Source organism: Rhodopirellula bahusiensis (genome assembly GCF_002727185.1).
Classification (GTDB): domain Bacteria; phylum Planctomycetota; class Planctomycetia; order Pirellulales; family Pirellulaceae; genus Rhodopirellula; species Rhodopirellula bahusiensis.
Genome location: NZ_NIZW01000034.1, coordinates 1 through 57,671, shown reverse-complemented (window position 1 = coordinate 57,671; position 57,671 = coordinate 1). Strand labels below are relative to the sequence as shown.

Sequence of the window (57,671 nt, the reverse complement as noted above, 5' to 3'; positions counted from 1 at the left end):
CTCCGGCTTCCGTGGCTGCTTCGCGAATCCATCGATTGGCCGCGTCGTGTTTGGCATCGTCCGCCGTTCCAACGTCGCCGCTGCCGCTGATCACCAGCGTTCCATAGACGTCCAACAGAATCACCTGAATCTCGCTGAGGTCAAATGATTTCGGCTGAGTCAGCGGAACGAGTGCGGGTTCGACCGAGACCGGAGTCGGCTGAAGCGGCACCGATGAAAAGAGAAGGTCCGTCGGTCGTGCGTCGCGGTCGTTGGATGAGTTCACGGGGAAGGCGATTGTTTGGGTTCGAAGTGAGGCGAGTCAATCGTATCGCCCGCACCGCCGGCACGCTGCGCCGATGCATTCGAACCACGCTGTCCAAAACCGTCTTCGACCGATTGGCCGCTGGAGGAGCTTCCGCCACCGCCAAAGGTGCGCATCTGGAAACTTCCCGCGAAACGATTCCGCAACCATCCGCCAATCAGCCTTCGCCCGGGAGGAGTCAACAGCGTGAAGCCGAGTGCATCGGTCAGCAAACCCGGCGTCAGCAACAACGCGGATGCAAACGCGATCATCAACCCATCCTGAATTTCGCGGCTGGGCATCTTGCCTTGCGACATCGCGGATTGGAAACGAAACCAAGTCGCCAAACCTTCGCGGCGAGCCAGGAACGATCCGATCACTCCGGTGATGACGACAATCATCAACGTGGTCAGCCAGCTGGTTGCATCCGCCAAACGCAGCAGCAAAACCAGCTCGATGAAGGGCACGATGATCAGGAGGGCGAGGAGTCGAAAGAACATCAATTCGGGCTCAAACGAAGGGGGGAATCCACTGCCAACTTGGCAAGAGAATCGGGTAAGATCCTGTCCAATACGTTGCCGTTGCGATTCTCGTTCCGCAAACCGGCATCGCCCGCCTCGAATCCCCCCGTCTCTCTCGCTTTTTCCATGCGTTTTATGAATTCCCTCGCGTTTCTGCGGTCTCGATCCACTCGCACGGCCAGGTTGGTCCCGACCCAGCGGCCGGAATCTTCCCAGGCTCGAAGCATGCCGTCTTTGGTCGTTCTATTTTTAATTTCCGTCGCGTTTTCTCTGACGCTGACTGGTCGGAACGCTTCGGCGATGGACCCGTCCAAGCTACCTGCCAAAACACGTTTGGCGTTTGTGGGCAACGGAACGGCGCAGCGAATGAGCCTTTTCGGGCACTTGGAAACGATGCTGCATTTGCGAACCAGCGACAATCCGCTGGTCATTCGCAACTTTGGCTGGCCGACCGATGAAGTCGCCAAGCAACAGCGGCCAGGCAATTACACCGTCATCGACGACCCGTTCAAAGTCTTTGCACCGCAAGCGTTCCTGTGTTTCTTCGGCATGAACGAATCGTTCGTCGGAGACGACGCGGAACAAATCGCGAAATTTGAGGCGGACTACCACGCTTACCTGGATGGTTTGGCAGAACAGTTTGCCGGAGACGGACGACCGGTCCAGTTCGCTTTGGTCACGCCGATCGCATTCGAGCCCAGCGGAAATCCATTGCAACCGGATGGTTCGCTCCACAACCGTTACTTGGCCGCCTACGCAGACGCGGTCAAACGAGTCGGCAAGCAACGTGAGCTGGATGTTGTTGATGTGTTCACTCCGACCGCCGAGCTGTTTCAACAAGAATCCGGTTGTCAGTTCACCACCAATGGCATGCACTTGAACGAAGCCGGCGATGAAGCTGTGTCGCTGATGATCGATGCGGCACTGTTCGACGGTGCGGGACCTGCTGTGGGAGCAGAACGTTTCGAATCGATGCGGCAAGTCGTCAACGACAAAGCTTGGTTGCACCAACAAGACTATCGAATGTTGAACGGTTGGTATGTCTACGGCGGACGACGCACCTGGGACACGGAAACGTTCCCCGGTGAGTTCCAAAAGATCCGCAAAATGGTCGAGGTTCGCGATCAACACTTGTGGGACATGTCCGCAGGTCGTGATGTACCGGACGAAGTGGACGATTCGAAGACCGGTGAAGTCTTCATTCCCGAAACCATGTTCGGTTCTCGCGACGATGGCTTTCGTGAGATGCGTGAGCCCAAGACGCTGGAGTACCCGACGCCGGAACAGTCGATCTCTCAGATGGAAATCCCCGAAGGGTTCGAGGTCGAATGTTTCGCGAGCGAGAAAGACTTTCCTGAACTGGCCAACCCAACTCAGATCGCTTTCGACCAACGTGGTCGGTTGTGGGTGTCGTGCATGGTCAACTACCCGCAGTGGTTGCCGGGCAGCAGTCGCCCAAGTGACCGTTTGCTGATCTTCGAAGACACCGACGGCGATGGCAAAGCGGACGAGTGCAAACCGTTCTATGACAAGCTGATTTGCCCGACCGGATTTGAATTTTACAAAGACGGCGTGTTGGTCATCGACGAGCCACACATCCTGTTTTTGCGTGACACCGACGGCGACGACGTGGCCGATGAAGTCACGCACATGCTGGACGGAATCGGAACCGACGACACTCACCATGCGATGGGCGCATGGGAGTATTCCAATGGCGGTCGCCTGCACATGCAGGAAGGCATCGCGATGTCGACGACGGTCGAAACACCTTGGGGACCCGTCCGCGAAGCGGGTGCATCGGGCAGCTACGTTTGGGACTTGGAAAGCCTGCGTTTGACGCACTTCCGTACGCCTGGTCAGTACAACCCTTGGTGCCTCGTCTTTGATCAATATGGCAACGGGATTGTTGGCGACGGCACGAACGCCCAGCACCACTGGACGAACGCGTTGTCGGGCGGCGAGGTGCGTTCGCGAAAAACGTTGGAGCCAATTTTTAACAACCACGGAATTCGCCCGGCGGCAGGCAACGAAATCCTGCACTCACGTCAGTTCCCAGAAGAGTTCCGCAATCGTTTGATCTACGCCTGTGTGATCAACATGCACGGGATGCCGGCGTTCGAAATTCGCGACCAAGATGATGAAGCGGGTTTGACCGGCGAGCGAACCGATGACTTGTTGGTCAGCACGGATATGTTCTTCCGTCCCGTTGATCCAAAGATCGGACCGGATGGAGCGTTGTGGTTTGGTGATTGGTGCAACGCCCTGATCGGTCACATGCAGTACTCGCAACGAGATCCAAACCGCGATCACGAACACGGCCGGATTTACCGGATGCGTCACAAAGAACGTCCTTTGCTCGACGTTGTGACCCAGTCGGATTTGCCGACCATCGAGGTGATGGATCAATTGTTGGCGTTCGAGACGCGAACCCGTTACCGTGCTCGTCGAGCTCTGCTCAGCCGTCCCGCCGACGAAGTGGTTGCCGCATCGAAGCAATGGTTGCAGGACAATCCGACTGCCGAAGCGGCTCTTGAAATCCTTTGGGTACAGGAAGCGTTCCACAACGTCGAGTTGGATCTCGCGAGAAAAGTCCTGGCGGAAGGCAACTTCCAACAACGTGCCGCCGCGACCCACGTCGTTGGCAACGAATGGCGTTTTCTGTCCGGCAACGAACAAGCCAACTCACCGGATCAAATCGAATTGTCGGTCGATCTTCCGTTCGTGCAGTTCCTTCTGGAAGCCGGCCGAGACGACCACGCTCGCGTGCGACTTGAATCGCTTCGAGCTGCCAGCCTGATGGATCATCCCGTTGGTGTTCGTGTGGCTTTGGCCGGTATCGATCGACCTGCCGACAAATGGATTCAGTACGTCTTGGAACACACCATGTCGGCACTGTCGACGCACTGGGATGGCGACTCAGCCGAGATCCAAGAACTGATTGGCTCGTTGCCACCCAAGGCAGCGGAATACTTGAAGGAGTACAAAATCGCGACCGGTCCAGGCGCGGAAGTCTATCGGCCATTGAAGATTCTGGCCGATGTCGATGCCAAGCAAGAGGACCAATTGGTCGCATTGCAAAAGGTTGTCGCAGCGTCTCGCGGAAATGCCGAGACCGGCGCCAAAGTGTTCCAGCGTGTTTGTTCCGCCTGTCACCTGCACGGCAAGCTTGGCAAAGAGTTCGGGCCGGAACTCACCAAGATTGGCGAACGAATGACAAAGGAACATATCATCCGTTCGATCGTGTGGCCCAACGAGGAAATCGCCAAGGGGTACGAGACCGTCATGATTTTGACCTATGACGGCGAAGCCATCGGCGGCTTCATCCTGAAGGAAGACGACGAGACGATCTCGTTGGGAATCGCCGACGGCAAAACCAAAGTGATCGACAAGGAAGAGATCGAGATTCGCAAACCGATGAAGGCCAGCAGCATGCCCGAGGGCCTGACCGAAACGGTTGCTCCGAGTGAGTTTTTGGATCTGTTGGCCTTCTTGGGTGGTGAGTGGATCGCGACCAACCCGAACACCGATTACCCTCTTCGCAAAGATGGGGATCTGATCGAGGTGACTCGTGATTCAATGATCAGTGTGCCTGGCGATTGGCCTGCCGTTTGGAACCGCGAAGCGGAGCACTTGTTCAGCGGAGAAGGCGTGCGAAAAGATCGTTTCGCAGTTCACTCGAAACAGCCCGCTACCGATCCCGCGGTGATTCTTCGGTTGGCGAACCCGGCCGAATTGGTACGTGGAAAAATCACGAACCGTCGTGACGAGGAGTTCCACGACCGAGCCAAGGGATTGGCCGTTTGGACGTCCAACGACGGAAAGGATTGGACGCGTGTTTGGAAGAGCGACGCACCGCAGGCCGAATGGAAGGTCGAACTTCCCGAGGGCACGGTCGCGAGCTACATCAAAATTGGCTTGGAAGGAACGGGCATCTTCCACATCGATCGCGCGGTCTTCTTCGGTCGTCCGGTGAAGGGCGAGTGAACCAGCCGTCGACCTCGTGATCGTTTGGCAATGAAACGAAAAAAGGCCCGCTTGAAATCAGTTCGATGATTTCAGGCGGGCCTTTTCGTTTTCGCGGTTGGTTCTTTCGCGGATCAGTCTTCTTTGGGAACACCGATTTCACGAACTCGCAAACCGAACTTGTCACCAATCTTGACGGTTTCGCCGGTGGCGATTGGGTGTCCACCCGCACGCAGCGTCAGCGGCCGATCGCAGTGCACGTCAAAGGTCAGCATCGAACCGGGCACCAAGGCCAGGATCTTGCGAAGCGGCTCCTTTTTCTCCGCCAACGTGACGTTGACGGTGGTGCGGATCTTCAGAACCTTCTCCTTGTACATCGATGATGTCGGAGGACTGGGTTCGGTCGGCTTGTCTTCGGTTGCGTTCTCGCTCATTCTTCCTTGTATCCTGACACATCGTTTATCGACCGGAATCATCCATGAAATCAACCGTTTTATTCCTCTCTGGCGATTTGATTTTTGCCTCGCGAGTTCGTGCCGCCTGCGAATCGGCTGACAAAACGTTTTCGTTGGCCGGGCGATTGCCGGAAGAACCCAACGAAGACGTCGGATGGGTCATTGTTGACCTGTCGACTCGCAACGGAGTCGTCGCGGAGCTCATGCCAACAGTTTCACGGGTGTGTCCCGAGGCTCGCGTGGTCGCATATGGACCGCACGTGCAAGTCGCCCGATTGAAGGGAGCCCGCGAGGCCGGCGTGCCAACGGTGCTGACACGAGGCCAGTTCGACGCCGGGTTGTCGTCCTTGTTCGCCGACTGAAGTGAGTGTCCGCCCTGAAAGGCGATGTCCAGTTGGGAAGCGTCCTGCGAGCACCACCGCCGCTGTCTCACCAAGTGCTTTTGACTCGGTTGAGTTGCAGCTTTTCCAAGGCAACCTTTCCACCTCGAGTGAAAAGACGAACGGACTCATCGTCGGGGGTGAAGGCAAACTGCTCGCTGTAGGAGAACACGCCCCCGGCCGAGAAGACTTCCAACGAGCTCCAGTCGACCAGCATGCGGATGGTGAGCTTGTTGTCGTCGTCCGGTTTGAGTGGCTTTCCTAGCAACAGTTGCTTCTCAATGTCGTAGACGATTTCTTTGTTGGCGATTTGGAAGACAAGTTGATCGGCGTTGGTGTCGCTCAGATCAAACGTGGCGGTCAAGTCAAACGCCTCCGCGCGAACGTCCTTCAGCAGCCCACCATTTTCATCCTGCGATGTGATCGTTTTGTTGGTCCAAGTCGTAGTGTCTTGGTAAATCGTCTTGATCGCTTGTATCGGTGTGCGGGTGACTTTCATCTTTCCTTCGTGAGTGACCAAGCCAATTTTCACTGGGAAGGTTGCGTTACGTTCCCACGGGCTTTCGCCAATGCCGCCGTTCCAGTGATCGTTCCAAGCGATTTGAATGACATCGCCCGAGGGAAGGTTGGGCCGAAAGAAGGTTTGGCCGGCGTAGAAGTCCGGTCCAACATCCATGACCAGGGTTTCTTGTTCCGGTGTGAAGCGAACTCCGTCAAATTGGCCAACCAAGTAGGAACCGTTCGCGTCGTGGAGGACCCACTTCTTGTTGTCAGTGTTTCCATCAAGTGGCAATTCAAACATGTCCGGGCACTCGAACCCAAAGTCGATGTTGCTGAGCTGTTTCCACTCGACCAAATCATCCGACCCATAGAGCGTCGTTCCGTTCTCGTACAAAGCGAGGATCCACTTGTTGGTCGGTTCGTGGAAGAACACACACGGGTCGCGGGGATCGGCTCCTTTGGTTCGATTGGCAACCGGATTGCCGGAGTAGTCATGCCAGGTGGTTCCGCCATCGTTGCTCCATGCTATGCAGGTTCCCGCCTTGGTTCCGGTGTAGATCATCACCATGGCTTCTTTGGTTGACCCGGTGATCTTTTTGGCGGTCTCTCCGGAGATCACCACGCCACTTCCGGAGTAGACCTGTGCTCCGCTGACATTGCGTTCGGCTTCCGCGGGCAAGAATGATTCTTGCGGGATGAGTGCAACGCCTTCGTCTTCCCAGTGCAGCAGATCGGGGCTGGTCGCATAGCCACCGTGGCGAATCGCTTTGCCCCACTGATACAGCATGTGGTACTGGCCATCGGCGTAAATCAACGCGTTGATGTCGTTCATCCACTCCGATTTGGGGCTGAAGTGAAACTGATTGCGGTAGTCTTCTTGGTAGTCGATTCCGGCGGGGTGAGGATCGTATTGAGACTGGACGAAGGAAGCCGGAAGCACACAACCAAGAACCGTCGTGATGGCAACCAAAAGGCGATGTGGGGTGTTCATAGATGGTGGGGACAGTTGGGGTGGGATGGGGAACCGCGTCAGTATAGCTGGCTGGCGGAGCCGTCTCGCGCGGGTACACTGCGGGCCCGCCCGGCGGATGCGAAGTTGCCCAGAGGTAGCCAATTCGCGGGTGCAGACGAACTCGTTCTTTCTCTCTCTGGTTGAATTTGATGACGCACGATGTTTACGCGGTTGGCAATGCTCTCGTTGACATTCAGACAATGGTTGCCGACGACTTGCTGTCGGAATTGAAGCTCGACAAAGGCATCATGACGCTGGTCGACGACGAAAAACAAGCGACCGTGCTGAGCCGATTTGACCTGCCGTCGCTGTCTCGCTGTGCAGGTGGTTCCGCCGCCAACACGATCGCTGCGGTCGCGGACTTTGGTGGCAAAGCCGCGTTCGTTGGCAAGATCGGTGACGACGAAACCGGGCAATTCTTCTTGAAAGACTTGCGGGCTCTCGGGGTCACCATCGACGTCGATCCGCAGCCGGGCACGCCAAGCGGAACGTGTGCCGTGTTGATCACCGAAGACGCTCAGCGAACCATGCTGACGAACTTGGCCGCGTCGACCGCGTTGTCAGAAGCGGACATCGACGAAGAGGTGATCGCGGCCAGCAAGTACGTCTACATCGAAGGTTACTTGTTCACCGGCGAACAAACCAAAGCGGCCGCTTACAAAGCGATTGAGCTGGCAAAGAAGAACGATGTCAAAGTCGCCTTCACCGCCTCGGATCCATTCCTCGTCAACATGATGAAGGATGAGATGTGGGACCTGATTCGTGGCCCCGTCGATTTGTTCTTCTGCAACGAAGAAGAGGCCAAGAGCCTGACCGGTCTGGATGACCCCATCGCCTGTGCGAACAAGATCCACGAGTCGGCTGAGAACGTCGCGATGACGCTTGGACCAAACGGTTCGATCCTGATGCACGGCGGCGAAGCGATTCCCGTCGAAGGCGTGAAGGTCAAAGCGATCGACACGACGGGAGCAGGTGACATGTACGCCGGCGGCATCTTGTACGGCATCACCAACGGTTTGGATTGGCGTCAGTCAGGCCACTTGGCTTCGCACGCCGCCGCTCGTGTGGTCGCTCAAATGGGCGCTCGACTGGCCACCCCATTCACCGCCGAAGAAGTCAAACAGTTGACTGATTTGACCGTGTGAGCTGAAGCCTGCTCAAGAACCAAATCGAAAACGCACCTGCGAGCGACTCGCAGGTGCGTTTTTTCGTTGGGTCGTTTGACATCAGCTACTGAAGTTTCTTGACCGCAGCGACAACGTCGGTTGGCTCGGCCCGTTTCTTGTAGTCCGCATCCAAGAACGCGTAGGTGATCTTCCCGTCTGTGTTGATCACGTAGGTCGCAGCAAGAGGCAGTTCCATCGCGTCGTTGCCGTTGAACTTGGCGAGTTGCAGTTTGTCTCGATAGATCGGGACAATGGATTCGGGCAAGTCGAACACGATGCCGAATTTCTTCGCGAGCTCGTTGTTGCGGTCGTGCAAGACCAGCATATCGAGGTCGTTTGTTTCCGCCGTTTCCTTCGCCTTGTCAGGGAGTTCAGGCGTCAGGACAATCAGCTTTGCACCGGCACCTTCAATCGCGGAGAGTTGTTTTTGCATCGCTCGCAATTGCAGGTTGCAGTACGGGCACCATCCGCCGCGGTACCACATCAAGATGACCGGGCTTTCGGACCACACTTCGCTGAGCGTGACTTCGTTTTCGTCCCAGCCTTTCAAGGTCGCACCGGCGGCTGAATCGCCGACTTGCTTGGCGGACTTTTCAATGCCGCTGGCACGGACTTGGTCGACTCCACCTTGGAACGTCTTCAGGACTTCTGCCGGGTAGCGTTTGGTCGCGTTTTCGGCAGTTTGCTTCAGTTGTGAGGACAGGCTTGTGTCCGAGGATTCGTCAGCGTGAGTTTGAGTGGACATGACCATCGCGGGCAAGAAGGCGGCGCAAAAGAACAGGCTGAGACGCATGGGTTCGCAACGTTGAACTGGAAAGGAAGAGAAGATTGGCAACAGTTTGGGAATGTCTGCTGCCGAAGATGCTCCGCCAATTCCGACGAGTGCGCGCCGCCCAAAATCCTCGCGAATCGCTGATTAGAGTGGGGAGTCAGCGCTCCACCAATTCAATTTTTGCGAACGCAAGGCGAAAGGTTTCTTCGGTCTCTTCGAATTGAATTTTCGCAGTCCGTTTGGGCCCTTTTCCGGTGAGGGCGATGATCGTCCCTTCGCCATATTCGTTGTGGCGGACCGTGCTGCCTTCGCGGTAAGCACCCAGCGGCGTGACGCCGGATTGCAGCAGATCACTGGCCGTCTTGAGTTCGGTTTGAATGGAAACCTTGGGCTTCTTTTTCTTCGGTGGCGGCACGTCGTCGTGATACAAATCCGGAATCGCGGATTGGTCCGTCATCGGTAGGATGCGTGGTCCATCGGCCACGTCAGTTTGACCAGCAGGGCCGGTGTCGGTGACCGCAGCGGGCTCTTGGACCAGATCCCACGAGTCCGGGTATTCGTCGTCATAGGCATCGTCAAAGAAGTTGCGACTTCCTTTGACTTCGACGACTTGCATTTCATCACGAGGCAACTCGCCCAGGAACATGCTGGGGATCGCCGGTTGGTTTTCGCCACGAAAGCTTCGCAGTTTCGCGTAGCTGATCTGCAGCCATTTCTCGGCTCGAGTGACGCCCACGAATAGGAGGCGACGTTCCTCTTCGAGCTGAGTCTCGTCTTCTTTGCTGCGGCGGTGCGGCAGCAGGTTGTCTTCGACTGCGATGATGAATACGCGAGGGAATTCCAACCCTTTCGCCGCGTGCAAAGTCATCAAGGTCACACGGTTGTTGGAGTCTTCAAATGCGTCGGTGTCCGACACCAATGCGACCTGTTCCAAGAACGCTTCGAGTGAACCGTCTTCCGGGTGCATCTGATCAAACTCGACAGCCGCCGAGATGAATTCATCGACGTTGGCGATCGGGTTGTTGTCTTGTTGTTCAGGCGTCGTGCGTTCGAGGTAAGCAACAAACTTGATCTCTTCGATCAGGTACCGCAGTAGATCTTCCAGCGTCGCGGTCGCTTTGATGGACAGTCGGTCATAGAGACGGATGAACGATGTCACCAGCGTTTTTGCTCGCTTCGATAGCGAATCAATTTCGTCGACACGGCGAGCGGCGTCCAACATTGGAATGCGGTGGTCGTCGGCAAAACGCTGGAGCCGTTCCAGCGTCTTGGCACCGATTCCTCGCGTCGGCGTGTTGATCACTCGTTGCAACGCGACGTCGTGACGGGGATTGTTGATCAGGTGCAAATACGCCAGCAGATCCTTGATCTCTTTGCGTTGATAGAACTCCAGTCCGTTGACGATCTGATACGGGATGCCACGATTTCGCAGGGCGTGTTCGATCGATCGCGTCAGCGCGTTCATCCGGCACATGATCGCGAAATCTCGCGGTTCGGCATTGCCCGCGATCATTTGGTTGGCGATCTCATCGGCGATGCCGTCGGCTTCTTTGTAACCGTCCTCGTACTGTCGCAGCGTGACCGCTTCGCCGGTTGGGTTGTCGGTGAACAGGTTCTTCTGCTTGCGACGGCGGTTGTGCCGAATCAGTTGATCGGCGACACGAAGGATCTCGGGTGAGCTGCGATAGTTTTGTTCCAAGCGAACCGTTTTGACGCTCGGGTAATCCTTTTCAAAATCCAGAATGTTGTTCAGGTCGGCGCCACGCCAGCCATAGACCGATTGATCGGGGTCGCCCGTCACGGCGAGGTTGGGATGATCAACCGAGAGTGCTCGCACGATCGCGTACTGAGCCAAGTTTGTGTCTTGGTACTCGTCGACCATGATGTACTTGAGCTTCTCGTCCAAGTTCGATCGCACCTCGGGGTTTTCCCGCAGCAACCGAGCGAAGTGGAAGAGCAAATCATCGAAGTCGACCGCGTTGGCGGTCAGCAATTGTTGTTGATAAACCGGGTAGACCTTCGCTGCGACGGTGTCGCCAGCGCGGCCGGTTTGTTGAGCCATGATCTCGGGAGTGATCAGCCGGTTCTTGGCATTGGAGATCGCCGATGCGATTTGCTCGGGCGAGGTGTGGCTGGTCGATACACCAGCGGCCGCGACCGCACGCTTCATCGCGGATTTTGAGTCGGACGAATCGTAGATCGAGTAGTTCTCGGCCAAGCCGACCATCGGTGCGTAACGCCGAAGCTGTTGTGCGCAGAACCGGTGGAACGTGCCCATCCAGACTGGTTGGTTGGGGGCGAGCAGATTGACTCGCGACCGCATTTCGTCCGCGGCTTTGTTGGTAAAGGTCAACGCCGCGATTTGCCACGGGCGGATCCCGCTTTGCAGCATGTACGCAATGCGGTGGGTGACGACGCGAGTTTTACCGCTGCCGGGTCCGGCGATGATCAGCAGAGGTCCGTCGATGTGCTGGACCGCTTCGGCTTGTGCGTCGGTCAAGTCTTTTGTGATGGCATCCATGACGCAAGATTAGCGTTCCCAGGGGAACTGGGCAACGCAAACAGGGGACCGACCCGATGGCCGATCCCCTGTGCGAGATTTTCAGAGAGTGATTGGTTGGCGGTAGTCCGCCGATCGAATCACCACATGTATTCTAGACCAGCCGCGAAACCGTTCAGGGTCAGCGAGGTTTCCGACGCGGTTGGGGCCGACACACCCGCACCGTTATTCTGGAAATCGTCGATGAAACTATTGTCTAGTGGAGCTGCCATCACGTCTTCAATTGTCAGCAAGTGGTACGAACCACGCAGAGACAGTGAGTGCGAGAATCGGTAGATACCAGTCGCTTGGAAGTCCAAGATGAAGGTACCGTCCTGTCCATTTGATTCGCGCGTTTCGAGTCCGCCTGGTGTCGTGCCGATCCGAGCCGTTTGGTCAAAGTCGTTTTGAACCCAAGCACCTTTGACTTCCGCACCCAGCTGAATTCCTGGATGGGCGTTCCACCACAGGTCGACGCCAGCTTGAGGACCAAAGAATCGGTTGTCGATGTCGAAGCTTTGCTGGAAATCGGCGATCGTGCTGGCGGGAGTCCCCGAGCCGTTGAATGCGAATGCGTTGTCAAAGACGACGTGCCGCAGACCGAGCAACCAAGACCCTTGGAAGCGACCGTAGGGGCCGACTGTCCGACGACGGTAGTTGATTTCGTAGCTATCAAATTCCGATCGTGAACTGATCTGTTGGAAGTCCGCCAGGTTGGCGTAGCCGCCTCCAGGAGTCGTTCCGTATCCGGAGTAGATCGAGGTCAGGCTGCTCGTCGCGCTGGTGGCACTGGCGGAGCCTTCCCATTCTTGGCCGCCCATGTAGGTGAACTCGACATTCGAGCCCGCACCGAAGATCAGTGCGAACGAGATGCGAGCACCTGCTTCCAGATCATCGTCACCTAGGTCGTCCTGCGTCAGAACTGGATTGTCGGCAACATTCGGCGTGCCGGTGGTTCCGTCGTTGGTCAAGACGCGACCGTCGGCGAACCCGTCCAGTTCCTGAGTCAGAAACAATCCTTCCACCGAAACGTCGTACCAGCGTTGGGCTGATTTGCCGGCTTCGGAGTAAGGTCGCATGGCTTCGGAAAGTGCTGCCAATCCGCCGCCGATGTGGGCTGCCAGAATGCCAAAGTCGGTGCTGCCTGGGCCGCACTCGTTGAGGCTACCGAGCAAGCCGCCTTGGCCGAGGGAGCCGTTGGTCAGGCAAGAGCCCATTCCACCGCAGGCACCGCATCCGCCACCGCCGCATGATCCACAGCAATCGCCCATCACAGCGGGCAATAGACCTTGGAAGTTGCTACCGCATTCGCCGCTGGTGCAACCGGAGTCACCACAGCCGCAATTCATCGTGTCGCATCCGGCAGCGTACCCGCCGCCGAGGAAGCCACCGCCTTGATAACCGACTGGCATCACACCATTGGGTGCGTAACCAGGTTGTGGGTATCCCGCAGGAGCGTAGCCAGCCGAACCAAATCCACCGGGCATCATCAGCGGAGCCGATGGCAAGGTGGTGGCGATCGACTGAGCACCTGGCATCGAGCCCGGTGGCATCGACATGGCGGGCATGCCGTCGACCATTCCTGCTGGTTGAACACCGGGAGGCAGCATGAAGCCGCTCGCCGCGTAGTCCATTTCATCACCCGCAGTGGGTGGAGCCGCCGCGACTGGCGTGGCAACTGCGGCGGCGATCAAGCCTCCACAGACCAAGTCGCGAAGCTTTCGTAATTTAACCGTCACGCTTTCGCTGAATGATTCCGTCATCCCATTGTCCTCAAGGGTCACACGCAGTCCGGTTCTTTGGTTGGGTCCGGGTTTGATTTGGGGATCGGGGGTCTGGGCCATCATGGGTTGCTCGTTTCTTTGCCTGGCAATTCGTCGCATTGCAATCGTCTCCGCGGTCACAAAGACCCCAAAATCCCCCCGGGGGTCCCGCTCACGCGAGGACGCCCAGCCATAAAAATGTCCTGTGGCTGTTGAGTTGCTGAATGCTCCAAAGGATTTTGCATCCAACGACCCCGCCGTTGTGGACCGTTCCGCCGTGGACCGAGGTTGAAAGCGTTTCCGGGGAAGACTGCCGCCAAATTGGGGGCAACACCGCGGAAAAGGAGTTCAATCTCGAACGAAGAAACCGTTCCAGGCGGAGTTATCGGCACAACTTCCAGCAAACATTCGGTAATTCCGGAACAATCGGACCAACCCGAGTGACCGGTGCAACGATTCCAGGCGGTCTGGAACACGAATTGCCCCTACCTGAGCGTGGATTCGCTGCCTGCCATCGAGGCAGGATGTGAATTCAACGCAAAGATGACTTTGACATTTGGGGCGAATCCGCGATAATACGCACGTCGTAGCGTTTTCCCTTAATGGCCTTTACGGGCGTCTGAAGGCACTTTGTGGGCTTGTCCTGTCAACGCTCGTCCCCGTGAATGTGAATTCGTTTTGGCGGTTATTCGCTTGGCGAAACGCATTTGTAAGTAGACTGAGTGCTACTCATACTCTTTTTTGATCGATCCTCCATGAACTTTTCAACTTCCGCAGCGGTCGCTGATTCGAAGGTGGATTCGGGAAACGTTTTCACCAGCGAACCCATCGCTGAACAAACCGACGAGCAGTTGGTCGCGAAATATCGCACCAGCGGCCGTCGCGATATTTATGAAACCCTGATGCGCCGCTATGAACGTGAGATTTACGCGTATCTGCGTCGCTACATCGGTAACGCCGAAATGGCTGAAGATGCCTTCCAAGGCACCTTTTTGCAGGTTCACTTGAAGTGCAACCAGTTTGATTTGACCCGCCGTTTTCGACCTTGGCTGTACGCCATCGCGACCAACCAAGCGATCGACGTTCAACGTCGTAACAAGCGTCACCGAATGGTCAGCTTGGATCGCCCCGCAAGCGGCCAAGAAGACGATCGTGGCGGCAGTTGGTCAGAAAAGCTGGAAGGAGCCATTACCGACCCATTGGCGGCGGCTTCGAAAGAAGAAAACGGTCGCTGGGTGCATCACGCCGTCGAATCACTCGGTGAACCGATGCAGCAGGTCGTGGAATTGGTTTACTACCAGGGCCTGAAATACCGTGAGGCAGCGGAAATCCTGGGAATTCCGGTCGGGACCGTCAAAAGCCGTTTGCACGCCGCAGTCAATCGTTTGAGCGGTTTGTGGGACGACAGCCACGACGGCGAGCGAGAGGTCGAAGAACAACCTGGCGTCTGATCTCTGGAAACCATTGTTCGCGGCTTTTCAGCCGTGATTTGAACGCAAGCGACACTTCGGTGTCGCTTTTTTTCTGCGCTGACCGCGGCGATCGGACGAACCACGCGAGCGATCCTTTCGTCTGATTGAGTGGGCCAGGCTTGGCTGCGAAACATCGGAATCTTCGTTCGCAGTACGACCGGAGGTTCGGTCCTCAACCGACCCGCTCGAACACTCATGCTGCCCGGGCCGTAATCTTTAGGGTCGGGCCCGAACTGCAGGGTTGGCCCTCCGTTTTTCGCGTTTCTTTTCCGCTTACGCAACGTCCTTTGTGATGCAAGAAGATCTTCTTGGATATCTGCTAGGCGCGCTCGAAGCGGACGAAATGCAGCGGGTGGAAAAGCTTTTGCGGGAAAGCCCTGAGGCCAGAGAAATGCTGGCCGATTTGGAACGCAAACTTGGGCCGCTTCACGACGATTGTGAGATCGTCGAACCGCCGCCCACTGACCTGGTTGCTCGAACGCTCGACGCTCTGCCGCCGCTTCCGCCGATGCCCGGCGCCGAACCCGATCAACCGACGACACCCGCCGAATCCAAAGTGTCCGCGCCGGTGACACCGAAATTGTCTCCGGTTATGGAAGGTTCTGATTCACTCGCGTGGACTTGGCGAGATTGGGTCGGCTCGTTCACAGCCGCCTGCATCATGCTGGCGATCGCACTGCCGTCGATGGTGGAAGGTCGCTTCATGGCTCGCAAGCAGGCTTGTCAGGATAACCTGAGACAACTTGGCATGGCGATGACTCAGTATGTCACTCGCAACGCCGAAGCGCGTCTGCCATCGGTCGAGTCCACCGGCTATCAAGCCTTCGCCGGCGTCTACGCGCCGCGTTTGCATGCGGCTGGTTTGATGACGAATTCACGTTCGACACTTTGCCCCTCGATTCGCTCGTCTGATTTTTTGAATGCGGGCGGTTTGCAAATGGTCGATGGCGATTTCGAACCTGAAGATGGGACGGAAGAAGTGCCCACCATGGTGACACTTCGGATGCTCGACGAGGCCGCTCGGGATCTGAATCATTTCGCGGTGGCAGGTGCGACAACGGCGGAAGAACAAGCGGCAGGGCAACGAGCGATTGCTCGGTTGCAATGGCTGCAACAAACCGCCGGTGGTCACTACGCTTACACGCTCGGTGTTCGTGATGGCGAAGAGTTTGCGTCCCCGCGGTTTCAAGGGCGTTCATCGTTTGCTGTGATGAGTGACGCTGCTGTGATGAAAGTCGTGGACCGTGTCGTCGACGAGGAAGGCTGGGCTCGTGCCGCTTCGCCGTCGCAGGATGGACTGATCAGTCACGGTGGCCGCGGCATCAATGTCCTCTACGAAGACGGCCGCGTTCGCTTCATCCCGGGAGAGTCCTTGAACCAATTGATGGACCATCCATTGGTCAATCATGACGGTCGCCCGGAAGCAGGCGTGAACATCGATGACGCGTCACTCGCACCCAGTTGGCAAGCACCGTTCGTCCACGCTCGCCAGCGCTGAAGCATCCGCTGAGTTGGCTTTTGTGGCTTGTCGATTTTGAATTGCCCCAAAATGCGACCTTCTGGCCCCTGAAGACTGGAACTCCAGGCAGAGGCACCGCATCCTAGAGAGTGGTTTCAAAATGTGCGGTTCGGCAGCGGCGAGGAGATTATGCAAGGCGGATGGAAATTTGGTTGGTGGGCCGTTCTGATCGGCTCGTGGCTCACTGGTGCCGTGTGCATCGCCGATGAGCCTCGTCTTTGGTCTGATCGCAGCGGCAAGTTCAGCACGCAGGCCGAGTTCATTCAATTGGAGAACGGCGTCGTCCGTTTGAGAAAAAATGACGGTTCCGTCATCGATGTGCCGCTGAGCAAACTCAGTCCCGCTGACCAAAGATTCGTCGCGAGGAGTCGCAATGCCTCCCGTTCACGCGGTGATTCTGGGACCGTTCGTTTCGGTGACAGGAACCAATCCAAGGCTTCGGTGCGTGATGGGAACGCGGCTGCTGGTGACTTGGACGCGATCGCGGATTCGGTCGTCATGATCTCGACGAACGACATCATGGGAGCTTCCGGTTTCGGCAGCGGTTTTGTGATCGGACCGAATTGGATTGCCACCAATCATCATGTGGTCGAACAGGCGATGCGAGCCGAAGTTCGCTTTCGTGACGGAACCACGACCCAGGTGCAGGGGTGTGTCGCGATTGATGAAGGACGCGATCTTGCGATTCTCAAAGTGGACTCCATTCCGGCGGGCATTCGACCTTTGCAAAGTCGTCGTGACGCGAGCCTCCCTTTGGGGATGTCGGTCGTTGCCATTGGGCACCCGCAAGGTTTCAGCCACACGATCAGTCGCGGGAATGTCAACGCGTTGCGCCGAACGGTGGAATTGCCGATGACGGTTCAGCAAGATCTGAAGGCGAATGCCAACACCAACTGGATCCAAACGGATGCTGTGATTTCCAACGGCAGCAGCGGTGGTCCCATCTTGGATTCGAATGGTGCTGTGATTGGTATCGCAACTTGGATCATTCCGGGGGAACAACTTGGTTTTGCCGTCCACGTTTCACACCTGGTGGAACTGATGGGACAAAGTCGTTCGGCTAAGAAGCTGATTCCCTTTCCACTTCACGCGCCAACCGATCATCCGATGGTGCCGCTGGAGGACGAGTTGGCAAAGATCATGAATCAAATCTCTCGCAGAATCGAAGAGGTGATGGTTCGCGATTTGGAGAGCGTTGATTTCGAAGACTTGCATCTGGCAAAGGAATTTGTTCCGCGGTTCAGAGAGTTGGCCGCCTCCCAACCGAAGACCCGAGTCGCGTTCCAGGCTCTCTTTGCGGCGTTGCAATTGGCGGCGACCGGGCCGGATTCGGTGCAACCTCAGACCGAGCCCATTATTCAGCAACTGCGACGAGATCACTTTCGAGAGGAGGGCATGAAGTATGTCGCCTTCAGCTTGGTGCCGGTCGATCACGATGCTGCCAGAGACTTCATGAAGGAATTGGTGCAGCGCGGTTCGCACGCGGATACCAAAGCTTGTTCAGCGTTGGCATTGGCGATCCATCTGAAGAACCACTCCACTGAACCGATGAAAGATGAGGACCGGGAGCTTGTGATGCGGTTGTTGAAGTATGTCGTCAACAGTGAAACGCAGGCGGAGCTAAAAGGCGAATCGATTCTTGAAATTGCTGAGTCCATTCACCATGCGGTCGAGCATTTGACGATTGGCGTGATGCCACCCGCGTTGGCTGCGAAAACGACGGATGGCCAATCCGTCTCGCTTGATGCGAAGCCAGGCGTGGCGAAACTGGTGGTGTTTTCCGCTTCGTGGTGTGGACCGAGCGAACGCTTGTACCCCCACCTCCGTTACTACCGCCATCTCTACAACGAGGACCAACTTCAGATCATTGGGGTTTACGGTGATGACAAGCAAACCGTCGAACAGCTTCAGCAAATCGGGAAGGTCAATTGGCCTTCCATCTCACAACCGGCCTCGGATGCCATCTTCGATTTGTGGCAAGTTCGTTCGTTGCCGACGGTGTACTTGTTGGATCAAGACGGCGTCATTCAGTTCATTTCGGTTGGCTATCCGGGAAGAAGGCTCGATCAAGAAGTTTCGAAGTTGCTCGCCCCGACCGGCAACGAGAAAGTTGCGGGAACGCAGGCCGTGCCTCCCGTGATAATTGTGACACCCGTGCCCCAGCGAGTTGAGCTCGCGCCCCGACCTGAATCGGCACCGACGGATGCTCCATCATCGGACGTCGCATCCACACCAACTGTCGCCCCCACACCGGAAACGGCCCCCGCACCCAAAGTCGCGGTCACACCCAAAACTCATCTGTCCGAGAAGTTGGATGCACCAGATCGGAATCCTTCACCAACTGCGTCGGCCAGCAGTTCGATGGGAAGTGCCGATCGGATTGCGAAAGCCTACGACAAGAGTTTGGTGCATGACTCAAGGCCGCTGGATCTGTCTGGCGTCGTCAATTGTGGATTGGACTCGGGCAACACCGGAATGCCGCTAGATCATCTTCGTGGAGTCCCAAAGGGCGATGTCACGATGGCCGGGATCCCGTTTCAAATCTTGGACGAGTTTGTCCAATTGAAGGGCCGGTATCGCCGCCAACAGTATCCCAAGTCTGTCAGTGTGCCCGTTGATCAAGCATTCGATTATTTATTCATGCTCAACGGGTGCAAACAATGGCAGATGGATGGGCAGTCGTTCGTCGCGACTGTGACGTTTGTCTACGACGATGGCACCAAGGCGCATCAGTTGTTGACATACGGTGAACACTTGAGTGATAACTGGGTTTTCGGCGAGCCGCAGGATTTACCGCATGCAGAGGTGGCTTGGACCGGAACCAACGAGGCGATCCAGAAGAAGCCAGGCTGGACTCTGACGCTGTACGCGATGCGTGTGAAGAACCCGCGTCCGGAACAGACGGTCAGGGAAGTGATTTACGAATCCAACCTAGCGGGCGCGATTGCTCCGTTTGCAGTCGCAATGACAGTTGCCAACTACGACTGACTCAGTTCGGCTTGCCGGAGAGCTTCTACCAAAGCTGAAATTTGTTCCAGGTTCAGCTCTTCGGCGCGAGCGGTCTCGCCGTGGCCCAGTCGCCCGAGGATCTCGTCGATCGTCGGTTTGTCCAAGCGACCTTTCATCGCGCTGATCACGACACTGCGCAGAAATTTGCGTCGATGGAAGAACAAGGCTCGAACGGTTTGGTGGAAGTACTTCAAGTCCGGAATCGCGTTGCGACGCTCGTGATCGACGTCGAGACGCACGATCGCCGAGTCGACTTTGGGACGCGGCCAAAACACCGTCGGTGGAAGGATGCGAACGATTTCGGCGCGGCAGGTAGCTTGAATCCAAATGCTCAGTGCGCCGTAGTCCTTCGAACCAGGGCCAGCGACCATGCGTTCGCCGAGTTCCTTTTGAATCGTGACCACGATGCGGTCTGGCGGCGGGTCTTGGTGCAGCAGGTTGCTGACGATTGGTGTCGCGACGTTGTAGGGCAAGTTCGCGACCAACATGAATTTGCTGTCGTCGGGCAAGCGTGACTTGGCATCGCGAATCGATTCCATGATGTCATCGCGAAACGTGCTTTTGTTCTTGAGCGCGTCGCCTTGAATCATCTTCACGTGTGGGAACGGAGCGAGTTCCTCGGACGCGAGCTGATAGAGATTCTGATCGATCTCAACGGTCAGGATCGCGCCGGCTTGAGCCGCCATGATCGAGGTCAGCGAGCCAACTCCGGTGCCGATTTCTAGAACGATGTCGCTTGGACCGATCTCGGCCGAGCGAGCAATCAGCTCGACCAAGTTCAAGTCGATCAAAAAGTTCTGACCGTACTTAGACACCGGGCGCAGTCCGGCGGCCGTCAAGCGTTTGGACAGGTACGTCGCAGTTTGCCGTGAGCCGCGAGAAGCGTTGTTCGAACGCGCTGGAGGTTGAGGCGGTGCGACGGGAGGAGTGGGATCGATTTCGTCACTCATGATTGCGGACTCCAAGGTGTGTTGGGGGATGAGGCGGCGGTGTCCGCGCTGGTTTGGTCGTTGGCGTTTCCGAATTGCAAAGTTCGTTGCACGTACTTGGCCAACAAGTCGGTTTCTAAATTGATGCGGTCTCCGACTTGGCGGCCTCCCAGTGTGGTGGCGTCCAACGTGTGTGGGATCAGTGCGACCGTGAAATAGTCTGCTCCGACATCGACGACCGTCAGGCTGATGCCGTCAACCGCGATGCTTCCCTTGGCAACGATCTGTTGTGCGAAGGGAGCGGGAACCGAGAATTTCAAATTCGCCCATGGTGGGTCGTCGACTCGTTCGATCAGTTGGCCGACGCAGTCGACGTGGCCGGTGACGTAGTGGCCACCCATGCGATCACCAACCGCCAGCGATCGTTCCAAGTTGACTGAGGAGCCTGTCTTGAGTTCGCCGAGATTGGTTCGGCTGAGGGTTTCTTCACCGGCCTCGAAGGCCAACTCGGCGCCGTCAATTTCGACAACGGTCAGGCAGCAACCGTTGATCGCGATGCTATCGCCCAGCTTCACGTCCCGAGTCGGATCGGCGTCCCGGAAGGAGGGGGCGGCGATCACCAGGCGTCTTCCGGGTGGTTGTTCGACCACAGCAGAAATTTGACCGACGGATTCGACGAGACCGGTGAACATGACGGCGAATTGAGAAGATGGAGGCAAGTGGCGGGAATCACGGCTGGAAACCTGGCAAAAACGCAGGGAATCGGTGCCGGGTGGTCAGTTTCCGGGGCATTGGACAGAATACCGCCCGATCGGACAACGTCCGCCTTTTCCAAATCAAATTTTGCGGCCTTCTTCTGGGCCGAATTCCGTTCCCTCGCAAATTCATAGTGAACCCATGACACTGATCGAATCGATTCACGCTCGGCAAATCTTGGACAGCCGCGGCAACCCAACCGTCGAGTGCGAAGTCACGTTGATGGACGGTGCCGCCGGTCGCGCCGCCGTGCCCAGCGGAGCCAGCACCGGGATGCACGAAGCCTGGGAATTGCGAGACGGCGACAAGTCCGTCTTCATGGGCAAAGGCGTCACGACCGCTGTCAAAAACGTCAACACGAAAATCGCCGATGCCCTGGAAGGCATGGACGCAACCGACCAAGCCGCGGTTGACCAAGCGATGATCGAATTGGACGGCACGCCCAACAAAAAAGAACTCGGTGCCAACGCGATCCTCGGCGTTTCGCTGGCCGTCGCTCACGCCGCGGCTGCTTCGACCAACCAGCCTTTGTTCCGCTACCTCGGTGGTGCTGGTGCTCGCATGTTGCCCGCTCCGATGATGAACATCATCAACGGTGGTGAACACGCCGACAACGGTGTCGACATCCAAGAGTTCATGGTCATGCCATTGGGCTTCGAACGCTTCAGCGATGCACTGCGTTGCGGAACCGAGATCTTCCACAACCTGAAAAAGGTTTTGTCGGAAAAGGGATACAGCACCGCGGTTGGCGACGAAGGCGGTTTCGCACCTGACTTGAAGAGCAACCAAGAAGCTCTCGACGTGATCATGACCGCGATCGACAAGGCGGGCTACAAAGCTGGCGAACAAGTCTGGATCGCTTTGGATGCAGCTTCGACCGAGTTCTACGACAAATCGTCGGCCAAGTACTCGTTGGACAACAACCAAATGTCGGGCGATGAAATGGTCGACTTCTTGGCCGGTTGGTGCGACAAGTACCCGATCTGCAGCATCGAAGACGGATGCGACGAAGACGATTGGGAAACTTGGAAGAAACTGACGACCAAGATCGGTGACAAGGTTCAGTTGGTCGGCGATGACTTGTTCGTCACCAACGTCGAGCGTCTGCAACGCGGTATCGACGAAGGGATCGCCAATAGCATCCTCATCAAGGTCAACCAAATCGGAACGATGACTGAAACCATCGACGCGATTCAGCTCGCTCATCGCAATGGCTACACCTCGGTCAGCAGCCACCGGAGTGGTGAAACAGAAGATTCGACCATCGCTGACTTGGCCGTTGCCATGTCGACCGGCCAAATCAAAACCGGATCAGCCAGCCGCAGCGACCGAATGGCCAAGTACAACCAATTGCTCCGCATCGAAGAACTGCTGGGCGACGCCGCTCAGTACGGCGGACCATTGTTCGCCAAGCGAATCACCGGCTGATCGCCGAATTCACGATGAAATGATTCAGCAAGCGGAGTCCCAGTGGCTCCGCTTTTTTATTGGATCGGTCACATACAGTTTTGACGCTCGATGACCGTACGATGGACTTCCAAGTCCGTCGATGCCCAGTCGGTATCCGTTCAGACCGGTTGCGTCGTGGAAACCAGTGCTAACGCACTGCGGCTAATGTTTGAGTGCCCTCGCATCGTTTGCTCTGGGCTCCAAACGCCGCTCAGTTCTTCATTCCCCTTCGCTGATTCCCGCCAATCCGATCGCTTCATCGACGATCAGTGTCGGGATTCCGCCACGGATCGGATACAGGCGATCGACCTGGGAATTGACCAATCCACCTTCGATTGGATCGATCACGCGTTCATCCAATTGATCACGCGCGGTGCCGTCTGTGATCGCTTTGTTGACCCTCTGGATGAGGGGATCGTCAGCCAAAGTGAGCTGACCACCGTCTGCTGGACAGCGCAAGATAGGCAAGATATCCGGGGTGATCATGGAGGGCTTCTTGGGGTTTCAAAAGTTTGACTTCAAACGCGGTGAGCGTCCCACCGAATCCTAATCTCGGCAAACTACTTTTCTTGGGGCGGCCTTGCCATGCCCGATCCCACCTGCAGACGAAGGATTGTCATGCGGAATTCCAATCGGACGAACAAGTTCACTGTTGGTTTCTTGGTCGCGGGGGCATCGTTGTCCTTGACCACTGCGGTTTCCGCTCAGGACGGCGGCGATTTGCACGCCGACCCAGCGACCGGGATCGTGTACCGGAAACAAATTCGCCAGGTCCAGCGCCCGGTCAGCGAAGTCCAGATGAAGACTCGCGAGCAAACCGTTTACACGCCCAAAGCGGTCACCGAAACCAAACCTGTCGCTCGCACATCTTACGTGCCCGTGACCACAATGATGCTGCGTCCGCATTTGGAAGGTCGTTGGAACCCGTTCCGCCAACCGACGGTGGCTTACCGGCACGTTCCAGAAACCCGCTGGGAAGCACGCTCGGAGGTCTACCACCAGACCGAAACTCGCGTGAAATGGGAACCCGAAACCAAGTTGGTGCAAGTTCCCGAGCGGACGTTGCGGATGCAGAACGATCAAGTCGTCCAGTACGAACCAGTCGGCCAATTGGCGACGCAAGCACAATCGCTGGCATCGACATCCAACATCCGCCCCGAAATCGCGTCACGCTTGCGTCCGATCGATTCCAACGCACCGATCCAGCCGATCACCACGGGAGCTGACCAAGTCGCCGCAGCATCACTGGCAACAAGAGAACGTCCACGTTCATCGCTGCAATCAGGAATGCGGGCCACCGAACTAGCCCCATCCAACCCAAGCATCTACGGCCCACCCACCACGGGAACCACCGTCGCAGGCCTGCCCGTCATCAGCGTCTGGCGGTGAGGCTGCACTGAAGCGACGCTGTTGACGTTTAGCGGTTGCTTCTGCGGCGTTGGAAGGCGACAGAGCCTGTTCCAAGCATCCCAAGAATGGCAAGGGTGCTTGGTTCGGGGACCGCCGTTACATTCAGCGTGGTGGTGCCGAACCTGGTTGCAGCAGAATCGTTCGTTGTCGAAATGAACGTTCCTTGTGCAAGGCCGGAAAAGTCTCCTGACAACGTCACGTTTCCGTTTACGGAGTACAGGTCGCCATCTTGGAATTCATTGGTGGCATCTGCCAACAAGATCAAGTCGTCGGAAGCTGCCTGCTCATCAAAGAAAATTTGTGAGTAGGATCTGGAAAATGTTGCCCCAGAACCCGGACGAAGTATCTCAATCACAATCGGGGTAGAGAAGTTCAGGGGGATATCAGAAACGACCAGCGAATCGAACACATCACCAAAATCGTCGAAGTCGATGTTGCCAGTTTGTCCGTCAGCGATCGTTCCAGATCCGGCAATGGAGAAGTTGGCCCCAGTGGAACTCGTGGCGATGTTAATAACTATCGCAGCTTCACATCGCTCCGCGACGGAAGCACTAAAGGCAACTACAAACGATAGTCCTAACAAGTAACTTTTCATCTCGATTTCAAATTCTTGAGTGTCAATAGCAGATGGTTGTTGATGACAGGCTATTCGGATTCTGATTGTTAAAAAGAATAGTTTTGTGTGATTGCATCATGATTAATCGAAACTTAATCAAGTCTAGGCTCTTCGATTCCCCCTGGTCTTGGGGGCGTAGGGGGTTGGTTTCCGTAGGGTTCCGGCTGCTCTACAAGCGGGGTGTCGCTGGTGCATTGGGCTCGGTAGTTGCGTGAGATGCGAGTAATTCTTCGCCGTGTCCAGTTGCTCGGAAATGCGAAAGTCGAGCTGCTCAGAAACAGCGGGATCTATGTTCGCTGTGACTACGATTTTCGGCGTGTGTCTGATTGATAGCGCGAGAGTAGAGCAGTTGTCTCCAACTGTTCCGTCGACACATGTGACGCAGCGTGGTCTCGTGATTTATTCGTGCTTGGCGAACAACGCAGGACGTCAGCCAAACGGTAACGCACTGCTTCGAGAAAGAATGCAGCACACGTTGCGGCTGCTATTGAAGACGCGGAGGTTGTGTCGTTAGTGCTTTTTTTAGGGTGCCAGCCAACTTCCGAATTCTCTACTCACAATCGCGGTTGAGTGAGCTCATCAGAGTAGAGTCGTTGTCCTCAACGGTTCCGCCGCCTCCTTCACCGCCGCGAAAGCCGATCATTCACTCGTGTCTCCCGATCGGTACTCGCCGTTGGCCGCTTCAGTTCCCGGCGGTGCCAATCGATGCATTCCACATTCATCGCCACTTTATTCGCGACCCATGTTGGAAAGGTAAAGACCTGATGAATTGAAGGTGGTCGCACTCGATCGAACTTGGCATCGAGTTCAACGCGTGGCAAGCTTGCTTGCAGTTGGTCTCGAATCAATGCAACCTCGCTTCGATGTTGGTACCGCGATATGTCGCGTCTCAGGAAAGCGATCGCAACTTTCCTACTTGCCACGATTTGCATCCCTGTCTTCCTGATTCATCGCATTGCTTTGCGGTTGGATGACTGGCTGTATCCCTCTTTGCGTGACGTGATCGTCCGCAAACCCTTGTTCATTCTTGGCTTGCCACGAAGCGGAACAACATTGCTGCATCGGTTGATTGCCACCGACCGCCAGCTGTTCACCACCATGCCGCTTTGGGAATTGTTGTTGGCACCCGCGGTCTGCGAGAAAAGTTTGTTGCGGCAAATGCGATCCATCGACCGACGACTGGGAAGCCCGCTGTGGCGGATCTATCTGACTGTCGAACATCGGCTGGTCGGGGCGTTTCAAAACGTCCATTCGACAACCCTGCACTCACCCGAAGAAGACTACCTGGCATTGCTTCCCTTTGGCGGTTGTTTCATCGATGTGATTCGGTCGCCGATGAGCGAACGTGTTTGGAATCTCGCTTACTTCTGCGAACAGCTGGATCGTTCCCGCCAAGCGAAGCTGATGTCGACGTACAAGCGGATCTTGCAACGTCATCTCTACTTCCGAGGGCAACATCAACACCTGTTGGCCAAGAATCCGAGTCTGACGTCTTGGTTGCCGGCACTGGTCGACGAATTTCCGGACGCGTGCGTGATTGGACTCCGCCGCGATCCGGCGCAGTCCGTTCCGTCTCAGCTAAGTTCCCTTCGCGACGGAATGCGGTGGTTCGGGAACGACGTTGCTGACCCTGCCATCGTGGATCGCTTCGTTCATCTGTTGGCTTCTTACTGGCAGATGATGGATCGGGCAAAAGCGGTGCAGCCTCCCGAGCGTTTTCGTCTGATTGAGTACCAGCAACTGATTGGCGACAGTCACGCATTGATAAGCCAGACGATGGACCAGTTTGGTTATTGCCTCTCGGAAGAAGGCGTCTCCGAACTGCAAAAGCATTGTTCGGCTCAGCGACTGTATCGAAGTTCGCATCAATACAACCTGGAAGAGTTTGGGCTTGATCGGCACCAGCTCGATCTCGCCTTTCATCTGGATCGCGAGGCTACCGAACTTGACGCACCGAAGGCGTGGTCACGTGGCCTCACAGCAACTCACTGTTCGCAATGAAATTGGATGTGACGCAATGAAACTCAAAGATTCACACTCAATGCTCGTTAATGCAGTTTCGCCGCCAACGACTCCAATCGCCAGGGATCAACCGTTGCGGATCGTGATTGTGTCCGATGCTGTCGCAGGTCGAAATGGTTTGGGCACGTACTATTTGGATTTGATCGAACACCTGAGGGACCGGGTGGGACACATCAGCTTGATCGGTCCTACATCGGATCGACATTCAGAGCTAGAAGGGATGTCTTTGCCAATGCCGGGCGACAAGACACAAAGGATGGTTTGTCCTCGCGTCGCGGCGTTGAATCGAATGCTGGACGAACGGAATCCGAATTTGGTGATCATCCCCACCATCGGAGCATTTTCGTACTTCGGTTTGCGATACGCCAGTTCCCGACAGATTCCGATGGTGATCGCTCATCACACGAATTTTGATCAGTTGCTTTCGCTTTACTGGCCCGGTTTGGTGGCAAAGCCTCTTGGCTGGATGCTTCGTCAGCTCAACGAATGGTTGATCGGTCAAGCGTCGATGGTTGCATCATTGAATACGGAGGCATACGAAGACGCGGTTGCGCTTGGTGCCCAGCAGGCTCGGATCATGGGGACGCCCATTGCAACCAGTTTTCTGCGAGTCCCACCGGCACCACGCAACGATTCGATTCGACGAGTGATCTTTGTCGGTCGGTTGGCAGCGGAAAAAGGTGTGGAAGAGGTACTCGACTCTGCCAAAAAATATCCGCAGATTGAGTTTGCCATCGCTGGCGATGGGCCCGGTCGCGAGGTCGTGGAAGCGGCCGCCTCGACGCTTCGCAACGTTCGCTACTTGGGTTGGCTGAGTCGCGATCGCGTGCGTGAGGAACTGGATCGTAGCGAGGTGCTGATGTTGCCTTCTGCGATTGAAACCTTTGGAACGGTGGCACTGGAAGCACTCGCACGGGAACGATACGTGTTGTTGCGGAGCGAGTGTGGCATCGCAAAGTGGCCATCACTCGCTTCGGGGCTCTTCTACATCGACGAAGAGGATTCGGTGGCCGATTCGCTCGGCAAGTTGCTGGCAAAACCGGTGGAAGCGAGGGATCAGATCGCTCGACGGAGCTGGGACGCAGTGCATGACTTCAATCAGCACACAATTCGAGTTTGGCTGGAATTCTTGGCTGAAGCGGTTGATCGACATGACGCACCGGGGCTGGAACGCCAGGCTGCATGATTGCCCTTCGAGAGAGTCAGCGAGCCTTGTTCTCCATCCATGATGTGATGCCGGGCACGATGGATGACGTGGGAGAACTGCTCGGTCTGTGTCGCGGGCATGGTGTGGACAAGGTGACGCTCTTGGTGGTGCCGGGGTGCAAATGGCAATCGGCTGACCTGCGGCAACTGCTGACTTGGCAGGCGATGGGATGCGAGTTGGCTGGTCATGGATGGGGGCATCGCTGCCAATCGATTCGCGGTTTGAAACATCGTCTCCACAGCTTCCTGCTTTCGCGTGACGTTGCCGAGCATCTGAGCTTGGACGAACGCGGCATCGTCAGATTGATGAGCGATTGTGCTCAGTGGTTTAGCTGCAATGGATTGGGATGTCCTGAGCTGTACGTTCCTCCAGCCTGGGCGTTTGGCCGTGTTCGCCATGCGATGTTGACCGAGCTTCCCTTTTCCATGATCGAAACTCTAAGCGGCGTCCGGTCCATCAGGCAGTCGCGTCAACAGCTTCTACCGCTGCTAGGGTTTGAAGCCGATACTTGGGCACGAGAATCGGCTCTTCGGTCGTTCAATTCGCTCAACCGAAAGGCAGCGAATCTTTCGAAGAAACCAGTTCGAGTTGCGATCCATCCACAAGATCATCGATTGCGATTGTCGCAGCAACTAAATGAAACGCTTGGTCATCCCTGGAAGCCCGTCAGCTATCGTCAGATGATGGTGGATGGCACCAATTAGCATCCAATTAGCATCTTTGGCGTTAGCTGTTCGAAGCGGCTCCGCACATCGCGAGCAGCTGGTCGCGCCGCGCGAGGGTCTTTTGTTGTGCTTCGGTAGGCTTCTTCTCGTCGACCTGGATTTGCTTCAGCGACGCAGTCGCGAGGTCGGATCGGCGCATGACTTTCAATTGAATTTGCGCCAGTCGCAGACGTGCGTCGTTCGATAACGCAGAGTCTCGATCTGCAATGATTTGTAGTGGGCCTGTTGCGGGGACAAATTGTTTGGCCGCGGCGTAGAGTTTGGCGAGATCAAACAACGTCTTGTCGGATAGGCCTCTCGCGATTGAGAGCTGATCCAGACGAGCAAAGTGCGAGTTCGCAACGCTCAAGCTGCCGCTCGCGATGGCTTGTCGAAGCAGCATCGACAGACGATTGAATTCGGGGTGCGATTGCGACGCGGTCATGGCGGCTTGAGCCGCTGCCGCGGCGTCGTTGGGGCCACGTTTCTTTTTGCCGAGGAATCCGCGTTTGGTTTTCGATTGCTTGGTGGAGGCGGCTTGGCGTTGCGCGAAGGTGGATGTCGAATCGACTTGGGAGTGCTTGTTTGCCAGGGCCGCGGCAACCGGATCGTAGGCGATGGCCGCTTCACGCTGGATCGCTTCGCGGCGTGATGGTGGGCAAAGCCATTCGTATTCCTGTAACCACTCATTGCGGGAGATCACGTCCCAGTTCTCGCAGTCCACCCGGCCGGTGTGGAGCATCCAAAGACCAATCGGAGCGCCGACGAATGCGCCGAGCATGTGCAGCAATCCGGATGAGACCGAGAACCCCGCAAAGAACATTTCGACGACTTGAAGGAACAAGAAGAGCATGGCGAGCGTGACAACCTTCAGTTCAAACGCGAACGCTCGGATGAGTAAGAACAAGCCAAAGATCAAGACACACTCGACGTCGTTCTCCGGTGCCCAGATCAACGCGATCATCATCAGTCCGAACACGGCGGATGAAGCACCCAGCGAAAGGCCTTCGCCGACGATGACCAGCATCATCAGTTGTTCGACGATGCACTCACCAACAGCGATGCCCATGTAAATCGCGAGGAATTTCCAGGCTCCCACCTTGCCCTCAACAATCAGTCCGAATGCCCACAGGAAGAACATGTTGCCCATCAGGTGAAACGGGCCAGCGTGCAGGAAAGCACTGGTCACCCACTGGATCGGGTTGATCGTTTCGTAGGACAGAGCGAAACGTTCCATCGTTTCGAGTTCGATGTTGCCGGTCACCAGTCCCCAGACGCAAACGGCGAACGCGAGCACATTGGCGACGATCAAGCTGACCGTTGCAATCGGCCAGTGATAAATGGGCGCGTCGGTTGAGATGGGGACGAACAGCAAAACGCGCTTCCTTTGGCTGTGGGATGCAAGGCAGTGGGGCCGGAAAAAAGAGGCAATTGCGATCGTAGTCTAACGCGACCGGCATAGGTGGTGGCAGGAAACCACCTGATGTTGGGCGTGCGCTGTTTGTTCCTCGAACTTGGGCCGTCGGAAATTTTGTTCACATGTCTCCGAGCAACTTAGGTACGCATGCTCGCCGCTATCTCGGGCTGCGATTGAATTCGTCCACCGCTAAAAACTTCGCGTGTGGACACGATTGGATCGAAGCTCGATGCCGATTGGCAAACTGTTGCAGAGGCAAGCCACGGCAGCTTCAAATTGACTTAAGATGGGCCGATCCACGGTTGTCTCTTTGCGAATTCCCCGCTTCCAAGGTGCCTTCCGCAGCGCATTTGCCCTCCTTGAAACCTCCCGCCTCGTTTTCCAGTGCCGACTCACATGCAAGACGCAGATACCAATTCCAAGTCCGGTTCCGGTTGGATCGTACAATCGTTGTCGTTGATGATGTTCCTCCAATTCTTTGCGTGGGGAGCTTGGTTCGCGAGTCTTTCCGCCGCGATGGATTCGAATTTATTGGGGGCGTTCATCGGCGGTGCGTATGAGGCTGCACCAATTGCCGCGATCTTTGCCCCGTTGTTCTTGGGGTTGGTCGCCGACCGTTTCTTCGCCAGTGAACGTGTGATGGGGACGCTGATGGTGGTTGGCGGCGTCATCATGCTTTTGATTCCTGGGATCGCAGAGAACGCATCGACGTTCGCGAATGAAACGGCGGATGCGATGCGTGCCGCGGGAACCTACGACGCGGAAGCGTTCAGCGCGTCCCAAGCGGAAGACAACACGGCTGGCAAAACGTTGGTGTGGATGATCTTGGCGTACTTGCTGTGCTACATGCCGACGCTCGGCTTGGGGAACACGATCGCATTCTCGAACATCCCCAGTCAAAATGATTTTCCAAAGATCCGTGTTTGGGGAACGATTGGCTGGATCGTCGCCGGTTTGACCGTCGGAATCTTGGGCTGGTCGTCGTCCTACAACATCTTTTGGTTGGGAGCGTTCAGCTCGCTGGCTCTTGGACTGCTGTGTTTCTTTTTGCCGCACACTCCGCCGCCGCTCAAGGGCAAACCGATGGACATGCGATCGCTGTTCATGGTCGACGCGTTCACGCTTCTCAAAGATTGGAACTTCTTGATCTTCGCGATTTGCTCGACGTTGATTTGCATTCCGTTGGCTTACTACTACGGCATGACCGCGACGTACTTGAGTCAAACCGGATTCGCGGAACCCGCGGCGACAATGACGATCGGGCAGATGTCCGAGATCATTTTCATGTTGTTGATCCCGTTCTTCTTCCGCCGTCTGGGCGTGAAGGTCATGATCCTGGTCGGGATGGCATGTTGGGTGTTGCGTTACGCTCTGTTCGCGTACGGAGCACCGGATCAAGTCACGTGGATGTTGCTCGCCGCGGTCGCTCTGCATGGCATTTGCTATGACTTCTTCTTCGTGACCGGGTTCATGTACACCGACCAGAAAGCACCGCTCGGCATTCGCGGGCAAGCTCAGGGTTTGTTGGTGTTCTTGACCCAAGGTGTCGGCATGTTCTTCGGATATCGAATCATGGCGGGAGGCAGCCTGTTTGGAGTCATTCCGCTTGACTTGACGTTTGGCAACTACGGACAGCAGGTGACCTCATCGCCGACCTACGTGGAAGCGTTGGCGGACGCTCGTGGTGAATCCGCGTCGCTGTCGTTCCTCGAATCATTCACACAAATGTTTTCGCGAGCGTTGCCCGAGGGACTCGACGCCGGAATTTTGGCGGAAACCATGGGGCAATGGAAAGATTTCTGGATGTCTCCCGCCATCATGGCCGCGATCATCTTTGTGATCTTTGCTGTGACGTTCTGGGACCGGACCGAAACAGAACCAGAAGCGGCCGAAGTATCCGCTGCGGAACCGGTGCCGTCTGATCCTGCTGTTTGAGCGACTGGCAGATAAACGCCAAAACCGCAATGTCAGCCGCCGTGCGTTAGCACCGGTTCTTGCAAGGCAGCTGGGCCCAACGGCTATCGGCAAACTGGTGCGATTTGAGAAAGTGATTTGCCCTGACCGCGGGACCCCGCGGTTGGATCCTGCGTTATGATGGAGCGATGAATCTGCGACCAGCCAATCGGTTGTGCCGCAACATCGCGTCGGTAGACGATCGCTTGGTCGGCCACGCGGAACCATTCGGCCACACAGGGCTCTGTCGTGACATTTCCTTTTCGCCTCGGTTTTGAATCGCCCGACTACCTTTGGTGGTTGGTGGCGTTGCCGTTGCTGTGGTGGCTGGGATGGTCACATCTGCGAGTCCTCGGGGCATGGCGACGCGTCTTTGCATTGATCGTCCGGACCGTTGTTTGGGCCGCGATTGTTGCGGCGCTTGCCGGTGTGCAATTGGTTTGGACCAGCGACCGGATCACGGTCATGTACGTGCTGGACCAAAGCGAAAGCATTCCGTCGGCGAAACGCACGGCGATGCTGGATTACGTGATCGAATCGGTTCGTCGGCACCGAAATGCGACACGCGGCGACCGGGCTGGGATCATCGTGTTCGGTCGCGATGCGATGATCGAGATCCCACCGTACGACGACAACGTGCCGCCGATCCGTCGCTTGGAAAGTTTGCTGGAGCGGACCGACGCGACCAATCTGGAAACGGCACTGAATCTCGCTCAGGCTTCCATGCCCGAGGACACGTCACGCCGGATCGTGATTGTGACCGATGGCAATGAGAACATGGGCGAAGCCCGCCGGATTGGCAGCCGGATCGTCGACGCGGGAATCGGGATCGATGTGGTCCCCGTGTTGAAAGAAGCCGGCGGAGAGGTCCTGGTCGAGAAGATCGACCTGCCCTCGAACATTCGAAAGGGCCAACCGTTTGAGGCTCGCATCGTGGTGGACCGCCAAGGTGCGAAGCCAACCGATTCCGATGAGCCAGTGTCGGGGCGATTGCGTGTCAAGCAAAAGGTCGCGGGCGAGGAAGCGTTGTTGTTGGAGCAGACCGTTGAGCTGCAACCGGGAAAGAATGTGTTCCCGTTGCAGCACAAGATCGATCAACCGGCGGCCTACACCTACGAAGCCGAATTCATCGCGGATGAGGACGAAGACGATTCACTGAAGCAGAACAACAGTGCGACGGGCTACACCTACGTTCGCGGCAAGGGCCGCGTGCTTCTGATTCATGGGCCGGAAGACATTGGCGATTTCGAATTGCTGATCGCAACGCTGCGAGATTCCAACATCGAAGTGACGCCGATGCCAACGACGCAGCTCTTTGGATCGCTGGCGGAGCTGCAGCCCTATGACGCGGTGATTTTGGCCGGCGTGGCGCGGGTGTCGGGCGACACGACGCAAACGATCACTTCGTTCAGCGACGACCAAATCGAAATGCTGGTTCGCAACACGCAGCAGCTCGGGGCTGGGTTGCTGATGATCGGCGGTCCGGATTCTTTGGGAGCCGGTGGGTGGACGGGGACGGAGCTTGAAAAAGCGATGCCCGTTGACTTCCAAATCAAGAATACCAAGGTGCAAGGCGTCGGTGCTCTGGCTTTGATCATGCACGCCAGCGAAATGGCGCAGGGCAACTACTGGCAAAAACAGATCTCCATTGCCGCGATCGAACAACTCGGCAGTGCCGATCAGGCCGGCGTGGTGCACTGGACCATAAACGGCGACAAGTGGTTGTGGGGCGGATCCAAAGGCATGTTGGAAGTCGGTCCCAACCGCCGTGCGATGCTTGCCGCGGTTGGGCGGATGACGCCCGGTGACATGCCCGAATTCGACCCAGCGATGCGGATGGCGGTGGCGGGATTGGTTCGATCCGACGCATCAGTCAAGCACCTGATCATCATCAGCGATGGCGACCCAGGAGCACCGACCAACAGTGTCATCAAGGCATTCCAAGACAACAGCATCACGATCAGCACGGTCGCGGTGGAATCGCACGGGTTGTCCGACAGCAGGCGATTGCAGGACATCGCGCGTGCCACGGGCGGCAAGTACTACGCCGTCAAATCCGGGCGTGCATTGCCCGGTATTTTTCAACGCGAAGCACGCCGGGTGACTCGGCCGTTGATCTATGAGCCACCGGGCGGCGTCACGCCTCAGATCATTTACCCGCACCCGATCGTCGATGGCGTGGACTCACTTCCACCCATCACCGGCTTTGTCATGACCCAGGTCAAAGACAGCCCGCTGGTGCAGGTCGTCGCTCAATCACCGAAACCCAGTACACCCGAAAACGCGACGGTCTTGGCGACGTGGACGTATGGTCTCGGGCGTTCCGCTGTTCTGACGACCGACGCGGGGGCACGGTGGACCAACGCTTGGACGGGGTGGCCCGGGTACGAAAAATTGCATTCGCAATTGGTGCGTTGGTTGATGCGACCCACCGGCGACACCGGGCAATTCTCTCTGGCAACTCAGGTGCGAGATGACATGGTCGATGTGATTGTGACCGCGCTGGGCGAAGACGATTCGTTCCTGAACTTCCTGGAAGTCGGTGGCTCCGTGTTGGATCCCGAGCTTCAGCCACTGATGCTGGAAATGGAGCAAACCGCGCCGGGACGCTACGAGGGATCCTTCCCGATCGATCGAGCGGGAACGTACTTCGTCAACGTGATTCCTGGTGATGGGAACGCTCCGCTGTCCGCGGGAGTGACGGTGCCCTACAGCGAAGAGTTCCGGTACCGCGAAACGAACGAAACTTTGATCGCACAGCTGGCATCGATGACACCCGATGGCGGCGAGGCTGGGTTGGTTACCGAACCGTTGGAAGCGACCTTGGACGACGCTCTGCTTTCACGAGACACGTTCCGTGGTGGCTTGCCGTTGGCTCGTCGCATCCGTGATGCGTGGCCTTGGTTCGTGTTGGCCGCGTGCGTGTTGTTCTTCACCGATGTGTTGGTGCGCCGCGTTGCGATCCGATTCGGTTTTTTGAAAACTTGGTGGAATCGGATGGTGGGAGAAGCTCAACCAGAGGCAACGACGGTCGCGAGATTGGATCAACTGCGTCAAACCAAAGAAGACGTCAACAAGCAACGACGCCCGAGTCCGCGGTTCGAACCAGAATCGATCGACATTGGTGGCTCGAAGGAGTCTGGTGTCGACGGACTGGATTCGCCGCTGGGTCGACCCGGTGACTCGCAGGACGCGTCGCGAGGTTCATCGTCCACAAGCGACCAAGATGAGTCTTCGGCGACGAGCTACACCGAGCGATTGCTCGAAGCGAAACGACGGGCGAAGAAGAAATGATGATGCTGGTCTTCGCCGCTTTTGCGGTGCTGCTGATAGGGCTGGAGCTGTTCACCGGCTGCGCGATGCTCGGATGGGCAGCGGACAAGATGGTCGTCGAACGCGAAAAATCGCCTGGCCCCTATTGGTTCGCAATCACACTGCACTCGATTGTGGGCATCGGATTTCCGATCCTGTTCGCGATCTACGGCTAAGTTGCCGATGTTGAGTGAACGGTGCCCGAGCGTTCGTGACGGCCGAGCCATGCCCAGCGGACGGTGGCGTACAGAATCACTGCCGTCAGTGTGCCAGCGGCATCAGCCAGGAAATCCATCACATCAGAATGCCGGCCTCGTACAAACGATTGCGTCAGTTCATCGACGCAGGCGTAGACCAGGCACATGGCCACGATGATTGGGAATCGACGCCACACTCGGGGCGAAGTCGTGCAGTAGCAGAGCAGCGTTGCCAAACCAAAGAATGCCGTGAAGTGCATGACCTTGTCGTTCACCGCAGGAAGCGTCTTTGGAATTTTTGGCAGGTGCGTGCCAACAAAAATCGCGATCCAGTAGGCAGCCAACGCGATCACAGCCAGTCGAAAGCCGAGCAGTCGAAGTTTGGTGACCGGTTGCATCAGGCGTGCTCTCGCGAGGACAATGGGCGTCTATGACAATTCGTTCGCTAAAGGTCTCTATCGTGCGTCCGCAATCCACTCCTTCGATTTATCTGGCTTCGTTTCCGACGCCGCGGGCATTCTTCGCGACGATCGTGCTCGCACTTGTCCCATCTTCCGCATATTGCCAGCCCGGGGGAACTCCCCCTGTGGTGGCCAATGAAGATGCCGAGTTGGGAAACGCCGAGAAATCCGCTGCCAAATGGCGTCCATTGGCGGGCAAGTGGGACGAAGCTCACTTTGGTGGGGACGGCGGAATCACGCGAGAAGATTGGAAGAAGAAACCAGAAGAAGGCTCAGCGAAGAAGCCTGCGACGGCCGAATTGTTCCGTTTGGGGATGGGCGACCCGCTGACGGGAATCCGCTGGACAGGCGATTTTCCGCTCGAAAACTATGAGCTGCGGATGCAGGCTCGGCGGACCGATGGATTTGACTTTTTCGCCGCCGTGACGTTCCCAGTTGGAAAAGAACATTGCAGCTTTGTGCTGGGTGGCTGGGGCGGCGGCGTGGTGGGAATCAGCAGCATCGACGGCAACGATGCATCGAGCAATGAGACCACCGGGTACCAAGATTTTAAGAACAAGCAGTGGTACGAGATCCGAATTCGAGTCGACAAGGACAACGTGACCACTTGGATCGACGGGATGGAATGGGCCAGCGTCAACCGGTCCGAACACACGTTTGACATCCGCATTGAAATGGATCCTTGCCTACCGTTGGGGATCGCGAATTTTCAATGCGAGAGCGAGATCCGGAGCATTGAAGTTCGCCGTTTGGATGCGGAGCCCGCCACGGAAAAGGCTGATGCATCGGCCGCAGAATCATCCACAGCGACGCCGTCGGACAACTCATGAATTTGGATCCCTTGGACATCGATCGTCACTGGATGCAGCGAGCGATCGAGATGGCTCAGTCCGCTGCGTTGGAGGACGAAGTGCCCGTTGGCGCGATCATCGTGCGATCAGGAACCGCCATTGCGGCTGCGGCCAACCAACGCGAAGCCTTGCACGATCCGACGGCGCACGCCGAGATGATCGCGATCACGCAAGCCGCCGCTTCGATCGAAAACTGGCGTCTGGAACAAACCACGTTGTATGTGACGCTCGAACCCTGCCTGATGTGCGCGGGCGCGATCCTGCAGGCTCGCGTTCCACGGGTGGTATTTGGGGCCAGCGATCCAAAGGCGGGTGCGGTGACCAGTTTGTACGAAGTGTTGACCGATACTCGCCTCAACCACCGCTGCGAAGTGACCCATGGAGTGATGGCGGATCAGTGCGGCCATTTATTAACCGAGTTCTTCTCCGCCAAGCGTGCGTTGGGGAAAAAGTAGGGGAAGAAGTGAAACTCGATTGACGCTAAAATGCAGGATCACCTCAGTCGCCGCCGACTGAACCGCCCTCCCAACCTTTCCCGAGGCCGATCGCCTCTTGCCAAAATGAAACTGAATTTGCTCTCTCGCCCAAGCCTTCGACCCATGACTTTTCATCGTTCGATTTTGACTGGACTGTTCATCGGGAGTTTGACCCTCACCGGTTGTTCCCGATCCAATTCTGATTCGGAATCCAAGGGGCCCGAAGTCGAAGAGACGGTCGTCAGCGTTCCTCCCAAAGCCACGCCGGACGATCCAGAGGCGGTGGCTGCACTGACGGAAGCTGGGTTCATTCTGACCAAGGGCAGTGACGGAAACGTGGTGGAATTCTCGATCGCGAATCAGAAAGGTGGCATTGCAGAATCAATGCAACACCTCGGCGGAATTCCGAACACCACCGAGGCCACGTTCAATGGTCCCGGCATTGATGATGCGGGAATGGAGAACCTGACTTCGTTGACCAAGCTGAATCGATTGACGCTCACTGACACTGCGATCACCGACCAGACGCTGGAAACCGTTGGCAAGATGACCACAATCGGAGCGTTGTTTCTGCGACGCACCGGCGTCACCGACGAAGGCTTGGAATTGCTGACTGGTTTGAGCAAATTGCGAGCGATCGATTTACGGAACAGCAATATCGGTGACGCTGGTATGGATTCGCTGGCCAAGATCAAGACGCTCGCTGATGTGCAGTTGGAAAAGTCCAAGGTGACTGATGAAGGCTTAGTCAAGCTTGCACCGTTGCCGCTGAAGTCGATCAACTTCAACTACTGCACAACGATCAACGGACCAACGATGAAGATGTTGGGCGAGACCCCGACGCTCGAAAATTTGCAGGGTGATTACTCCAAGATCAACGACGCTGCGATGGCTGAACTGAAAAGCCTGTCCAAGCTGAAGCGTCTGCGGATTCGTGGCTGTGACGTGACCGGGGAAGGCATCCAGCACATTGCCAACAACAAAGCTCTTGCTCGATTTGAACTTCGCGATTCTTCGGTTGACGACAAAGGATTGGAAGTCATCTCGCAACTGCCCGCTGTGACTTATGTCGATATTTCGGAATGTCGTTTGGCGTCCCCCGAAGGCATCGCTCAGTTGGGTAAACTGACTGGCCTGACGTATCTCGGACTTTGGGAAACCAAAACGAACGACGAGACGCTGGCGGGATTGGACGCGTTGGTCAATTTGGAAGAATTGAATCTGAAGTCCACTTCGGTGACGGACGAAGCATTGCCCGTTTTGATGAAAATGACCAAGTTGAAAACGTTGAATGTTGCTGGGACGCAACTTGGCGACAGTAGCTTCCTCGAGTTGGCGAAACTTCCCAACCTGAAGAGCATGAACGTTGCCAACACCAGCATCGGATTCGACGTCATCGATGAATTGGCTGAGAACCACCCTGACCTTCAAGTGATCGAGTTTGAAAACTGATGCAAGCCAATCCAGTCGTGAGCCGCTTCAAGAGTCGCCGGCCTGGCGAGGACGAGTTGTCGTCGGATTATCACCGTGAATTGGTGAGCCGTGTTCCTGGTGAATGCGTTCTGAAAGCCATGGACGACCAGTTGCACTGGGTTTGCGAATTGGCAGGCAGTCTCTCCGCTGAGCAAATCGATAAAGTCCACCAGCCTTACTCGTGGACGATTCGCCAGGTCGTTGAACACTGCGTCGATGCGGAGCGAATCGGCGGCGATCGAATGCTGCGAATCGCGGCGGGAGATCAAAACAATCAGCCTGCGTGGGATGAAAATGCTTACGCGGCGGCACGCTTTGGTTTGGGGAACATGCGAGAGCTGATTTCCGAATTGGGGTTTTGCCGGCAAGCCAACACAACGTTGCTGCGACGGATTGACCCAAGAGCATGGGACAACGTTGGAACGGTCGACGACAACCGGATCAGCGTTCGCGGGATGGCCTGGGTGACGGCGGGGCACCTGCTGCATCACTTGGAAATCATCGAACAGCGATGTGATGTTCACGTTTCTCGCGGTCCTCAAATGACATGAGCACCGCGACCGAAAAAGTGTTGCGGCGTCGATTGATCCAGCGTCCTGCTGAGCCTGGTGCCCGGCAGACGATTTACGACGTGATCTTCGAAGCTGATTCACCACTCGGTCGTGGTTTCGACATCGCGTTGCTGGTCGCCATCATCGCCAGCATTGTGCTGGTGTCACTGGAAACCGTGCCAGAATACGACTTGCAGCGAGATCCGAATTCAGCGACGCCGACCAGCAGACTTGCTCTCTGGTTTTGGGCGCTCGAGTGGGTTCTCACAATCCTGTTCACCATTGAGTACGCATTGCGACTCTACTGCGTGCGTCATCCGCTGAAGTATGCGTTCAGCTTTTGGGGGATCGTGGATCTGCTCAGCATTCTGCCGAGCTACCTGACGCTGTTGGTGGGCCGGTCAGCGAAGTCGTTTGTGATTCTTCGCAGTGTTCGTTTGCTGCGAGTCTTTCGGGTATTGAAGCTTTGGCGAATGATGAGCCAAGCGGACGAACTCGCGGATGCGGTTTGGAAATCTCGCGAAAAAATCATTGTCTTTTTGGCGGTCGTTTTGGTGGCGGTCACGATCAGTGGCACGCTGATGTACCAAATCGAAACGGTGTTGATGGGCGAAACCCACGAGAGTGATTTCACTTCCATTCCGCAAGCGATGTACTGGGCGATCGTGACGATGACGACGGTGGGTTATGGAGACGTTGTCCCGCACACCACGATCGGAAAGATCATCTCCGCGGCCCTGATTCTGCTTGGTTACTCGTTGATCATTGTGCCGACCGGATTTGTCAGTGCTGAGTTGTCCGGCAAGATTGCCGCCACGACGGAGCATCATCGGTGCGCTCAGTGCGGGTTATCAAGTCATCGAGCTGGAGCTGTTCATTGCGATCGTTGCGGCCACCGCTTGGATGAAGTGACCCCGGACGAGACGACGCCCGAAGCTTCGCCGGCATAACCAACCGATCTGCTGCGAGCGGTTTGTCGATGAGAAACTCAGTGCGCCACCGGACAGTTCGCGTTGTTCCGCTACCATTTTTAGCGGCAGGGCGCGAGCCCTCCGGTTTGACCAGCTCTAGAATTCAATCCAGGCAAACAACCAGACGGTTCTCAGCGTTCATCCGGTTTGGCCGAGGAATGCAAGTGGTCCGCATAGACACGAGCCACATCGGCCATGTAGTGAGTCATCGGGGTCTCTCCCGCTCGCTTCATAAAACGCTGAGCGTCCGCTGGATTTCCTTCCGCATCCGCGATCAGCCCCAGGTACAGATCGGCGTAGAAGCGTGCCGATTGCTTCGACGCCGGACGGTCGATTTCTTTCACGGCAGCTTCGATCTCACCCGCGTCTCCACCCGGCAAACGATCGAGGATCTCTGACATCGGAACTCTTCGGTCTCCTGGTGCAGGTAGGAGAAGCTTGCGAGCCGACTCGATATCATTGGCTTTGGCTTCGCAGAGAAAGTGCCAAGCCGCATTCTCAACATCGTTGGGATTCACGCGTCGATGAGCCTCAAACAATTCGCGTCCGTCATCGAAGCGTCCTGCGAAAAAAAGTGCGATGCCGTACTGCCAAAGGTAAGGCCGCGTGTCAGGAGATTGTTCGATCGCCTTTTCATAGTGCGGAATGGATTCGTTCACCTTCCCCGCACGAAGCAACGCATCCGCCAATGCAACCAATCGATTCGTGGCAACTGAATCATCCGGCCGCAGGTTTGATTGAGCTCGTTCGATCGCGAGTTCATGACGGGCTGAATGATCGATGCTGGGTTGCTGTGCATTCACTGGATGGCTCGCCAAGCAAGATAACGTGAACGCTGAAATGAAAGTTAGAACACGGATCGAAAGGCGAAAGGAATGGCTCATGGTCACCATGGGGGTTGAAATGAGTGAATGTGAAGTGGCATAGGCTGCCAGCCTGTGGGCCGCACTGGTGCATCATTTTCCCAACAGGCTGGAAGCCTATGCCACATGACTCAGCTTGTGTTTGGGGGTGACGATTTGATATCGCCGAAGGTGAACTGATCTGCTGAGCGTCATTCTACCAAGCACATGACTACGATCTTGTGAAACTCATTCGTCAATCTTTCGCGTGGCTCGTTGCCGGAAGTGCCTTACTGGCATCTTCGGGTTGTCGGTTGCCAACCGGCATCACGCACTCGCGATGGGCGATGGAGCATCCGGAGTACGCAGAGAAGTACGCCGAAGGTGTCCCCAAGTCGGATCCGATTGGCAAGGTGAAACAGGCCAGTGATGCCAGGTTCCTCAGTGGAGCCGAGGGGACCTACGTTTCTGCTGGGGCGGCGTATCGATCAAGCACCGGAGCCGGATTTGTTGCCGATGTGGGCAGTGAAAACTACTTGACCTCTTATCTCACGCAGCGGATCTCGCTGTCCGGTGCTGCGGGATGGGACCAAGCTTCCATCGGTCTCGACAGCGGATTGCGACTGCAGACTCCAACCCGATTGGCACCGTTCGTTGGGGTTGGCGGCTATGTTGGGATGAACTGGGAGACCGTTGATGCGGACGATGATGGAATCGACAACGACGAGGATGGATCCACCGATGAACTCGGTGAAGAAGACACCGAATACGATCTGACGATGGCATCGATCTATCCCGAAGTTGGTGCCCACTTTTGGTGGACGCCGCACGCACGGTTGACCGGGTTTGGACGTTACTGGGTCACCACCGACGGCCGCGAATCCGATGCCTGGATCGTAGGCGGCGGACTCGCGATTTTTCGAAAGTGAACCAGTCGTTGGTTGAAAGCAATCCGATCAAGGATTGACCGACGTCTCTTGCGGTTGGTCCCAAAGACGATAGGGATCGTCCAGGCGTTGCATCTCCGACAGCAGCAACGCTTCTAATTCCTGGCGTTTCTCGGCGTAGTCTGGGTTTTCCGCGAGGTCCGTTTCGAGTTCCGACTCTCGTTTGTGTTCGGGTAAGTATTCCAGCGGATTCGCGGCCAAGTTGAACAACTGAGTTTCTCGGACTTTGCCGTCCAACGCGTCGTACTTGATCAGCTTCCAATCGCCCTTCTTCACGCTTCGCATTCCCGGTTTGGTACCGCCGCAGTAGACGCCGTACAAGACGTCGCGCAGCAGGTCTTGTTCGCCACGGATGACTGGCTGAAGCGACTGCCCTTCCAGCGTCTCGGGGCGATCAATCTTTGCAAGATCGACGAGCGTCGGCAGCAGGTCGAGCAGATACAGATTTCCGATCGCACGTTTACCCTTGGGAATGTCGGGGCCTTGGATGATAAAGGGCACCCGCCAGGTGTGTTCGTACAGGTTTTGTTTGCCTTGCAATCCATGGCGACCGATCGCCATGCCGTGATCGGAGGTGTAAACGATGTAGGTGTTGTCCAATTCGCCCATCTGCTCGAGTCGGTTGAGGACCTTGCCGATTTGGATGTCGATGTTTTCGCTGCATGCAAACTCACGTCCAAGTTCGTTGCGGATCGTGCGTTCGTCGCGGCGTTCCCAGACACCACTGACTGCGACTTCGTCACGCAGTTTGGGGTGACCATGATGAAATGGATGAGCTTCCAAGTGGTTCGGCGGCAAAGCGGGTTGCTTCGGATTCGCGGGCGGCAAAGATTCACGATCGGTGTGGTTGGTCGCTCCATATTTCGCGAGCAGTTCTGGCGTGCCGTCTCGAGTGTCGTGCGGGTGTGAGAACCCGAAGTAGATCAGGAAGGGATCTTCGTCAGCGGCCGCGTCACGCTGGTCCAAGTAGTCGAGGACTTGCTTGCCATGCCACGCACTGCCGGTTTCTTCGGTCCCGCCGCGTTTGGACGCGTCTCGCACCACGGTGAACTGCTCGTTGGCGGCGGGATAGCTATTGCCCTTCTTGCATGTTCGCATCGTGTCGTAGCCAGCTCGGTTGAAGATGGCCGCCATTGTGTATTCGGGCAAATCCTTTGGTGCCAAACTTTCGTCTGGATAGCGAACACTTGGATTGTTGCGTTTCTTCTTCGCGTTGGGGCGTCGCTGTGGGATATGCCAAACGGTGCGTCCCGTCATGATCATGTGCCGCGAAGGTGTGCAAACGGCGCCTGACCAAGCGCCCATGTGGTGAGCCCCATCGAACACCATCCCAGATGCGGCCAAGCGATCGATGTTGGGTGTTTCGAGCGGTGAGTCGGGGTTGTAAATCTTCAGGTCAAGCGGCGATTGATCATCGACGACGATCACCAAAAAGTTCGGGCGTTCGTCTGCAGTGGAAGGCGACGCAACTGCGATGGCGAGCACCGCGACGAGAGGTAGCCATCTCAGGCCAAGGTTGATGGGATGCATGGGAGTCTCTTGGGGATGAGAACGAAGGGTGTCAGTTCGGTTGATGATTCACGGTTGTCGATCAGGGACTGGGTTGGGAGTACTCGGACGGATCCATCCATCGGAGGTCTTCCCAGTAGCCGGTATCATTGGGTTGAGGTTTGCCAGGTGTGCTTCGGCCGTTGAGGACGATCTTCGTCAACGCGGCTTGTAGCCGACGAGCAACTTGTGGGTGATCGGAAGCGATGTCTTTGGTTTCCGCGGGATCACTGGCAAGATTGTAGAGCTCGCCTTTGTCTTTGAACCGATTCGGAGCGATCCACTTCCATTTGCTAGCAGTGATGGCGAATTCGCCTCGAACGCCATGGTTGATTAGTGGGGCTCGGTGATGTTCGTGGGACGGATCTAGCAGGATCGATGCAAAGCTCTGGCTATCTTCCGCGGCATCATCTGGAAGTGATTGCCCGAGCAGTTCGGAAACGGTCGCCAACAAGTCGACTTGTCCGACCAAAGCATCGCTGGTGCGTCCGGGCTGTTGGATGCCGTTGGGCCATCGAGCCAACATGGGAACCCGATGGCCACCTTCGTAGATGTCGCGTTTGCCGCCTCGGTAAGGGCCATTGCTATGGTGGCCAAAGTCTTGAATGCGTTGCTTCCAGGATTTTTCCGGGCCGTTGTCGCTGGTCAGGATTACGAGCGTGTTGTCGCTCAATCCAGTTGCATCCAAGTGGTCGAGCAAACGGCCGAGATGGTGATCCGTTTCGATGACGAATTCGCCATAGCCACCGCAATCACCTTGCCCCCAAAACTCGGGCAGCGGGCAGACGGGATAGTGAGGCGAGGTCAGCGGCAGGTAAAGAAAGAACGGTGGGTTTGTGGATGTTGATCCGGTCGCCGGTTCAGCGGTGATTTCCGTGATCCACTCGATGGCTTTGTCGGTGAATCGCGTCAGGCACTGATTGTCGATGAAGTCGTCGGCCACCTCGATGGTGGTGTTTTTGAATCGTTTTCGTGCCTCGCCTTCGGTGTCGAGGTAAGGCGGTTGTATGCGATAGTCAACATGGCGTTTGTTTGGTTTCTTGCCAGTCCATGATTTGGGCGGGACCGCGGCGTGACGACCATCAAACCAAGCCAAGACGCCGTAGTTCAGCGAGGCGGGGATGCCAAAGAAGTGATCAAATCCTTTGTCGAGTGGCATATCGCGAACTGGTTTTGACCAATCGCGATTTTTGGGTGTGCCGGGGAACTGCATGCCAAGGTGCCACTTGCCAACCATGCCGGTTTGGTAGCCTTGGCCGCGAAGGAATGACGCCAGTGTCATGCGGCCGTCGGCGATCAAGCATTTTCCCTCGGCATTCATGACGCCTTGTTTGAGCGTCGTCCGCCAACTGTAGCGACCGGTCAGCAATCCGTAGCGTGATGGTGTGCACACGCTGTCGCTGGAGTGGGCATTGGTGAACGTCAGACCTTCTTTCGCGAGGCGGTCCATGTTGGGCGTCGCGAATTTTGCGTCGGGGTTCATGCTGCTGACATCGCCAAAGCCTTGGTCGTCGGTGTAGACGATGATGACGTTGGGGCGTGTGTCTGTTTGAGTGGTTGGAGGGCTCTGTTGTGCAATGACGTGAGTTGGGATGACGGTGCAAACCAGTCCAAACACAAGGATCGCGATGGAGCGAGGGCGACCAATCGGCGAAGCAAACCGAAACGGAATGAACGACAAAATCGAGGACAAGTCCGAACGCATTTGGAAACCGACATCTACTTGGGAAGCGAAGAATACAGGGGCGATTGTATTCCAATCCCATGTCGGGTTTGAATCTCGTGTTCATTTTCCCACGACGGTCGTTCACTGCTGCTGGGGTTGAAGACGTTCCGCCCGGCGAAAATACTGCTCCGCTTTTTCGGTGTTGCCAAGTGCGTCATGCATGGCACCCAGGTTGTACGTGGCACTCAGATGATTGGGCACAATTTCCAACACGCGTTCGAAGTAGCCGATGGCGTCTTCGGTGCGTTGCTGATTCGCCGCGATCACGCCGAGGTTCAAGATTGCACTGACGTCATCAGGTGATTCGTCCAGGATGCTCTGCCAAGCTCCCATCGCGTCCTGCCAACGCTGAGCAGACATCAGCACCCTCGCCAGATTTGTGCGATGTTCCATTCGCTCGGGATCCAATTGCGAGGCGGTTTGAAACAATTCGATCGCCTCCTCGTTTCGACCCTGCGCGGCTCGGAGCGTTGCCAAGTTTCCGTAGGAATTGGCGTAGTTCGGATCGATCTCAATGGCTTGGTTCAGAGTCGCTTCGGAGGCCTCAAAGTCTCCCATCATTCCTTGGGTTGCCCCGAGTCCGTTGTAGGCTTCGGCGAGTCCCGGGTTGAGTTCCGTGGCACGAGTGTAAAGCGAAAGGGCTTCTTCCAGGTCGCCTAGGTTTTGACGGGCCTGTGCCAAGTTGATGACTGAGTCGGCAAAGTCTGGTTTGATCTCCAGCGACTGACGCAAATGAGTTTCGGCCTCGAGGTAGTCACCACGCCGGTTCAGCAAGGCACCCAAGTTGTTGTGAGCCATGAATGAGTTGGGGTTTTTCTCAAGCGTGTCACGCCACAGCACTTCGAGTCCGCTGTAGATCGTCGCTTGGCTGAAAGAAACCGTGGCGAGCAGCAACGCGGCCCCAGCCGCCATCAACTTGGGAAGGTGCCGGCCCAAGCCATATTCTTCGTCGTCTTCGTCTTTGGATTGAAGCCACGTCGCGACCGCACCGACAACCAGAGCGATCAATGGGACGCTGGCCATGTAGGCGAAGTGGTCGGCAACAAACGAGAAACGCATTGGGTAAACATCGAAGAACCCCAAAGCAGGAAACAGTGTGCCGGCGTACAAGCACACCGCCGCGATCGGACCACGACCCAAACGGTGACGCATCAAGAACAATGCAACCATCACAGCAACTGCAGCAACTGGAAACGCGTTTTGCCACCAGGATGTGACGTCGATTTCCCATCGTGGGTACGTGAAGATCAGCTCCGTCGGCCAAACCAATTTGCCGGCGTAGAACCAGAGGGCTCGTCCGGCGATCAGGACGCGTTGCCACGGGGACAGCTCCCAATCAATGCCGCTGGCCCCGACCTGGAACTTCTCAAGCCAGACCGTGAGCAGGCCCATTCCAATCCCGATTACGAAGAACGGAAGCAGGGCGGTGAAGTCTTTGACTCGCACGGTTCCCCGCTTCCACCAGATCATCACGATCAACGCAGCAGGCAAGGTGGACGCGACGGTCTTGCTCAACAAAGCGGCGATGAAACAAATCAAAGCCAGGGCATACCAACGACGATTCCTCGGCGTTGATTCGTCACTTGGTTCCGGCTGACTGAAGTCCCAGTACCTGAGCCAACAAAGGATCGTCAGCAGTGTGAACATTCCCGATAGAACGTTTTTGCGCTCGGTGACCCAGGCGACGGATTCGACGTGCATCGGGTGGACCGCAAAGAGCAACGCAGCGACGTAGGCACCCGGAACGGAGAACCGCGAGAGCAATCGCCACAGCAGCAATGCGCTGATGCAGTGAATCAGAACGTTGACCAAGTGATAGCCCATCGGGTTCATGCCCCACAGGTGATTCTCAATCCAAAACGAACTGTGAACGATGGGGTAGTACTGGGGCGTTGCCGATGGATCCGTCCAGATCGCGACCAACCCTTCGATGGAATGCAGGGTTGGGTTTTCGGTGACGTAATCGTCGTCATCCCAAATGAATCCGCCCTGGATCGCAGGCAGGTAGGCATTCGCAGTCAACGCGAATAACGCGGCGGACAATATCCAGGTCGTCAGGACGCTTGAGGTGAAGAGGTGTTCTCCGGTCGCGGGTTCGCCATCGAGCGGTTCGTTCGTGGGCGGTGGACCGGATTCAGAGCTGGCACTCATGAGTGTTTGTCGCTTGCCGAGGGAATGGGGCTGCCGTGCGGGTCTTTCTCTGGTGAATCCGTTTGATGATCGAGTTGATCTTGCAGTTGCCGGTCGGTGAAGTGTTCGAGCTGGTGGGCTTGTTGGTGAATGCGGCTTCCTTCCAAGTCGACTCGCGTGACCAAGTACTGTTCCCACAAACGGTGAGAACGAACCAACGATTCCGCTTCGGATCTGCCCACCTCGGTCAGCTTCGGAACCAAGACCTCGGAATGTTCTTTCGCAGACGCCTCGCTAGCTTCAACCGCCGACGCATCCGCCTGAGTCGTTTCGAGGCGACCGCGCCATGCGTGATACTTGACCGCGGACTTGATTGCGAAACGGTTGGTCAGCAACACATTCGCCATCCAGGCATCGAGGTCGGCTTGCATCGCCATGGCGTCGGCGATCGGTCGTTCGTCCAAAGTCTTCTCTTCCATTCGGTACAGCAACGCCAGCACATCGTCGGTGAGAATCGTCCATCGCAGCCACTGTTTGCGGAACCACTGGGGGACCAATCCGCGACGTGGCGAACCGACCACGGCTAGCGTGAACGCGAATCCGGTGGCGACCGCCATCATGCCGGCGGTGGTGGTGCTGCGGAAACCGAACCAAGTTGGAATCTCTACGGCGGCCACGTGACCAACCCAAGCCGACGCGGCGCCGATCACGCAGGCCAATAAGATCATCATGCCAAGTCGATCGGTCAGCAAATACGCGGTTGCGGCAGGAACGACCAGCATTGCAACGACCAGAATATTGCCCACGCTCTCAAAGCTGGCCACGGCGGTCACCGCGACCAAGGTCATCAACACGTAGTGGATCGCTTTGGCCGAAAAACCGCTGGAGGTTGCCAGCTCAGCGTCGAAGGTCGCCATCTTCAGTTCTTTAAAGAAGAAGATCACAAACGCTGCGTTGATCAACGTGACAATCGACAGCACGACCACGACTCGCGGGACATTGGTTTCACCGAGAATGGGGATTGGGATCGCCCAGGTATCCAGCGGCGTTGATTCAATGGCTCCATACAGAACGCATCCCGGATCGAGGTCAACTCGATCGGCGGCGAGCACGATCATGATCAAACCCGCGGCGAACAACGTTGTGAAGACGACGCCCATGGAGGCGCCCTCGTCGACTTCACCGCGAACGTGAATCCAGTCGGACAGCAGTGCCGTGAGAACGCCGACAATGACGGCGCCGAGGAACATCCAGCCACTGCTTCGACTGCCCGAGATGAGAAATGCGGCGGCCAAACCGGGTAGTACCGCGTGGCTGATCGCGTCGCCCAGCAGGCTCATCCGGCGAAGCACCAGGAAGCAACCAAGAAGCGATGATGCGACCGCGCACAGCATTCCCGCCGCGACGATCCAACCATCGAGCGCCCAGTTCCACTCGATCATCCAAAAAGGTGTTGAGTCAGCCAACGCGATCATGCTTCGACTCCTTCGGCGGATGAAGCGTGAGGGTCCGTCGGCATTCGTCGCTCACCCAATTCGGCGTTAAGCAGCGATTCAAGTTCCGCAACGGTTTCTGGTTCGAGCACGTGTTCAATCGCATCGGCGTCCCGGTCGACTCGCTGAGGAGCGATGTCGGCGTGATGAATCAAATACAGTTCCCACAACCGGTGGCGTCGTGTTAGTCGGCGAGCTTCGGATTCGCCGCGTTTGGTGAGGGCAAACTCCATCTTGGTGATGTTCTCGCTCACCCATCCATCGTTGGAAGCTTGATCCAGGATTTTGCGGAGTCGTTTGTTGGACCAACTGCGGGCCTGAACCAGTTCCTCCCACGAAACCGACAGCCGGCTGGGGTCGTTCTCAAACAGTTCATAGAGTTCTCGCAGAAGGTGTTGACGATCGATGCTGGCGTTGAGAGACCGACGACGCCACATGCGAATCAACAAACCGCGGCGAGCCCCAACAAAGAAACTGATGAGGAAACCAACACCGGTGGTCAACACGATCATCGCGCCGCTGGGCAATCGCGGCAGCATCGCGCTGGCGGCGGCTCCGATCAAGCATCCCGTCATGCCGATGGCCGATGAAAGCACCATCATCCAAACCAATCGGTCCGTCCAAAACCGAGCCGATGCGGCGGGAATGACCAACAGTGCAATCACCAAAACCAATCCGACGGCCTGCAGTCCGATGATCGTGATCACGACCACCACGCTCATCAGTGCGGCGTCGAGCAAGACGACCGGGTAACCACGCGAGCCCGCGAAAGCCTCGTCAAAGCACAGCAGTTTGAATTCTTTGAACAGACCCACGCAAACGACCACGCAGATCAACGAAGCGACCGTGATCAACCACGCATCGCTTTCGACCATCGAGGCGGTCTTACCATAGATGAAAGATTCCAGCCCGGCTTTGTTGCCGTTCTTCATTTGCTGGGCAATCCCCAACAGTTCCAAACCCAATCCAAAGAAGACGCTGAGCACGATTCCGAGAGCCGCGTCCTCCTTGATGCGAGTGCCGCGACGAATGATCAAGATCGAAGCGATTCCAAACAAGCCCGACACGGTGGCGCCCGCCAGCAAGACAGGCAGCGAACGTCCATTGCCGCCCATTGCCGAGACCCAAAGGAATGCGATCGCGATTCCGGGTAGCGCCGCATGAGCGAGTGCATCGCCGACCAATGCGCGACGGCGAAGCAGCGTGAAGCAGCCCACCAAACCCGCAGCGAGCCCCAACATCGCGGCGCCAAAGATCACGACTCGTGTGTTGTGATCCTGCAGACTGATCACACGCCAAAGTTGTTCGGTCATCAGATTGACCGTTCCCGGCGACGCATCGCTTCGGTGGCTTCGTCCAGCAACGTCAATCGTCCACCATAAGTCTTCTGCAGATTCTCGCTGGTGAAGACTTCGTCGGTTTTACCTGACGCGACGACTCGCATGTTCAACAACACGACGTAGTCAAAGTAGTCGGGGACCGATTGCAAGTCGTGGTGAATGACGACCGCCGTTTTTCCATCCGCGCGCATTTGGCGCAGCAAATCGATGATCGCAGCTTCCGTCGCCGCATCAACCGCAGCCAGCGGTTCGTCCATCAAGTAGAGATCCGCATTCTGCACGAGTGCTCGTGCCAGGAACGTGCGTTGTTGTTGGCCGCCGGAAAGTTGACTGATTTGACGATGTGCCAGGTCCGCAATGCCAACGCGTGCGAGCGCTTCCCGAGCCATGTCGCGATGCTTCTTCCGAACCGGCATGCACCAACCCAATTGTCGATACAGTCCCATTGTCACCACGTCGAGTGCATCGACTGGAAAGTCCCAGTCCACGCTTTCGCGTTGCGGGACATAGCCCACACGGCCACGTGATTTGGAATAGGGTTGCCCAAAAAACTCGACTCGCCCGGACGCTCGCGGGATCAGGTCCATGGCCGCTTTCAGCAGCGTGCTTTTGCCGGCTCCGTTGGGGCCAACGATTCCAACCAAGTTGCCCGCTGGGATCTCAAGCTCGACATCCCAGATGACTGGTTTGCGATGATAGGCCACCGTCAGATCGTCGACCTTCAACGCGATCGAAGACGAACCTTCGCCGTCGCCGGTTGATCCGGCGGGTTTGTTCGAAACAAAGGAGTCGGCGGGGGTGGCGGACGAACTCATGGACTAACACTGAGGGGCTGGACTAGCGGGCTGTTGATTGAGTTGTATACCGAATGACAACAATTAGCCGATGGGCGTTAGCCCCGGTTGGCGTCTGGTCAACCGTCGCTAAGGAACCGTTCGGAATCAAGTTCGGCTTTAGCGGAGCGGCGCGAGCCGCCCGGTGTGTCACCGGAGGGCTCGCGCCCTTCCGCTACCTTTTAAATCCCGAAGTTGTTTCCGAATGGTTCCTGACGCGGTGCGGCTCATTAAATCAACAGGCTGCTAGGACGAAATCTAGTTCGGGGCGTTCGATGTTTCGGGTGTCGTTTCCGCGTCCATGCCGAGTTTGCCTCGCAATCCTTTTTCGGGGGCGTCGCCTCCCAAGGCTCGGGTGATCAAAGTCACATTGTGATCAATCATGCCCAAATAGGTTCCTTCATAGGTCCCTGCTTCGCCGGCTGCGTCGGAGTATAGTTCGCCACCAATTGTGACTGTGTGCCCGCGGGATTTGGCACCATCGATCAAGGCTTGGATGCTTTTTCCGTTCACGCTGGTTTCGACAAACACGGCGGGAACCTTCTTCTCGACGATCAAGTCAACGAGTTGGTTGATGCGTTGCAGTCCGGCTTCTGAGTCGGTTGAAATTCCCTGCACACCCATCACCTCGATGTCATACGCTCGTCCGAGGTAGCCAAACGCATCGTGCGAGGTGATCAGGATGCGTTGTTCCTTCGGAATCGTTGCGAGAGCGGCTTTCGCATCCGCGGCGAGATTTCGCAATTCCGCTTGGTAGTTCACCGAGTTCTTCTCGAATGCATTGATGTGCGAGGGCAATTCGTCCCCCAAGACTTTGGCGACTTTGTTGGCCGTCAGCGACCAAAGTTCAACATCGAACCAAACGTGTGGATCGGGATGGTCGGTTTGTTGAGAATCGGACAACAGACGGCTGTCGTCCAGGTCTTCAGTCACCGCGAAAACGGGTTTGTTCTTGCCGACTTTGGCAAACGTGTCGGTCATTTTTCCTTCGAGCATCAGGCCCGAATAGAACACGACGTCAGCTTCCAGAATTTGAGCGACGTCGTCGCGAGTCGTTTTGTAGAGGTGCGGGTCGACTCCGGGCCCGAGCAACACGGTGACCTCGATCTTGTCGCCACCGATTGCTTTGACAACGTCGCCCACCATCGCGGTGGTCGCGAGAACTTGCAGTTTGTCGCTCTTGGTTTTGCCGGCTGAATTGACGCAGCCGCCGGTCGCTGACAACACGAGGAGCAACATCAACCCGATGCAAGTCCGCATTGTTTGTCGGGCAATCGCTGAGTACATCAACGATCGAGTAGCAGGGATCATTTTGTTCGTTGGTTTCATTTGGAGACCTGCTTCTTACGTTCTCGCAGCCACTTTTCAACCGCAATTCGATTGGACGGGAACGCCATGTTGTTCAGTTCGCGTTTGGTTGGCACACACCATTTGAACTCGCTCAGTTCGGCAAGTTCCAATTGGATTTTTGAATCCGCGGGAACCTTGCATACAAAGAACAAATCGATCACGTCGGCGGTCACACCGGCGTAGGTGTAATTGTTCGGTCCAGTCGTCAATAGTGACAGTTCGGTCAATTTCAACTGAGTCTCTTCGGCAACTTCACGGTGCAAAGCTCCCTCGATGGATTCGCCTCGATCGACAAAGCCACCCGGCAATCCCCATTGTCCTTTTCCCGGGTCGCGTGCTCGACGAACGAGCAACAGTTCTTGGGCTTCGTTGACGACCAGGGCTCCAACAGCAGCGACCGGTCCGAAGAAGAATGCGAAACCGCACTCCTCGCAACGAAACGGGATCGCACCAGGGTTGTCATTGGGTGTTCGACAAGACGGGCAATAGCGAAACGCCTTCTCGATGCGTTCTTGCGAAGGTTTTGCCGACTTGGAATCCTTCTTACGAACGCTTTTGACGGCGGACTTTTTTGCCGCCTTTTTCTTTACCGATTTCTTCGCCTTCTTGGCGGCGGGTTTGGCGACACTCTTGTCACTGGCGGGGTGAGCGGCGGGATGTGCTTTGCGAGAAGACTTCTTCGCTGATTTTCGCGAAGTTGATTTCTTGGCTGACTTTTTGACGGTGGCTGCGCTCGGTTTCTTCTTCATGGTTCAACCTCCTCATCGGTCATGGAGAAGGCAACGATGGATTCGGTGTGGTAGTGCGCCGCACGCAATACTCCGGCACCATTGAGACGTGCTCCGAGCGTTCGAAGTTCTTCGACCGAATGGATGACTCCCATCCCGAGTGATTCGATCACGTCATCGTCCAGTTGGCAGTGCAGCAGAACATGCCCATCCGCAATCAATTGATTCCATTGCTGGGCCAAAGGTGTTTCGGTATCCCAGCTTTTGAAAGCCGTGTCTTGATCCAACGCGGCGGTATTGTTCTCTTCGGACTCGGCATCGTCGGACTCCGTTTCGGTATCGCTGGACTCAATGCCAATCGGCGGTTGTCCAAGTTCACGCATCCACACGGGACTGGGCGGTGTGTCGACTTGCGACCAAATCACAATCGTTCCACCAGGTGTGACGTGGCGTCCGGCGGCGATGGCTGCGCGAGCCAGGTTGGCCCAGGTTTGCGAGGTTTGATCTCCATCGAGAGCAGCGACCACCATTTCCGCGGTGGGAACCGTCTCGCTGACGGTGGGCGAAGCGGTCTCTGATTCGTCGCGGTCCCAAGCTTCTTGGTCCGCCGTTTCTCCACTGGCGTACAAGTTGGTCAACTCATGGCGCAAAGCATCTGGCGTGCCCGCGATCAAGCGACCAAGTTCGCCGGCGGCGTCGGCGGAAACCAGCATCATGACTTGCACGCCCAGCAACCAAGCCGCTTCGGACGGTTCCGTTGTCACGCCCGTTTGGTACCGATGTTGGGTCGCGGCGTCGGCGAAGAGTGGAAAGATTCCCGTCGGGTCAATGTTGTTGATTGCGTCACGGGCTCGCGCGGAGAGGATTGGCAAGGTGAAGTCGGCGTCGACCAAGTCCTTTGCCAAGTAGACCGCTTCCGCGTTTTCATCCGCAACGATGTAACGCAGGCTTTCGCGGCGATGGGGTTCGTGGCGAACCACCTCGACCTTCATCGGCTTGAGGGTTGCTTGGCCGGACTGCACCTCGTCGAGTGTTTCTTGCAGTCGTGAGACCAAGGCGTCGTCGGCTTCGTTCCATAGCACGACGCTGACCTTGCCCGCGTTGGCTTGGCCCAACAACGACAGCACGCCGCTCAGCACATCCGAAATTCGTGGGACGTTGGGGTCGACCGCCAGGGCCACATGGTCGCCCGGAACAATCGCTTCAACAACGGTCGGGAAGTCCGCCGGCGTTTGCAACATGCTCTCCGCCAGCTTCGCGATCGCTTCAGGTGAATCGTTGACGGGTTGTGAACGAGCCGAGAAGGAGCCCGCGACGGCGGCAGGTCTCAACTCCCACAATTCGCCTTCGACCGCCCCGCGGTAATCCTGGGCGGAGACGACTGGCAACGAAACACGTTTCATGGAACAAGTGGCTAAAATGAACGGGATGACCAATGGGATCAGGGCGACCCACGCGGCGCTGAGATCGAATGCGGTTATCGTATCGAATCGCGGTTCCTGGGGTGACCCCAGCGAAACGCAACCTGGCGGCTCTCTTCCTCTTTTCTGGCTCTCACGATGACTCAACTGCTCGCTGAACAACCGCTCGTGATTTCGATCATGCTGGGGGTTTTGGCCGCTGCATTGATCTACAGTTGGTTGCAAACGGGCAAAAAAGCTTTGGTGATCAGCGGCTTGGTTTGTGCCGCTTTGATCCCTTTGGCCTGGGTCATCGCCGGCAACTGGGTGACTGACGAAGAACGCATTGAAACCTTGATTTACGATGTGGCCCAAGCCGTCGAAGAGGAACGCTACGATGACGTGGTGGAGTTGATTGGTGCCGAGAAAACGAAGGCCCAAGCCGGAACCGAACTGCAACGCTATGAATTTGAGGTCGCCAAAGTCGGCAACATTCGATCCATCAAAATGGTGCAGGGGGCCGTTCCTCCGCAAGCCAACGTGGACATGACCGTGAAAGTGACCGTCAGCGAAAAACGGGGGTCAATCAAAAATGTCTCGATCCCGCGACGACTGATGCTGACGTTTGAAAAGAGTGGCGACCCCAACGCGGCCCACGGTGGTTGGGTGGTGGCTGAATACGCTCATTTGCCGATTGTGGGCAAAGCCGATGCCTATTCGACGGGGACGTTTTGATGACCCAGGAGCCATCTCACCCGTACCCGGGTCGCTTGATCACACTGGACGGAATCGACGGGGTTGGGAAGTCGTCCCAAATCGAAATTTTGACCGAGCGTTTGCGATCCGAAGGTCGTGAAGTGCTGTGCGTTCGAGATCCCGGATCGACGGATTTGGGGACAAAGCTGCGTGCGATGTTACTGGACAGTGATCTGCAAATGCATCGTCGCACCGAAGCGATGTTGTTCATGGCCAGTCGCTGCGAAATGATTGAATCGACGCTTCGTTCGGCATTGGCCGATGGAGTGACGGTGATCAGTGACCGGTTCTTGCTGGCCAACGTGGTCTATCAAAGTGTCGGCGGCGAAGTCGATTCGCAAACGCTTTGGAGACTGGGACGATTAGCGTGTGGTGGCATCCAGCCCGACGTGACGCTGTTGCTGGATCTACCCGCTGAGATCTCGATGCGACGAGTCGGTGGCGAACCCGATCGGATGGAATCGCGAGGCGTGGACTACATGGCCAAGGTCCGTCAAGCGTTCTTGGACGAGTTGCCCAACGCCGGTGGTCGCACCCACGTCATTGACGCCTCGGGAACGATCGAAAGAGTCGCCGAAGCCATCGCAGCCATCGAGCTGTTTTGATTCAGCCTGTAGATCTCTCGTTCCCGCACGCCTGAACGGCATTGATCGTTGCAATGGCAGCTGCCGGGTGACGGAACGATTCAGAATGTGGCTAGCATCTTGCAGGTTGTTTCCAAATTTGTCGAAGAGGCAGGCTCACAAAACCACGTTCACTTCAGCCGCAGGCCGTTAGGCCCGGTTATCGCGCCAGCATTCAAGCCAATCCAACCTTGCAGCCAACCGCGAACTCGCCCACCACTGTCCACGTCAACCGCAACGCTGCTCACGAAATCTCCGCTCGCATGCTTTCACGGTGCAGAATGTCAGCAGAATGGAGGTCTATTCTGGGCGTCTGAATGGCAACGATCTCGTCGCACGGCAATTCCCGGTTGGAATATGTCGAGCTAAGTTCCCGAAAGAGATCTTCCCGTACTATTTCCATAATCTGAAAAGGCTTTCTGCGTTTCCGCCCTTTGGTACTGTGACCTTTCCGTTTTTCCATGGACCCCGCAGGAAAAGCGGTTGTGAGAATCAACTCGGAACGAATTAGTCCAGCAGCAAACCAAAAAATCGTTCACAGACAATCGACGGGCGCGGGAGTCATAAATAGGCGAATGGAAACAACAAGGACCCCCGTCCGCTTTGATCTCGTCACTAACTAGCTATCGATCAAACAGGACACAACGAACAACTCTATAAAACAAATCGTGCCTCTGCCTCAGTTGGCTTAGGTCAACCAAAATTACGTTCGATCCATGTATGTTCCGTCGTGCGAATTCGAAAACAATAACCGCAGAGCCTCCGCTAAGGCATCTCCGAATAGCACATATTCCGATTGAGTAATTTTGCCGGACGGGATGTAGTCGCCATTCTTAGCCATATCCCACTCGGCCTTGAGCAGACGCTCATCAAAGTGGTTGAGATTGAGATTCAGCCAGTTGATCAGCTGTTGGAAACTGTAGGCGACAGACTCGCCCTTGCGGTCGGTGAGGTACATTTCCAAATCAATGGGATACTGGCGATTTTCGGCCAAAACTATCGCGGTGTGAGCTTTCATGAGTATTTCGGCGGCAGAAAATTCGCCAGACCCAAATACTCGCTCATGGCGAAGACCGTATTTAATCCTTCTGGACTTTGAATGTGCCAAACAACGCTTTTCGGTGAGACGCAATCTCTGTTTGTATGACTCTAGGATTTCGCTTTCAACAAGCTCTCTCGTATGTTCCCTTAATTCTTTAAAAGTTTTCAAAGTCACGTTCGTGTTGTCTGCTGCTTCGTACGCCCCTTTCTGGAATCCGCTCGTCGATACGATGAACGCTCGGTCTGCGCCGACGTCATCTGCGATCGTTCGCAGTGCGAGTACGTGCAACTTGGTGATTTTTGTTTTCCAGTGCTTAGCCTCGACTATCCACTGAAGGTTTTCACCTAAAAAACGTGTGCGAACGAGAACGTCAACATCATGAATGGTCCGAGCACCCTGAACTGACACATTTGTTTCAGCATCAGCGCCCAGCGAAAGAAAGTGCTCTTTTATGTCTTCCTGGAATTTAAACCAACCAGCTGTTTTATAAGTATCCATTCTAAAGCCTCGGCGTTTAGCAGTTCTCCAAAGACGCGACCAGTCAGGTTGCTTCACCGGTCAGTAGAGAGGAACCAAGAGAACCTAGCATTTCACGCGGTGTGTTGAACAAATCCAAGCCAAATGGACCTAGCTAGCTAAAAGCGACTGTCTCATGAAGCCGAGGCCGTTCCCGCAACTTATTCTTCCATCGAACATACCAGGCAAGAATCAGGTGGGATGCCCCCATTTTCTGTACCAGGCGTTATGAAAGATTGGGTTGGGGAATTGGGATCAGTGATTCGCAGTGCTGCTGGAGTGAGGCC

The 57,671-nt window shown here is 56.3% G+C and carries 46 protein-coding genes (1 of these 46 running past the window's edge); 22 read left to right on the top strand and 24 right to left on the bottom strand.

What is annotated here, in order from left to right; genetic code table 11:
* Positions 1-265: the beginning of an HAD family hydrolase gene (locus CEE69_RS28340; RefSeq protein WP_099263900.1), read on the bottom strand. It extends 710 nt beyond the left edge of the window; only the first 265 of its 975 coding nucleotides appear in the window; it begins with the start codon at positions 263-265; its stop codon lies beyond the left edge, outside the window.
* Positions 262-783 (bottom strand): FxsA family protein, encoded by a 522-nt coding sequence (locus tag CEE69_RS28335; RefSeq protein ID WP_099263899.1) that lies wholly within the window; start codon positions 781-783, stop codon positions 262-264. Before CEE69_RS28335 ends, CEE69_RS28340 begins: the two co-directional genes overlap by 4 nt.
* Positions 784-1,104: 321 nt before the next feature.
* Here CEE69_RS28335 and CEE69_RS28325 point away from each other — a divergent pair, with 321 nt between their 5' ends.
* Entirely contained in the window at positions 1,105-4,788 is a 3,684-nt protein-coding gene (locus CEE69_RS28325; RefSeq protein WP_099263915.1) for a PVC-type heme-binding CxxCH protein, read from the top strand.
* Between the two features lie 113 nt (positions 4,789-4,901).
* Here the strand turns inward: CEE69_RS28325 and CEE69_RS28320 are convergent, their stop codons facing one another.
* Positions 4,902-5,201, bottom strand: a complete 300-nt coding sequence (locus CEE69_RS28320) for a FliM/FliN family flagellar motor switch protein (RefSeq protein ID WP_007325337.1) — start codon at positions 5,199-5,201, stop codon at positions 4,902-4,904.
* Positions 5,202-5,245: 44 nt separating this feature from the next.
* Here CEE69_RS28320 and CEE69_RS28315 point away from each other — a divergent pair, with 44 nt between their 5' ends.
* On the top strand, positions 5,246-5,584 hold the full coding sequence (locus CEE69_RS28315) for a histidine kinase (RefSeq protein WP_099263897.1): 339 nt from the start codon (positions 5,246-5,248) through the stop codon (positions 5,582-5,584).
* A gap of 67 nt (positions 5,585-5,651) precedes the next feature.
* Here CEE69_RS28315 and CEE69_RS28310 read toward each other — a convergent pair whose 3' ends face one another.
* Positions 5,652-7,094, bottom strand: a complete 1,443-nt coding sequence (locus tag CEE69_RS28310) for a glycoside hydrolase family 32 protein (RefSeq protein ID WP_099263896.1) — start codon at positions 7,092-7,094, stop codon at positions 5,652-5,654.
* 170 nt (positions 7,095-7,264) lie between these two features.
* Between CEE69_RS28310 and CEE69_RS28305 the strand changes: the two genes are divergently transcribed.
* Positions 7,265-8,260, top strand: coding sequence for an adenosine kinase (locus tag CEE69_RS28305; protein ID WP_099263895.1), 996 nt, complete (start codon positions 7,265-7,267; stop codon positions 8,258-8,260).
* A gap of 85 nt (positions 8,261-8,345) precedes the next feature.
* Here the strand turns inward: CEE69_RS28305 and CEE69_RS28300 are convergent, their stop codons facing one another.
* The 3 genes from CEE69_RS28300 to CEE69_RS28290 form a co-directional block, all read right to left on the bottom strand.
* Entirely contained in the window at positions 8,346-9,026 is a 681-nt protein-coding gene (locus CEE69_RS28300; RefSeq protein ID WP_099263914.1) for a peroxiredoxin-like family protein, read from the bottom strand.
* A gap of 184 nt (positions 9,027-9,210) precedes the next feature.
* Complete coding sequence (locus tag CEE69_RS28295; RefSeq protein WP_099263894.1) at positions 9,211-11,574, bottom strand: ATP-dependent helicase; 2,364 nt, start codon at positions 11,572-11,574, stop codon at positions 9,211-9,213.
* Positions 11,575-11,693: 119 nt separating this feature from the next.
* A complete protein-coding gene (locus CEE69_RS28290; protein ID WP_233215734.1) occupies positions 11,694-13,439 on the bottom strand; it encodes a BBP7 family outer membrane beta-barrel protein in 1,746 nt (581 codons plus the stop codon).
* A 671-nt stretch (positions 13,440-14,110) separates the two neighbouring features.
* On the opposite strand from CEE69_RS28290, the gene CEE69_RS28280 reads away from it, so the two are divergent.
* The 3 genes from CEE69_RS28280 (at position 14,111) to CEE69_RS28270 (ending at position 19,334) form a co-directional block, all read left to right on the top strand.
* Entirely contained in the window at positions 14,111-14,806 is a 696-nt protein-coding gene (locus CEE69_RS28280) for an RNA polymerase sigma factor (protein WP_099263891.1), read from the top strand.
* 313 nt (positions 14,807-15,119) lie between these two features.
* Positions 15,120-16,325, top strand: a complete 1,206-nt coding sequence (locus tag CEE69_RS28275) for a hypothetical protein (protein WP_099263913.1) — start codon at positions 15,120-15,122, stop codon at positions 16,323-16,325.
* Positions 16,326-16,475: 150 nt separating this feature from the next.
* A complete protein-coding gene (locus tag CEE69_RS28270) occupies positions 16,476-19,334 on the top strand; it encodes a trypsin-like peptidase domain-containing protein (RefSeq protein WP_099263890.1) in 2,859 nt (952 codons plus the stop codon).
* Here CEE69_RS28270 and rsmA read toward each other — a convergent pair.
* Entirely contained in the window at positions 19,325-20,305 is a 981-nt protein-coding gene (gene rsmA, locus CEE69_RS28265; protein ID WP_099263889.1) for a 16S rRNA (adenine(1518)-N(6)/adenine(1519)-N(6))-dimethyltransferase RsmA, read from the bottom strand. The genes CEE69_RS28270 and rsmA overlap by 10 nt on opposite strands.
* A complete protein-coding gene (locus CEE69_RS28260; protein WP_099263888.1) occupies positions 20,302-20,976 on the bottom strand; it encodes a riboflavin synthase in 675 nt (224 codons plus the stop codon). Before CEE69_RS28260 ends, rsmA begins: the two co-directional genes overlap by 4 nt.
* A 205-nt stretch (positions 20,977-21,181) precedes the next feature.
* On the opposite strand from CEE69_RS28260, the gene eno reads away from it, so the two are divergent.
* A complete protein-coding gene (gene eno, locus CEE69_RS28250) occupies positions 21,182-22,468 on the top strand; it encodes a phosphopyruvate hydratase (protein WP_099263887.1) in 1,287 nt (428 codons plus the stop codon).
* A 240-nt stretch (positions 22,469-22,708) separates the two neighbouring features.
* Here the strand turns inward: eno and CEE69_RS28245 are convergent, their stop codons facing one another.
* Positions 22,709-22,975 (bottom strand): Trm112 family protein, encoded by a 267-nt coding sequence (locus CEE69_RS28245; RefSeq protein ID WP_099263886.1) that lies wholly within the window; start codon positions 22,973-22,975, stop codon positions 22,709-22,711.
* Between the two features lie 132 nt (positions 22,976-23,107).
* On the opposite strand from CEE69_RS28245, the gene CEE69_RS28240 reads away from it, so the two are divergent.
* A complete protein-coding gene (locus CEE69_RS28240; protein WP_099263885.1) occupies positions 23,108-23,878 on the top strand; it encodes a hypothetical protein in 771 nt (256 codons plus the stop codon).
* Between the two features lie 28 nt (positions 23,879-23,906).
* On the opposite strand, the gene CEE69_RS28235 is transcribed toward CEE69_RS28240, so the two are convergent.
* On the bottom strand, positions 23,907-24,494 hold the full coding sequence (locus CEE69_RS28235; RefSeq protein ID WP_099263884.1) for a PEP-CTERM sorting domain-containing protein: 588 nt from the start codon (positions 24,492-24,494) through the stop codon (positions 23,907-23,909).
* A gap of 900 nt (positions 24,495-25,394) precedes the next feature.
* On the opposite strand from CEE69_RS28235, the gene CEE69_RS28225 reads away from it, so the two are divergent.
* The 3 genes from CEE69_RS28225 to CEE69_RS28215 all read left to right on the top strand — a co-directional run bounded on the left by CEE69_RS28225 (position 25,395) and on the right by CEE69_RS28215 (position 28,448).
* A complete protein-coding gene (locus CEE69_RS28225; RefSeq protein WP_099263882.1) occupies positions 25,395-26,516 on the top strand; it encodes a sulfotransferase family protein in 1,122 nt (373 codons plus the stop codon).
* A 109-nt stretch (positions 26,517-26,625) separates the two neighbouring features.
* Positions 26,626-27,723 carry a glycosyltransferase gene (locus CEE69_RS28220; RefSeq protein WP_233215733.1) on the top strand — a complete coding sequence of 366 codons (1,098 nt, stop codon included), beginning with the start codon at positions 26,626-26,628 and terminating at the stop codon, positions 27,721-27,723.
* The gene (locus tag CEE69_RS28215) at positions 27,720-28,448 is read left to right on the top strand and encodes a polysaccharide deacetylase family protein (protein ID WP_099263880.1); all 729 of its coding nucleotides are present in this window, start codon (positions 27,720-27,722) and stop codon (positions 28,446-28,448) included. The genes CEE69_RS28220 and CEE69_RS28215 overlap by 4 nt, the downstream gene beginning before the upstream one ends.
* A 22-nt stretch (positions 28,449-28,470) precedes the next feature.
* Here CEE69_RS28215 and CEE69_RS28210 read toward each other — a convergent pair whose 3' ends face one another.
* Entirely contained in the window at positions 28,471-29,823 is a 1,353-nt protein-coding gene (locus tag CEE69_RS28210; protein ID WP_099263879.1) for a rhomboid family intramembrane serine protease, read from the bottom strand.
* A gap of 438 nt (positions 29,824-30,261) precedes the next feature.
* On the opposite strand from CEE69_RS28210, the gene CEE69_RS28205 reads away from it, so the two are divergent.
* From CEE69_RS28205 to CEE69_RS28195, 3 genes are all read left to right on the top strand, one after another.
* Positions 30,262-31,800 carry a nucleoside permease gene (locus tag CEE69_RS28205; protein WP_099263878.1) on the top strand — a complete coding sequence of 513 codons (1,539 nt, stop codon included), beginning with the start codon at positions 30,262-30,264 and terminating at the stop codon, positions 31,798-31,800.
* A 267-nt stretch (positions 31,801-32,067) separates the two neighbouring features.
* Positions 32,068-35,112 (top strand): VWA domain-containing protein, encoded by a 3,045-nt coding sequence (locus CEE69_RS28200; RefSeq protein WP_099263877.1) that lies wholly within the window; start codon positions 32,068-32,070, stop codon positions 35,110-35,112.
* Positions 35,109-35,306: a hypothetical protein gene (locus CEE69_RS28195; RefSeq protein WP_099263876.1), complete on the top strand. Its 198-nt coding sequence runs from the start codon at positions 35,109-35,111 to the stop codon at positions 35,304-35,306. The genes CEE69_RS28200 and CEE69_RS28195 overlap by 4 nt, the downstream gene beginning before the upstream one ends.
* On the opposite strand, the gene CEE69_RS28190 is transcribed toward CEE69_RS28195, so the two are convergent.
* The gene (locus CEE69_RS28190; RefSeq protein WP_099263875.1) at positions 35,303-35,725 is read right to left on the bottom strand and encodes a VanZ family protein; all 423 of its coding nucleotides are present in this window, start codon (positions 35,723-35,725) and stop codon (positions 35,303-35,305) included. The genes CEE69_RS28195 and CEE69_RS28190 overlap by 4 nt on opposite strands.
* 32 nt (positions 35,726-35,757) lie before the next feature.
* On the opposite strand from CEE69_RS28190, the gene CEE69_RS28185 reads away from it, so the two are divergent.
* From CEE69_RS28185 to CEE69_RS28165, 5 genes are all read left to right on the top strand, one after another.
* The gene (locus CEE69_RS28185; protein WP_233215731.1) at positions 35,758-36,618 is read left to right on the top strand and encodes a DUF1080 domain-containing protein; all 861 of its coding nucleotides are present in this window, start codon (positions 35,758-35,760) and stop codon (positions 36,616-36,618) included.
* A complete protein-coding gene (gene tadA, locus CEE69_RS28180) occupies positions 36,615-37,094 on the top strand; it encodes a tRNA adenosine(34) deaminase TadA (RefSeq protein ID WP_099263873.1) in 480 nt (159 codons plus the stop codon). The genes CEE69_RS28185 and tadA overlap by 4 nt, the downstream gene beginning before the upstream one ends.
* Before the next feature lie 144 nt (positions 37,095-37,238).
* On the top strand, positions 37,239-38,567 hold the full coding sequence (locus tag CEE69_RS28175; RefSeq protein WP_099263912.1) for a leucine-rich repeat domain-containing protein: 1,329 nt from the start codon (positions 37,239-37,241) through the stop codon (positions 38,565-38,567).
* Complete coding sequence (locus CEE69_RS28170) at positions 38,567-39,139, top strand: DinB family protein (RefSeq protein ID WP_099263872.1); 573 nt, start codon at positions 38,567-38,569, stop codon at positions 39,137-39,139. Before CEE69_RS28175 ends, CEE69_RS28170 begins: the two co-directional genes overlap by 1 nt.
* A complete protein-coding gene (locus CEE69_RS28165; RefSeq protein WP_099263871.1) occupies positions 39,136-40,089 on the top strand; it encodes an ion transporter in 954 nt (317 codons plus the stop codon). The genes CEE69_RS28170 and CEE69_RS28165 overlap by 4 nt, the downstream gene beginning before the upstream one ends.
* 152 nt (positions 40,090-40,241) lie before the next feature.
* On the opposite strand, the gene CEE69_RS28160 is transcribed toward CEE69_RS28165, so the two are convergent.
* On the bottom strand, positions 40,242-40,913 hold the full coding sequence (locus CEE69_RS28160; RefSeq protein ID WP_233215730.1) for a tetratricopeptide repeat protein: 672 nt from the start codon (positions 40,911-40,913) through the stop codon (positions 40,242-40,244).
* 281 nt (positions 40,914-41,194) lie between these two features.
* Here CEE69_RS28160 and CEE69_RS28155 point away from each other — a divergent pair, with 281 nt between their 5' ends.
* Entirely contained in the window at positions 41,195-41,881 is a 687-nt protein-coding gene (locus CEE69_RS28155) for a hypothetical protein (protein WP_233215729.1), read from the top strand.
* Positions 41,882-41,908: 27 nt separating this feature from the next.
* Here CEE69_RS28155 and CEE69_RS28150 read toward each other — a convergent pair whose 3' ends face one another.
* The 9 genes from CEE69_RS28150 to CEE69_RS28105 form a co-directional block, all read right to left on the bottom strand.
* Entirely contained in the window at positions 41,909-43,429 is a 1,521-nt protein-coding gene (locus tag CEE69_RS28150; RefSeq protein ID WP_099263870.1) for a sulfatase-like hydrolase/transferase, read from the bottom strand.
* Between the two features lie 61 nt (positions 43,430-43,490).
* Positions 43,491-45,152, bottom strand: a complete 1,662-nt coding sequence (locus CEE69_RS28145; RefSeq protein WP_099263869.1) for a sulfatase family protein — start codon at positions 45,150-45,152, stop codon at positions 43,491-43,493.
* A 102-nt stretch (positions 45,153-45,254) separates the two neighbouring features.
* On the bottom strand, positions 45,255-47,324 hold the full coding sequence (locus CEE69_RS28140) for a tetratricopeptide repeat protein (protein WP_099263868.1): 2,070 nt from the start codon (positions 47,322-47,324) through the stop codon (positions 45,255-45,257).
* Positions 47,321-48,778 carry a metal ABC transporter permease gene (locus CEE69_RS28135; RefSeq protein WP_099263867.1) on the bottom strand — a complete coding sequence of 486 codons (1,458 nt, stop codon included), beginning with the start codon at positions 48,776-48,778 and terminating at the stop codon, positions 47,321-47,323. The genes CEE69_RS28140 and CEE69_RS28135 overlap by 4 nt, the downstream gene beginning before the upstream one ends.
* The gene (locus tag CEE69_RS28130) at positions 48,775-50,109 is read right to left on the bottom strand and encodes a metal ABC transporter permease (RefSeq protein WP_099263866.1); all 1,335 of its coding nucleotides are present in this window, start codon (positions 50,107-50,109) and stop codon (positions 48,775-48,777) included. Before CEE69_RS28130 ends, CEE69_RS28135 begins: the two co-directional genes overlap by 4 nt.
* Complete coding sequence (locus tag CEE69_RS28125; RefSeq protein WP_099263865.1) at positions 50,109-50,951, bottom strand: metal ABC transporter ATP-binding protein; 843 nt, start codon at positions 50,949-50,951, stop codon at positions 50,109-50,111. The genes CEE69_RS28130 and CEE69_RS28125 overlap by 1 nt, the downstream gene beginning before the upstream one ends.
* Before the next feature lie 276 nt (positions 50,952-51,227).
* Entirely contained in the window at positions 51,228-52,229 is a 1,002-nt protein-coding gene (locus CEE69_RS28115; RefSeq protein ID WP_199169975.1) for a metal ABC transporter solute-binding protein, Zn/Mn family, read from the bottom strand.
* 65 nt (positions 52,230-52,294) lie between these two features.
* On the bottom strand, positions 52,295-53,068 hold the full coding sequence (locus CEE69_RS28110) for an NUDIX hydrolase (protein WP_099263863.1): 774 nt from the start codon (positions 53,066-53,068) through the stop codon (positions 52,295-52,297).
* Positions 53,065-54,450, bottom strand: coding sequence for a transcriptional regulator (locus tag CEE69_RS28105; RefSeq protein WP_099263862.1), 1,386 nt, complete (start codon positions 54,448-54,450; stop codon positions 53,065-53,067). Before CEE69_RS28105 ends, CEE69_RS28110 begins: the two co-directional genes overlap by 4 nt.
* A 156-nt stretch (positions 54,451-54,606) precedes the next feature.
* On the opposite strand from CEE69_RS28105, the gene CEE69_RS28100 reads away from it, so the two are divergent.
* Together CEE69_RS28100 and tmk are read left to right on the top strand one after the other, a co-directional pair.
* On the top strand, positions 54,607-55,182 hold the full coding sequence (locus tag CEE69_RS28100) for a hypothetical protein (protein WP_099263861.1): 576 nt from the start codon (positions 54,607-54,609) through the stop codon (positions 55,180-55,182).
* Entirely contained in the window at positions 55,182-55,808 is a 627-nt protein-coding gene (gene tmk / locus CEE69_RS28095; RefSeq protein ID WP_099263860.1) for a dTMP kinase, read from the top strand. Before CEE69_RS28100 ends, tmk begins: the two co-directional genes overlap by 1 nt.
* A gap of 721 nt (positions 55,809-56,529) precedes the next feature.
* On the opposite strand, the gene CEE69_RS28085 is transcribed toward tmk, so the two are convergent.
* On the bottom strand, positions 56,530-57,366 hold the full coding sequence (locus tag CEE69_RS28085) for a restriction endonuclease (protein ID WP_099263858.1): 837 nt from the start codon (positions 57,364-57,366) through the stop codon (positions 56,530-56,532).
* Between the last annotated feature and the right edge of the window lie 305 nt (positions 57,367-57,671).

Excerpts from the sequence above, each read along its gene's own strand:
- rsmA (WP_099263889.1), bottom strand. The coding sequence starts at position 20,305 with ATGAGTGACGAAATCGATCCCACTCCTCCCGTCGCACCGCCTCAACCT.
- CEE69_RS28110 (WP_099263863.1), bottom strand. The coding sequence starts at position 53,068 with ATGAAGAAGAAACCGAGCGCAGCCACCGTCAAAAAGTCAGCCAAGAAA.
- CEE69_RS28130 (WP_099263866.1), bottom strand. The coding sequence starts at position 50,109 with ATGACCGAACAACTTTGGCGTGTGATCAGTCTGCAGGATCACAACACA.
- CEE69_RS28315 (WP_099263897.1), top strand. The coding sequence starts at position 5,246 with ATGAAATCAACCGTTTTATTCCTCTCTGGCGATTTGATTTTTGCCTCG.
- CEE69_RS28270 (WP_099263890.1), top strand. The coding sequence starts at position 16,476 with ATGCAAGGCGGATGGAAATTTGGTTGGTGGGCCGTTCTGATCGGCTCG.
- CEE69_RS28150 (WP_099263870.1), bottom strand. The coding sequence starts at position 43,429 with ATGCATCCCATCAACCTTGGCCTGAGATGGCTACCTCTCGTCGCGGTG.
- CEE69_RS28260 (WP_099263888.1), bottom strand. The coding sequence starts at position 20,976 with ATGTTCACCGGTCTCGTCGAATCCGTCGGTCAAATTTCTGCTGTGGTC.
- CEE69_RS28235 (WP_099263884.1), bottom strand. The coding sequence starts at position 24,494 with ATGAAAAGTTACTTGTTAGGACTATCGTTTGTAGTTGCCTTTAGTGCT.
- CEE69_RS28290 (WP_233215734.1), bottom strand. The coding sequence starts at position 13,439 with ATGATGGCCCAGACCCCCGATCCCCAAATCAAACCCGGACCCAACCAA.
- eno (WP_099263887.1), top strand. The coding sequence starts at position 21,182 with ATGACACTGATCGAATCGATTCACGCTCGGCAAATCTTGGACAGCCGC.
- CEE69_RS28115 (WP_199169975.1), bottom strand. The coding sequence starts at position 52,229 with ATGCGGACTTGCATCGGGTTGATGTTGCTCCTCGTGTTGTCAGCGACC.
- CEE69_RS28175 (WP_099263912.1), top strand. The coding sequence starts at position 37,239 with ATGACTTTTCATCGTTCGATTTTGACTGGACTGTTCATCGGGAGTTTG.
- CEE69_RS28190 (WP_099263875.1), bottom strand. The coding sequence starts at position 35,725 with ATGCAACCGGTCACCAAACTTCGACTGCTCGGCTTTCGACTGGCTGTG.
- CEE69_RS28335 (WP_099263899.1), bottom strand. The coding sequence starts at position 783 with ATGTTCTTTCGACTCCTCGCCCTCCTGATCATCGTGCCCTTCATCGAG.
- CEE69_RS28165 (WP_099263871.1), top strand. The coding sequence starts at position 39,136 with ATGAGCACCGCGACCGAAAAAGTGTTGCGGCGTCGATTGATCCAGCGT.
- CEE69_RS28105 (WP_099263862.1), bottom strand. The coding sequence starts at position 54,450 with ATGAAACGTGTTTCGTTGCCAGTCGTCTCCGCCCAGGATTACCGCGGG.
- CEE69_RS28185 (WP_233215731.1), top strand. The coding sequence starts at position 35,758 with ATGACAATTCGTTCGCTAAAGGTCTCTATCGTGCGTCCGCAATCCACT.
- CEE69_RS28280 (WP_099263891.1), top strand. The coding sequence starts at position 14,111 with ATGAACTTTTCAACTTCCGCAGCGGTCGCTGATTCGAAGGTGGATTCG.
- CEE69_RS28295 (WP_099263894.1), bottom strand. The coding sequence starts at position 11,574 with ATGGATGCCATCACAAAAGACTTGACCGACGCACAAGCCGAAGCGGTC.
- CEE69_RS28195 (WP_099263876.1), top strand. The coding sequence starts at position 35,109 with ATGATGATGCTGGTCTTCGCCGCTTTTGCGGTGCTGCTGATAGGGCTG.
- CEE69_RS28085 (WP_099263858.1), bottom strand. The coding sequence starts at position 57,366 with ATGGATACTTATAAAACAGCTGGTTGGTTTAAATTCCAGGAAGACATA.
- CEE69_RS28100 (WP_099263861.1), top strand. The coding sequence starts at position 54,607 with ATGACTCAACTGCTCGCTGAACAACCGCTCGTGATTTCGATCATGCTG.
- CEE69_RS28135 (WP_099263867.1), bottom strand. The coding sequence starts at position 48,778 with ATGATCGCGTTGGCTGACTCAACACCTTTTTGGATGATCGAGTGGAAC.
- CEE69_RS28205 (WP_099263878.1), top strand. The coding sequence starts at position 30,262 with ATGCAAGACGCAGATACCAATTCCAAGTCCGGTTCCGGTTGGATCGTA.
- tmk (WP_099263860.1), top strand. The coding sequence starts at position 55,182 with ATGACCCAGGAGCCATCTCACCCGTACCCGGGTCGCTTGATCACACTG.
- CEE69_RS28225 (WP_099263882.1), top strand. The coding sequence starts at position 25,395 with ATGTCGCGTCTCAGGAAAGCGATCGCAACTTTCCTACTTGCCACGATT.
- CEE69_RS28245 (WP_099263886.1), bottom strand. The coding sequence starts at position 22,975 with ATGATCACCCCGGATATCTTGCCTATCTTGCGCTGTCCAGCAGACGGT.
- CEE69_RS28215 (WP_099263880.1), top strand. The coding sequence starts at position 27,720 with ATGATTGCCCTTCGAGAGAGTCAGCGAGCCTTGTTCTCCATCCATGAT.
- tadA (WP_099263873.1), top strand. The coding sequence starts at position 36,615 with ATGAATTTGGATCCCTTGGACATCGATCGTCACTGGATGCAGCGAGCG.
- CEE69_RS28310 (WP_099263896.1), bottom strand. The coding sequence starts at position 7,094 with ATGAACACCCCACATCGCCTTTTGGTTGCCATCACGACGGTTCTTGGT.
- CEE69_RS28275 (WP_099263913.1), top strand. The coding sequence starts at position 15,120 with ATGCAAGAAGATCTTCTTGGATATCTGCTAGGCGCGCTCGAAGCGGAC.
- CEE69_RS28140 (WP_099263868.1), bottom strand. The coding sequence starts at position 47,324 with ATGAGTGCCAGCTCTGAATCCGGTCCACCGCCCACGAACGAACCGCTC.
- CEE69_RS28320 (WP_007325337.1), bottom strand. The coding sequence starts at position 5,201 with ATGAGCGAGAACGCAACCGAAGACAAGCCGACCGAACCCAGTCCTCCG.
- CEE69_RS28300 (WP_099263914.1), bottom strand. The coding sequence starts at position 9,026 with ATGTCCACTCAAACTCACGCTGACGAATCCTCGGACACAAGCCTGTCC.
- CEE69_RS28145 (WP_099263869.1), bottom strand. The coding sequence starts at position 45,152 with ATGCGTTCGGACTTGTCCTCGATTTTGTCGTTCATTCCGTTTCGGTTT.
- CEE69_RS28240 (WP_099263885.1), top strand. The coding sequence starts at position 23,108 with ATGCGGAATTCCAATCGGACGAACAAGTTCACTGTTGGTTTCTTGGTC.
- CEE69_RS28305 (WP_099263895.1), top strand. The coding sequence starts at position 7,265 with ATGACGCACGATGTTTACGCGGTTGGCAATGCTCTCGTTGACATTCAG.
- CEE69_RS28125 (WP_099263865.1), bottom strand. The coding sequence starts at position 50,951 with ATGAGTTCGTCCGCCACCCCCGCCGACTCCTTTGTTTCGAACAAACCC.
- CEE69_RS28170 (WP_099263872.1), top strand. The coding sequence starts at position 38,567 with ATGCAAGCCAATCCAGTCGTGAGCCGCTTCAAGAGTCGCCGGCCTGGC.
- CEE69_RS28325 (WP_099263915.1), top strand. The coding sequence starts at position 1,105 with ATGGACCCGTCCAAGCTACCTGCCAAAACACGTTTGGCGTTTGTGGGC.